Raw genomic sequence first — 56,504 nt, forward strand, 5'->3', positions numbered from 1 at the left:
CGTGGCCGAGAACTACGTCGCGTTGGCGAATCACGCGGGGCTCGGGCCCGCGGATCTCGCCCGACTGGCGATCAACTCCTTCGAAGCGTCGTGGCTCACCCCCGCGCGTCGCGAGGCGTATGTCGCTTCCGTGCGCGAGTACGCCGCGGCGCACGGCGTCGTCGTCGGCGACTGATTCGGATGACGTGACCCAGCGCGCCGGGGCGCACCCGAGAGAGGACGAGGCGTGATCTCGCTGGCCGATTACCTGCAGCTGCTGCCGAAGACAGAACTGCACTGCCACCTGACCTCCACCATGAGGGCGCGCACGCTCCATGAGCTGGCCGGCCGATACGGCGTACCGCTGTGGACCGACGACGTCGAGAAGCTGTTCGACTTCGACGATCTCGTCGACTTCCTGCGCGGCTGGCGGGTGGCCCACGAGGTGCTCCGCACTCCCGACGACATCGCCCGCGTGGCGTGGGAGGGCGTCGAGGACGCGGTGCGCGAGGGGAACCTGCGCTACCGCGAGTACTACATCAATCCGCAGTACTTCGCCCATCACGCGTCGCCCCTGTCGTACGTCGAGGTCATCGACGCGGTGATCGCGGGCCTCTCGCGCGCCGAGCGCGACTTCGGCGTCGGCTTCCGCGTGGTCGTGGCGATCAACCGCCGCGAGTCGGCCGAGGCGGCCGTCGAGCTGGTGCGGGAGGTGATCGCGAATCCCCGGCCGGAGGTGGTCGGCATCGGACAAGACGATCTGACGCCCGAGAACACCGAGGATCCGCTGCGCTTCGCCGACGCCTATGCGCTGGCCGGCGCGCACGGCCTGCGGCGCACCGCGCACGTGGGCGAGACGCCGACCGCGAGCCCGGAGAACGTGCGCGCGGCGATCGAGGTGCTCGGCTGCGACCGCATCGACCACGGATACCGTGTCGTCGACGACCCCTCCGTCCTCGCCCTCGCGCAGGAGCGCAGGATCGGCTTCGCCACGACGCCGTGGTCGACGACCATCTGCTCGGGATGGACGCTCGACGAGGGCCATCGCATCCGGACCATGGTGGATGCCGGACTCCCGGTGTCGGTGTCGACCGACGACGCGCTGTTCTTCCGCACCGATCTCGGGCGCGAGTATCGCGAGGGGCTCACCGCTCTCGGCCTGGGTATCGAGGACGCCCAGCGCATCGCGCTCGCCGGCATCGACATGGCGTTCTGCGACGAGGACGACAAGCAGCGGCTGCGCGCCGATTTCCGCGCGGCCTTCCTCGCTCTCGACGCGCTGCTCGCGCGCTGAGCACCGCCACCGGCGCCACGTGCGGGCGCGGCGCCACGGTCGCCGGCGCGGCGCTCAGTGTGCCGCCGCGCGCAGCAGGTCGGCCGCGCGTTCGGCGATCGCGATCGTGGGCGCCTGGGTGTTGCTCGTCGGAATCGTCGGCATCACCGAGGCGTCGGCGACCCACAGCCCGTCCAGCCCCCGTACCCGCAGCTCCGGATCGACGACAGCGAGATCGTCGACGCCGATGCGGGCCGTGCCGGAGCAGTGGAAGAACGTGCCGACGTTCTCGCGCACGAACCTCTCCTGCGCCTGGCGCGACAATCCGGCGGCCGGTGTGATGGGTCCCGCGGCGAGATCGGCGTACGCCGACGTGGCGACGAGATCCTGCACCGCGTCGACGGCGTCGACCATCGCGGCCAGATCGTTCGGGTCGGCGAGGTAGTTGGGTTGGATCTCGGGCACCGCGTCGGGGTCGGCCGAGCGCACCCGCACCCACCCGACGCTGCGCGAGTGGTAGAGCCCGGGCACGATCGCGAACACGCGCTCGCCCGAGAGGTCGTGCGCGGCGTGCAGAGCCTCGTCGCCGCGCGATCCGTGGGCGATCACGGCGTGCAGGTCGGGGCGTCCGCGTGCTCGCGCGCTCTGCCAGTTGAGCATCGTGCCCCCGCCGTTGCCGATCACCGGGCCGAGGTCGGCGCGGGCGCGGAAGTTCATGCCGAGGATCAGCGGGTGATCCTGGAAGTTCTCCCCGACGCCCGGGAGGTCGTGGCGGGGGCGGATGCCGACGGCGGCGAGGCGCGCCGGATCGCCGATGCCCGACAGCTGCAGCAGACGCGGGGTGTCGATCGCCCCGGCGGCGAGGATCGTCCGCGCGGCCCGGGTCGTGACGACGGCACCGTCGACGATGTGCCGGATGCCGCGCACGGTGGCGCCTTCCAGCACCACGCCGTGCACGCGGCTGCCCACGAGAACATCGAGGTTCGGACGCCCGAGCGCCGGTTCGAGATAGGCACGCACGACGGACCACCGTTCGAACGCGCCGTCATCGCCCACGACCGCGTTGTAGTCGGCGAAGACCGCGCCCTCGTTCGCGCCGGCGTTCGCGTCGTCGAGCGCGGGCAGGCCCCGCTCGACCGCGGCGCCGAGCAGCGCGTGCGCGATCGGGTGCACCGCGGCGAGCGGCCCCACCCGCATGGGACCATCCATGCCCCGATGCACGGGATCGCCGCCCGCACGGGCCTCGGACCGGCGGAAGTACGGCAGAAGCTCGGCATACGACCAGCCGGCGGCACCGGCTTGCGCCCATTCGTCGTAGTCGCCCGGATGACCGCGGTACCAGAGCATCGCGTTGGTCGACGACGAGCCCCCGAGCACCCGCCCACGGGGCATGGCGAGCGAGCGGCCGAGCACCGCCTCTGCGGGAGCCGAGCGATAGCCGTAGTCGTACGTCCCGCCGAGGAGCGCGTCCCAGTGCGCGGCGTCGGCGATCGCGGCATCCCTCCGTCCGTCCGGGCCCGCCTCGACGAGGAGCACGCGCATCGCCGGGTCTTCCGACAGGCGCGCGGCGACGACGCACCCGGCCGCCCCCGCGCCCACCACGATCGCGTCGTAGTCGGCGGCGGGGGTGCGAGCGATCGGCATCAGTTGTGCTCGCTGGGTCCCATGATGGTGATGCCCTCGGAGGCCTCGACGTGGCGGACGAAGATGTACTTGTCCTCGCGGCCGTCGGAGTGCTTGCGCCGGATGCCGGGCTCGAGCATGCCATCGGTCTTGGCGACGACCAGGTAGGGCTCGGTGGCGGCCAGGCCCGCAGCGCAGTGCCGGTCGAACTCCTCGAGCGTCTCGGCGGTGAAGGCGTTGTCCACACCGGCGCCGCGGGCGATCGCGGCGAGGTCGACGCGTCCCTTGGCGGTGTGGGTCGCGGGTCCGCCGATGGACTGGTACTGCTCGTTGTCCCACACCACGATGAAGAGGTTGTGGGGGCGCTCGTTGCCGAGGGTGGCGAGGATGCCGAGGTTGAACAGCAGTCCCCCGTCGGTGTCGAGCGAGACGATTCGTCGGTGCGGCAGGCCGACGGCCAGGCCGAAGGCCTCGGGAGTCACGCAGCCGAGCTGCTGCTGGAACAGCGACGCGTCGCGCATGTGCGGGGCGGCGTTGTACCACTCATCGACGGCGCCGCCGAGGGAGAGGATCACGAGTTCGTCGCGAAGACGATCGCCGAGCAGGCGCATGGCCTGGAAACGGGAGTAGCTCATCGGACCAGGTCTCCTCCGAGGACGATGGCGGCGTGGTAGTACGACGCGTAGGCGGTCTCGTACGCGCGCACGATGGCGGTCTCGATCTCGTCGACGGTGCGCACGATGGTGTACGGGGTCCGCAGGGCCTGCAGCAGCGGCTCCATGGTGATCCCGTGCGGGATCGCCCACCAGTTGTTCTCGCCCATCTCCCCGCGGTAGCTCATGATCATCACGACCGGGATGCCCGCTCCCAGACCCATCCGGGCGAGGTGCTCGGTCGCGGCCCGCAGGCCGGAATTCTCCATCACGAGCACGGCACGCTTACCGGAGAGGAAGACCCCGCCCGCGATCGCGGCGCCCTCGCCCTCGTTCGTGACCGGGATGGTGCGGATGTCGGCATCGGCGTCCAACGCCGGGTACAGCTCTTTCAGCAGCGAGTCGGGCAGGTAGGTCGCCACGCTCACGCCCGCGCGTTTCAGTCCGCGCAGCACCGCCTCCACGGCATCCGCTCTCATGCGTGCTCTCCTTTCGATGTCCGTCCGGCCCGGACGAGCTCAGCGGCGCGCAGCGTGTGCGCGCGGTGGGTGGATGCCAGGCGCGCAGCGCCCGTGAGGTGCTCGCGCAGCGTCGTGCCGGCGGGTGCCCCGGCCCGGCCGCGCGCGACGAGGATCGGCAGCACGAGCTCGATGAACGCGCGGTAGGCGTCGGGGCCCCCGAACGTCGGTTCGAGCATGACGCCGTCGATGCCTGCGCCGTCGACGATCGCCTCGATCTCGTCGGCGACCTCTTCGGGCGATCCCGTGATCTGGAAACCGCGGATCGCCTTCGTGCGGAACGCGTCGAGGATCTCGCCGACCTTCATGTCGGGGTTCTGCCGCGCGTAGCGCTGCACGAGCGTCTGTCCGAGATCGGTGTGCAGATCGACGACCCGCGTCTCGGGGTCGAGTCCGGTCAGGTCCAGGCCCGTGATCCCGGCGAACATCACGGCGGCGTCGGCCCGCGTGAGCAGCTCCTCGTACTCGGCGCGCAGCGCGAGGGCTTCGGCGCGGGTGGAGGCGACGGTGACCGTCATCCCCGTGACGACCTTCACGTCGTCGGGGCGACGCCCCTGCCGCACGGCCTGCTCGCGGATGTCGGCGACGTGGGCGGCGGCGGAGGCGATCGACTGGCCCTGGATGAACACGGCCTCCGCGTTGCGCGCGGCGTAGGCGCGCCCCCGGTCGGAGGTGCCGGCCTGGAAGAGCATCGGCGAGCGCTGGGGTGTCGGGGGAACGGCGAACACCCCGCGTGAGCGCTGGTAGACGCCGTCGACCTCGACGCGGTGCAGCTTCGACGGGTCGGCGTACACGCCCCGACCGCGATCACGCACCTCGGCGTCGTCGTCCCAGCTGTGCTCCCAGTGCCGCAGGCACGTGTCGAGGAAGTCGTCGGCGGCGTCGTAGCGCTGGTCGTGCGTGAGCGGGGCCGTGACCCCGAACAGCTCGTCGGTGGTGGCCTGCGAGCTGCCGGTCACGACGTTCCAGCCGATGCGTCCGCCGGTCAGCCGGTCGAGGGTCGCGAAGCGGCGGGCGGTGCCGTACGGCTTCTCCACCGTCGTCGGCGAGGTCACGACGAAGCCGATGCTCTCGGTCTCGCGGGCGAGCGCTGCGATGGCGAGCATGGGGTCGAGAGCGGGGAACTGGATGCCGTGGGCCGCCACCTCGTCGGGCATGACGCCGTCGAGGGTGGCGTAGCCGTACGTGTCGGCGAAGAAGAGGAAGTCGAAGCCGGCGGCATCGAGCATCCGCGCGAGGTCGACCCAGTACTCCAGCCGATCCCAGTCGTCCCCGCGCCCCCGCGGGTGGGTCCAGGTCGGCATCCCGTTGCTCGGGTTCATCATCTCGAAGACGCCCAGGGCGATGCGCGTGTGCTCGCTCATCAGATCACCATCACCACGGTCTTGGTCTCCAGGTAGTTCTCCAGGCCCTGCGGCCCGTTCTCGTATCCCCATCCCGACTCCTTGTGCCCGCCCTTGGGCAGCTCCGGGCCGAGGAACGAGTGACAGTTGACCCACACCGTCCCCGCCTGCAGCCGGGCGGCCGTGCGGTGGGCGTCGCTGAGGCCTCGGGTCCAGACGCTCGCGGCGAGACCGTAGGGCGAGTCGTTGGCCCAGCCGACGACCTCGTCGATGTCGTCGTAGGGGGTCACGACGGCGACGGGGCCGAAGATCTCCTCGCGCATGAGGCGCATATCGGGACGGGCTCCCGTGACCACCGTGGGTGCGTAGAAGGTGCCGGCCGGGCCGCTGCGCTCACCGCCGGTCACGATCTCGGCGCCCTCGGCACGCCCCTCGTCGATGTACGCCGCGACGCGATCGGCCTGCGTCCGGCTGACGAGCGGACCCAGATCGGACGCGGCATCGAGGCCGTGGCCGAGGCGGAGCCCCGCACCGAATGCGGCCATGCCGTCGACGACATCGCGGTACACGTCGCGGTGCGCGTATACCCGGGCGCTCGCGACGCACACCTGGCCGCCGTTATCGAAGATGCCGCGCGAAATCCCCTCGACCGCGGCCGCCAGATCGGCGTCGGGCAGGACGATGGCGGGCGACTTGCCGCCGAGCTCGAGCGTGAGGCGCGTGAGCCGGCCGGCGGCGGAGGCCACGAGCCGCTTGCCGACCGCCGTCGAGCCCGTGAAGGCGAGCTTGTCGACGCCCGGGGCATCCGCGAGGGCCTGACCGGCTTCGGCGCCGTACCCGGTGACGACGTTCACGACACCGTCGGGGACCCCGGCCTCCTGGAGCAGGCGGGCCAGGTACAGGGCGCTGAGCGGGGTGTTCTCGGCGGGCTTGAGCACGATGGTGCATCCGGCGGCGAGGGCGGGGGCGAGCTTCATCGCCGTCATGATCAGCGGGGAGTTCCACGGCACGATCGCGGCCACCACGCCGACGGGCTCACGGCGCGTGTACGCGAAGACCTCCTTGTCAGGGGGCGTCCGGCTCAGCGAGGTGGGAATCGTCTCGCCGAGGATCTTCGTCGGCCACCCCGCGTAGTACCGGAACTGGTTGATCGCGGCGGGCACCTCGCCGAAACGCGAGGTGCGCAGGTTCTTGCCCTGGTCGAGGGTCTCGATCTCGGCCAGGTCGTCGAGGTGCTCCTGCATGAGGTCGGCGATCCGCCACAGCAGAGCGCCGCGATCGGCGGGGCGCATCCGCCCCCACGGCCCCTCGAGGGCGGTGCGGGCGGCCGGCACCGCGGCGGCGACGTCGGCCTCGCGTCCGCGGGCGACCTCGGCGATCGTCCGCCCCGTCGCGGGGTCGAGGGTCGCGAAGCGCTCACCGGCGACCGCGTCCGTCCACCGACCCCCGATGAGCAGGCGCCCGGGATCGTCGGCGAGGAACGCGTTCACCCTCGCACGCAGCGGGGTCGGGGAGAGGTCGATGGTCATGCTGCTCCTGTCACCCGTGGAAGAGTCCGGCGGGGTCGTCCTGCGCGGCCAACCAGGCCGAGCGGCGTGCGAACAGGCCCGGCACGAGCGCGCGGACGCGGTCGATGATCTCGGCGAGATCGGCGTTCACGAGCCGGCCGTCGCGCACGACGATCTCGCCGTCGACCATCGTCAGGTCGACGTCGGAACCGCGGACGGCGTGGACGAGGTTGTGGTGGATGTTCGCGTAATCGCCTGCCGGCAGCAGGGGCGTCATCCGCGGGGTGTCGGTGCGCACGGCCACGAGGTCGGCCTTACGCCCCACGGTGATCGCCCCGAGCTCATCGCCTCGGCCGATGGCCGCGGCCCCGCCGCGCGTGGCCATGCGCAGCACGTCCCACGAGTCCATCGCGGCGGCATCCATCGTCCGGAGCTTGCCCAGCAGAGAGGCGACCTTCATCTCCTCGAACATGTCGAGGTTGTTGTTCTCCTTCTCGCCGTCCGTACCCAGACCCACGTTGACGCCGGCCGCGAGCATCTCGGCGACGGGTGCCATGCCGCTGGCGAGCTTCATGTTGGACACCGGGTTGTGCGAAACGCCGACGCCGCGCGCGGCGATGAGGTCGACCTCGGAGTCATCCAGCCACACCGCGTGGGCGATCATGGTGCGCGGAGCGTCGAAGAACCCCAGCTGCTCGAGGGCGAACATCGGCCGCGCGCCGTGGCGTTCCGCGAAATCGGCCAGCTCCAGCTCGGACTCGCTGCAGTGCGTGTACAGACCGGTGTCGTACTCGCGCGCCAGCGCGACGGCTCGGCGCTGGCCGGCGGCATCGGCGTAGAACGGGTGCTCCAGACCCACCCAGGGCATCACGCGGCCGTTCGCCGCTCCGGTGTATCGGCTCAGCATCCGCTCGTTGTCGTCGAGGGTGTCGAAGTAGTCGAAGTCGGGGTGCGCGCCGACGTAGTTGACCGTGACCACCCGGTTGCCGAGGGCGGTCGCGGCGCGCACGGCACCGTCCATGAACCGCCACATGTCGACCACCGTGGTCGTGCCCGACAGCAGCCCCTCGGCGTAGCAGAGCCACGCGGCGGCCTCGGCCTCGTCGGGGCGCAGGACCCGGTGCATCGGATCGATGTGCAGCCGCAGCCACTCCCATACCGGTAGGTGCTCCGCCGTGCCGCGCAGCATGCCCGAGTGGTGGTGAGCGTTCACGAGGCCGGGCATGAGGAGCCGGTTCGGCAGGTCGACGCGCGCGGCCTCGGGATGGGCGGCGGCGAGATCTGCGGCCGGGCCGACGGCTGCGACCGTGTCACCGGTGACGAGGACCGCGGCATCCGAGAGGACGTCGAGGGCGTCGTTCATCGTCACGACGAGGTCGGGCACGAGCAGCGTGGAGCGGGGCACGCTCTGATCGTAAGGACTTAACTTTGATAGCCCGTGGCTATCGCATTACGGTCCTGTTTCTCCGCGGACCGACGCGTAGACGAGCAGAACCGTCGCCGTGCCGTCCCCGCGGATCTCCCACCGGTTGCGCAGCGCACCCGGATGCCACAGGGCGTCGCCGGGGCCCAGCTCCCACTCACCGCGACCCTCGATCGTCGCGACGATAGCGCCGTCGACGACGTACGACGTGATCTCACCGTCGGACTCGAACCAGTCACCGGTGTAGGGCCCGACGAGGCGATACTCCTGCACGTTCGCACCGCGGGCGCTGCCGGAGGACAGCACGCGGCTGGTCGCCCGCTCGTCCGACTCCCTGACGCGCACCCGCCTCGCATCGATTCCCCGCGTGAGGTAGATGGGCTCGGGCTCGGCCACGGAGGGCAGCAGCTCCGACGGCGATATACCGAGCCCCTTGGCGAGACGGAACAGCGTGACCACGGAGGGCATCGTCTGCCCGCCCTCGATCTGACTCAGGAACGGCTGGCTGATCTCTGCGGCAGCGGCGAGCGCGCGCATCGACAGCCCGCGTTCGGTGCGGGCCGCACGCACCGCCCGCCCGAGCGCGACGCCGATCGCAGACTCGGCGGGAGTTGCGGTGGACACGCCCCCACCCTAGGCCGTTCTGCACGCCCGGCGCGGGCGCAGAGGGCGGGGAGGCGACCGCGGGCACCCCGTGATGTAATGCACATATGCACCTCAACCCTTACGGCGAATATGCGGTGCTGCTCGCCGCATCGCTCGCGAACGACTGGCCGGCGGACCGTGCGGGCATCGAGCAGCGCACGCGGGAGAGGGGGATGACGATGACATTCCCCGTGGCATCCGACGATCACGCACGCACCCGCGCCGTCATCGACGACTGGCTGCGGGTCGTCGACGAGAGCGACCCCGACGCGCGCGCAGCCTTGTTGAACGCCCAGATGGCCGCCGTCACGGCATATCCGCGGTTGACCGACCACGACGGCGAGGGCTGGCACCTGCACTATCGCGACAGCGACGAGGCCCTGCCCCGCGTGTTGGCGGCCGTGATCTCGGTCGGAACCTCGCTGCACCTCGTCACGCGCGGCATGAACCGGTTGGGCCGCTGTGCCGCCGAGCCCTGCGATCACGTCGTCGTCGACGTCACCCGCAACGGCCGCCAGCGCTACTGCTCGGTGCGGTGCGCGAACCGCGCCGCCGTTCGGCGGCACCGCGCGCGCGGCTGAACCCACCCGCCCCGCGTTGCGCGCACGGGAGGGCGAGGGATGAAGGAGGATCCCGGCCGCCCTCCGGCCCTCCGCTCCCCCCTGGCCCTCCGCCCGTCACGCCGCGGCAGGCCACTACCAGCACCCACGCGACCGCGACGGGGGATGGCGGAACACCGCCGACCCCGCCTACGTTGCTGAAGAAACCAACGACAGGAGGCGCGATGAGCGACGAACTGACCGTGACGCGTAACGACGACGCCCACCGCTACGAGATCCACGTGGACGGCGAGTTGGGCGGTTTCCTCGAGTTCCGCCCCGCCGGCGCTGACCGCACCGTCCTTCCCCACACCGAGCTCGACCCCGCCTTCACCGGCCGCGGCCTGGGCAAGGCGCTGGCGAGCGAGGCGCTGGCCGACCTCGCCCGCCGGGGCGGCACCGTCATCCCCACCTGCCCGTTCGTCGCGCACTACCTGCGCGAGCACGAGGTCCCCGGTCTCGTGATCGAGTGGCCGAGCGACGACGATGCCGCCGAGGCGGCGAGTCCCGGCGAACCCGCATGACCCGCCTCGACGTCGCCCCCGAGGCATCCGAAAGCCCCCTCGCCTGCGACGGGCCGCGCGCCCTCGTGGTCGAGGCCCGCGAGGTGCCCCTGGGCGGCGTCCGAGGCATGGAGGTGCACCGCACCCTGCCGCACCGGGCGCTGCCGTTGGTCGGCGCCTGGTGCTTCCTCGACCGTTTCGGCCCGCAGGACACGCTCATGCGCGTCGAGCCGCATCCGCACATCGGCCTGCAGACGGTGACGTGGCCGATCGTGGGCGAGGTACGGCATCGGGATGCCGTGGGCAGCGACGTCGTCGTGCGCCCGGGGGCGCTGAACCTCATGACCAGCGGTGCCGGCATCGCCCACTCCGAGTACTCGGTCGGCGACGACCCGATCCCCCTCGACGCCCTCCAGCTGTGGGTCGCCCTGCCCGAGACCCGCCGCCACGGCGGCCCCGCTTTCGAGCGGCACGAGAATCTGCCGATCCTCGACCTCGGCGACGGGGCCGACGCGGTCGTCGTGATGGGCCGGCTCGGCGACGTGGTCTCGCCCGCGACCGTGCACACCCCGATCGTGGGGGCTGAGCTGCGCCTGCCCGCCGGCTCGACGGTGCGTATTCCCCTGCGCCCCGGCTGGGAGCACGCCCTCTACGGCATGACCGGTCGCGCAACCGCGGTCACCGGGATGGATGCCGTCGACGCCGACGCCGCACGGCGGCCCGCCCCCGCTCCCGAGCCGGGCACGACGGCATCCGTCGACGACAGCCGACTGCTGTACCTCGGCCGCGGGCGCGACCACATCGAGCTGCACAGCGACGAGGGCGCGCGGGTGTTCCTGCTCGGCGGCGAACCCTTCGAGGCCGACATCGTGATGTGGTGGAACTTCGTGGGCCGCTCGCACGACGAGATCGTCGAGGCGCGCGAGGCCTGGGAGGCGCACGCCGACCGCTTCGGGACGGTCATCGACCACGGACCCGAGCGCATCCCCGCTCCCCCGCTGCCGGCCGTGCGCCTGAAACCCCGGCGCCGCCGAGCCTGAGGTGGCCCGACCCGGCGGGCGGCACACCGGGAACGGTGCGGCCGAGTCACGGCATCGCCTCCCCCTAGAATCGGGGAAACCCGAGGAGGAGCAATGGCCCGGCGCCGTCGCACCGTCGCGCAGCACGCCCGCCTGCGCTCGCCCCACCCGCTCGGCCAGCTGGCGAAACTGCTCGCGGTCGCGGTATCCGTCGTGCTCGTCTCGACGGTCGGAGTGGCCGCGTACACGGCCTACGACCTCACCACGAGCTTCACCGAAGAGGCCGTCGTCGTCGAGAACCAGCCGGCGGTGCCACCCGACCTCAGCCAGCTCGAGGGCGGCGTGAACATGATGGTCGTCGGCATCGACGCGTGCGAGGAGAACCTCCGCGAACTGTTCGGCGAGCGCTGCGAGGGTCCGGATGCCGAGGGGCAGCTGAACGACGTCAACATCCTCGTGCACATCTCCGACGCTCCGCGTCGCGTGACGGTCGTGTCGTTCCCGCGCGATCTGCTCTTCGACGCCCCCTCCTGCGACACCGCCGACGGCGACCGCTGGGGCGGCGGCTTCGTGCAGATCAACGAGATCTACTCGTACGGCGGTCTGTCGTGCGTCATGACGGCGATCTCCGACATGAGCGGGCAACCGGTGCAGTTCGGGGCGATGGTGACCTTCGGCGGCGTCATCGAGATCACCAACGCCATCGGCGGTGTCGAGGTCTGCCTGGCCAGCGCCATGCGCGACGAGAACACGGCGATCGACTGGCCCGCCGGCCCGCGCACGATCCAGGGCTACGAGGCGCTGCAGTTCCTGCGCACCCGCTATGGAGTGGGCGGCAGCGACCTCGCGCGCATCAGCAACCAGCAGCAGTACATGTCACGCCTGGCCCGCAAACTCGTCAGCGAGGAGGTGCTGTCGAACCCGGCGACGGTGTTCCGCCTCGCCTCCACGGGCCTGCGCAACGTCACCCCGACGCAGAGCCTCACCAATCCGCTGACGCTCGTGCAGATCGCCACGGCCGTGAAGGACGTGCCGTTCGAGGACATCGTCTTCGTGCAGTACCCGACCGTCACGGCCCGCAGCGATGCGAACCGGGTGGAGCCCAATTACGCGGCCGCCCAGGTGCTGTGGGACGCGCTCCTGGCGAACCAGGGGGTCGAGGTGACCGGAGAGGCCGGCGCGAACGGCGGAGTCGTGATCGCCGAGCCGGCCCCGAGCGAGCCGACCCCGAGCGACACCCCGACCGAGGACGAGAGCGTCGAACCCGGCACCGTCGACCCGGTCACCGGGGCTGTGGCCCTGCCCGAGTCGATCACCGGCTCCAGCGCCGCCCAGCAGACCTGCAGCGCCGGCGTGGTCAACTGACACCACGGGGCGATACGGGATGCCGGGGTCCCGGCATCCCGCTCAGTACGTGGGCGCCGCGGGAAGACCGAAGAACTCCTCGAGCGTGGTGTATGCGCCCTCGTGGTACGCGCGGGCCAGCTCGGGACCGATGTAGCGCAGGTGCCAGGCTTCGGGCTCGTACCCGCTGACCGACTCGCGCCCCTCGACGTACCGGGTGATGAACCCGTACTCCCAGGCGTGATCGCGCACCCAGGCTCCCTGCGAAGACGCCGCGACGTCGTCGAGCGTCGCGCACGAGCCGTCGCACGGCACGATGTCGACCGCGAGGCCCGACTGGTGCTCGCTGTATCCGGCGCGGGCGCTCTCTCGATCGGCCGCCTCGACTCCGCCCACGGCTACCCGCCCGGCGTACGTCGACTGCTGGGTCGTATACGAGCGGAAGGCGCTGAGGTAACCGATCTCCCCCGCGCCCGCATCGGAGGCGGCTCGCACCATGGCGCTCAAGGCCGTCGCCGCGGGGGCCCGCACCGCGGACTGTTCGAGAGCGCGCACGCCGTCGGGCATCACGAGATCGTCAGGACGGTAGTCGACCGGGTCGTAGGGGCGCTGCTTGTTCACCACGACCCACTCGCGGTGGGGGTCCGACAGCGAGACGCACGGGGCGACACCGGATGCCACCGCTGCGCGGAAAGCGTTCCCGCCGCCCGCGGCGGAGATGGCCGCGGCGTCGTCGCCCGAGGCCAGCGCCGAGGTGAAGGCGGGGTCGTCGCAGGGCGTCGCGCTCGCCGCGACGGCGGCCTGCTGCGGAACCGGCAGGCCCTCGTCAGGCACCGCGGGCGGCCCTGACACCGGGGCCACCACGGAGTTGTCGGCGACGGTCGCGGAGGCGGCGGTGTCGTGGCGCGCACCGGAGGACGCCGTTGCGATCGCGCTCGCGCACACCACCGCGACGAGGGCGACACCGGCGAGGGCCGCGAGGCGCCGGCGGCGCGTCACCGGCGCGAGTCCGCTCATCGAGAGCGCTGTGGCGAGCCGGGACGAGCGCCCCGGAGACGACGACGGGGTGGCCGCGGTCTCTCGCAGGGTACGGCGCGTCGGCGAAGGCGCCGGGATCTGCGCGAGGGCCGCCGTCGCGAGTCGCTCGGCCTCCGCGCGCGCGGCGCGGCGGGGCGAGGGCTCAGCATCGTGGGACATGGGTCGTCCCATTGTGTCGCGACACTCCGCATCGGTCGAGCCCGGCCCCGGCGCGGCTGCTTCGCTGGCCTCCGCCGCACGTGTCACGACCTGACGCTGCGGCCGAGTTCACCGGCCGCGGCGAGAGCGGACCTGACGCTCGACCTCTCGGCGACGAGCAGCGGCAGCACCCGAGAAGATCGTCGGTGTAGACGACGAAAAACGCATGCCCGTTGTCATTTCCTCGAACATGTGTTCGACTGTTCACATGAGATGGCAGGGTCAGCAGCTGGGCGTCGACGACTCCGGTGCGCTCCCGGGCATGGAACGCATAGACGGTCTGGTGCGGTCGGTGACCACACCGGAGTTCGCCGGCATGACGTTCCACGAGGTGCAGTGCAAGAGTGCCCTCAATCGCGTGCCCGGCGCCTCGGCCATGCCCTTCGACTGGACGGTGAATCCGTATCGCGGCTGCACACACCAGTGCGTGTACTGCTTCGCCCGTAAGACGCACGAGTACCTCGACCTCGACTACGGCTCCGACTTCGATTCGCAGATCGTGGTCAAGGTGAACGTCGCCGACGTGCTGCGCACCGAGTTACGGCGCGGCTCATGGACGCGGGAGCCCGTGATGCTCGGCACGAACACCGACCCGTACCAGCGCGCCGAAGGACGCTACCGGCTCATGCCCGACATCGTCGGCGCGCTGACCGAGACCGGCACACCGTTCTCGATCCTCACCAAGGGCACGCTCCTGCGGCGCGACCTCCCCCTGCTCACCGACGCGGCGCAGCAGGTGAAGGTGTCGTTGGCGATGTCGATCGCCGTCTTCGACGATGCCCTTCAGCACTCGATCGAACCCGGCACACCCGGCGCCGACGCACGACTGGCGACCGTGCGCGCCGCGACAGCGGCGGGCTTCCGCGTCACCGTCTTCCTCATGCCGATCCTGCCGCACCTGACTGACTCGATCGCCGCCCTCGACGACGCCCTCGCCCGCATTCGCGCCGCGGGCGCTGCCCGCGTGGTCTACGGCGCGCTGCACCTGCGCCCCGGCGCGAAGCAGTGGTTCTGGCAGTGGCTGGAGCGCGAGCATCCGCATCTCGTGTCGTCGTATCGCGGGCTGTACCCGGGGGTCTCGGTCTCGGCACCGAAGGCGTACCGCACGTGGCTCGCAAAGCGCATGCGACCGCTGCTGCGGATGCACCGCCTCGACGGGTGGGACGAAGACGACCACCCCCGCGGGCGCCCGCAGCCCGGGCTCGCCGCCCGCACCTCGCCACCGAGCAGCCTCGGCCCCGTGCGCGGCACCGGGGCCTCGGCATCCGCCCGCCCGCGCGTGGCGCCGGCGAGCGAGCCGACGCTGTTCTGAACGCACGGAACCCCCGCCGCATCAGCGACGGGGGTTCCGAGTCGGCCTCTTACGAGGTGACGTCGGCGAGCTGACGACCCGACAGCTCTTCGATCAGGTCGTCACCGAGCTGCGCGGGCTCGAACGGCGCCTCGATCTCGGCACGATCGAGCAGCTCGGTCATGCGGCGCTGACGCTGACGCGTGATGAGCGTCACCACCGTGCCGCTGCGGCCCGCGCGACCGGTGCGGCCGGAGCGGTGCAGGTACGTCTTGTACTCATCGGGGGCGTCGGCCTGGATGACCAGGTCGATGTCGTCGACGTGGATGCCGCGAGCGGCGACGTCGGTGGCGACGAGCACGTTGACGCGGCCCGAGGTGAGCTTCTCGAGGTTGCGTGTGCGCTTCTGCTGGTTGAGGTCACCGTGCAGCGCGACGGCTGCGATACCGGCGTCGTCGAACTGCTCGGCGAGCATCTCGGCGTACGCGCGCGTGCGGGCGAAGACGAGGGTCTTACCGGGGCGGTCGACGAGCGAGCCGAGGATCTCGGCCTTGTCGCGGTGGTCGATCACGAGCACACGGTGGTCGATGGTCCCGGAGTCCTGATCTTCACCGGCCACCTCGTAGACGGCGGGCTCGACGAGGAACTCGTCGACGAGCGCCGCGACCTCCCGGTCGAGGGTCGCCGAGAACAGCAGCTTCTGGCTGCCGTCGGCGGTCGCGCGCAGGATGCGCTGCACGGGCTCGAGGAAGCCGAGCTCGCACATGTGGTCGGCCTCGTCGAGCACGGCCACCTGCACCTCGGACAGGTCGAGCTTGCCCTGGTTCAGCAGGTCTTCGATGCGGCCGGGCGTGCCGATGACGATGTCGACGCCCTTCTTCAGCGCACCGACCTGACGCGCCTGGGGCACGCCACCGTAGATCTGCGTGGTGAACAGTCCGACGCTGCGCGCGATCACCTGGACGGTGCGGTCGATCTGCAGCGCCAGCTCGCGGGTGGGGGCGAGGATCAGCGCCTTGGGGGCGCGGCCGAACTCCCGGCGCTTACCGGCCTGCGCGCGCAGGATGCTCTCGACGAGCGGGGCGCCGAAGGCGATGGTCTTGCCCGAGCCGGTACGCCCGCGAGCGAGCACGTCACGGCCGTCGAGGATGGGCTTCACCGTCGCGGCCTGGATCGGGAAGGGGCTCGCCGCACCGAGACCGGCGAGGGCGCGCACGATGTTGTCGCCCAGGCCCAGTTCGGCGAAGCCGGCACCGGTCGCGGTCGCGGCGTCGACGGCCTCTGCCTGCAGGCGCTCGTGCACGACGTCGACGCGCTGCTCGTGCTCGGCCGAACGCTTCGGGGTGGCGGTCCAATCGCTGCGGCTCGGGCCGTCGGTGCGGCGCGGGCGGTCGTCGAAGGAACGGGCGGGGCGCTCGGGGCGGTCGAACGAACGGGCGGGGCGATCCTCGAACGAGCGGGCCGGGCGGTCGCCGGCGTCGCGACGAGGACGCTCGTCACGGTCGAACGAACGCGCCGGGCGGTCGCTGCGATCGAACGAGCGAGCCGGACGGTCGTCACGGGCCGGACGGTCGTCGAACGAGCGGCGAGGGCGCTCGTCACGCGCGGGACGCTCGTCCCGACGGTCGAACGACCGAGCCGGACGCTCACCGGCGTCGCGACGCGGACGCTCGTCGCGATCGAACGAACGCGTCGGACGGTCGTCGCGAGCAGGACGCTCGTCCCGACGGTCGAACGACCGAGCCGGACGCTCACCGGCGTCGCGACGCGGACGCTCGTCGCGGAACGAAGGGCGGGCGTCGCCGAACGAACGGCGGTTGTCGCGGTCCACGCGCTCCCCGCGGGGGGCACGGTCGTCGCGCGCGGGTCGGTCGTTCCGGTCGAACGATCGCGCGGGGCGGTCGCTGCGGTCGAAGGAACGCACCGGACGGTCGTCGAAGGAACGGCGGGGGCGCTCGTCGAACGAGCGGGCGCCGCGGTCGTCACGGCGGCCGGCCGTGGCATCCCGATCCGAGCGACCGAAACGATCGTCACGGGCCGAGGTGCGGATACTGCGGGCCTCGTCGCGGCCCGCGCGGTCCGACGCGCTCCAGCGGCGCTTGTCGGGGGCGGCCTCCGCCTCGGGACGGTACCCGCGGTGGTTGGGGCTCTTGCTGCCGGGCTTGGCCGGGGCTTCGCCGCCGGGGCGGCGCTTGCGGTCCTGGAACGAGGTCTTCGCGCCGTAGCGCGGCTCGAAGTTCTTGGCGGCGCGGCCGCCGGCGGGCTTCTTGTTCTTGGGCATGACGATGTCCTTCTGGGTTCTGTTTCGCGCGAGACAGCAGCACCGCACAGCGGTGCGAAACCCGGACTATCGTCGGCCGGGGGCCATTCACTGATGATGGTCGAGGCCGCGATCGCGTCCTGTCCATCGGCCCCTTGGACTCACAAACCCATCCGCGCATCACACGCGGTGTCCAGAGCCGACCGCCCCACGCTACAGGTGGCGCCTGGGAATGGCATCCATATCGCGCACTGTTCCCCTCGAGAACAGGTGATCGGCCGAGAACAGGCCCGTATCGGCGTGGGGCAGGCCTGTCCTCACCGAATCCCCTGTCCTCGCCGAACACCCACCAAGATGGACGCATGGCAGACACCGACGCCCACCCCATCACGGTGGCGATCGAGCGGCGCATCGACCCGACGCGCACCGCCGAAGCGACCTCCTGGATGCAGGCCGGCACCGACCTCGCGACCGCCTTCCCGGGCTTTCTCGGCTCGGGGTGGGTGCGTGCGGGCGAAGACAGCGACCTCTGGTACATGCTGTACCGCTTCCGCGACATCGCCACGCTCGAGGGGTGGGAGACCTCGTCGCAGCGACAGTGGTGGCTCGACTCGGGCCGCCCCTTCGCGCGCGAGGAGCGCGTCGAGCGCCGAACGGGCATCGAAGGCTGGTTCGACGCCTCGTTCGGCTCGGTCCTGGAGCCCACGGATGCCGAGACCTCACCCGTGCAGCACCCGGTCCCGCCCGCGCCACCCCGGTGGAAGCAGGCGGTCACCATCTGGGTCGGCTTCTTCCCCACGAACCTTCTGGCGTCGTGGCTGCTGGGCTTCGTCCCCGGCTTCGCCGAGATCCCGCTCGTGCTCCGGGTGCTGGCCACCACACTCCTGCTCACCCCCGTCATGACCTACGCGGTGCTCCCGTGGGTCACCCGCCTGCTGCGCCCGTGGCTGCAGCGTCCGCCCCGCACTCGAAAGGCCTCGTCATGACCGCCGACCCCACCGGCCAGCGCTTCCACCTGCGCGGCCCGCGCTCCTCCGCCGAGATCGCCCAGGTCGGTGCGGCGCTGCGCGCACTGACCGTCGACGGCGTCGACCTCGTACCGCGCTACCCCGACGACGTGCCCACCCCCGCGGCATCCGGGGTCGTCCTGGTCCCCTGGCCGAACCGCATCCGCGACGGCAAGTACACCTTCGACGGGGTTGACCAGCAGCTCGCCATCAGCGAGCCGAAGTTCGGCAACGCCAGCCACGGCCTCCTGCGCTTCGGCACGTACCAGCCCCTCGAGCACACCGACGAGCGGCTCGTTCTGGGCGCCGATGTCGTGCCGCAGACGGGTTACCCGTTCCACCTGCGCACCCGCGTGACCTTCGCGCTGCAGCCCGACGGCCTGCGCGTGACCCACGTCATCGAGAACGTCGGGGCAGCGACCGCGCCCGTCGCTCTCGGCGTGCACCCCTACCTTCAGATCGGCGGGGTCGCGACCGCAGACCTCGTGGTGCACGCGACCGGCACGACAACCCTCGTGCTCGACGACCGCAACATTCCCATCGACGAGGTGCCCGTCGACGACCGCACCGACCTCCGGGCCGGCCGCCGCCTGGGCGACGCTTCGCTCGACAACGGCTACCGGGGGCTCGCGAGGGATGCCGACGGCCGCGCCGCGCACACCCTCACCGCACCCGACGGTCGCCGCGTGCAGCTGTGGCAGGACGAGGGGTTCCGCTGGGTTCAGGTCTTCACGACGGATCGCTACCCCGGTCACGACCTCGCCGTCGCGATCGAGCCGATGACAGCGCCGGCGAACGCATTCGCCACCGGCGCGGATCTCGACATTTCTCGAATCCGGTCAGGAAATGACGCGGGAGTGGGGGATCCGCTTTACATCGAAATGACCACTTGTCCCCCATTTGGGGGACACGGATTCCCCGGATGACCGGGGAAATCCTCAGGCAAGGCCTTTCCCGTGAAGTCGGCGCGAACGTTACCATTTGGGGGACGGTTTCCGTCGAGGCCGGGGGCGGCCGAGGACCAGGTTCCCTCAGCTGATGCCCGAATGAGCCGACGGGGGCCGAGGGTCCCGCGCTGTGGGGGGATGCTCGTTCCGTCCTGAGGAAAGACCCCCGCAATGAGCACCACGCTCCGTTTCGCCACCCCCGCTTCACTCCCGATGGCGCCCCTGCGCCGCATCGTCCGCCGCCTCGACACCGTGCCGACCCTGTACGTCGGCGCCGCGGCCCTGGCGGTCCTGATCGGGGGGCTCCTGCTCTCGATCGCGACCACGAGCGATCCCTCGTGGTGGCAGCTGCACTTCAGTCAGCTCGGCACCTTCCACGACCTCTCCGCCGCGTTCTTCAACAACACGCTGAAGACCAGCGGCGCGATCGTGGTGCTCTTCGCCTTCCGTGTGCACAGTGACGTGCGCCGTCTCGGCCGGGGGCCCGTGCGTCGCGGTGCGGCCACCGTGGCATTCATCTGCCTGAACGTCATCGGTGTCAATCTCGCCCTCGTGGGCTGCGTCCCCCTGAACACCGACAAAGACCTGCACGACCGGGTCGCGGGATCGATGGTGCTCGGCTTCCTCGCCCTCCTGCTCACCGCCCCCGTGATGTTCCACCGCTTGGGCAAGCGTCTGGCGATCGGCACCGGTATCGCCCTGGTGTGGCTGATCGCGTCGATCGCACTCTTCGTCACGGCCACCATCAACCTCGCCCTCTTCGAGACGGTCGCGTGCGCCGCGATGTTCGCGTGGGCGGGGCTGTTCACCCAGGTTCTGGCGGGAGGCCTCCGTGCCGCGGTCTCGAGCGCGTTGGATGCGGACACGGCCGAGCCGGGCGCACCGTCGCCGGAGTCTGGTGTGGGCGCGCGCCCCGCGTGCGCCCACACTCGCCCGCGCCGCATGCGCCGGCCGGCGCTCCTGCGCGGCACCGGCTCGGCGAAGCGCGCGACGACGAGCGGCATCACTCGCCCGCATACCCGCCGTGCACCGGCACCGACCACGCCGCGCGCCTCACGACGCCGGCGCCCGGCATCCGCGAAGGCGGGTATCAGTGCTTCTGGCGCAGCTCGCGTCGGCTCAGCGGGTGTTCGTCGTCTGCCGGCGGGGTCTCGGGCGCTCCCTCTCGGTCTGCCCGCCGTGCTCGGCGCCGTTCACTCGCGCCCTCGATGAGGTTGTAGAGCGTCGGCAGCACCAGCAACGTCAAGAAAGTCGACGACACCAGACCGCCGATGACGACGACGGCCAGCGGCTGCGAGATGAAGCCGCCGTGCCCGGTGATGCCGAGCGCCATCGGCACGAGCGCGAAGATCGCGGCGAGCGCGGTCATGAGGATGGGCCGCAGACGTCGGGCACCCCCGACGATGGTCGCGTCGTGCACGCTGAGGCCGCGCGCCCGGTATTGGTTGACGAGGTCGATGAGCACGATGGCGTTGGTGACCACGATGCCGACGAGCATGAGGGCACCGATCATGCCCGCGACTCCGAGGGGTACTCCGGTGACCAGGAGCAGCAGAATGGCGCCGGTGGCGGCGAAGGGCACCGACACGAGCAGCTCGAGGGGCTGGCGCAGCGATTTGAAGGTCGCGACCATCACGACGTAGACGATGAGGATGGCCGCGAGCAGCGCGAGACCGAGCTGGGCGAAGGCGTCCTGCTGGTCGGTGACGGCGCCGCCGACCTTTGCGGTCGCCCCCTCGGGCAACGGCACGGCGGAGAGCGCGGCATTCACCGTGGCCGAGGTGCTGCCGAGATCGTCGGAGGTCGGTGTGACGGTGACGGTCGCCGTCCGCAGGCCCCGCGACGTCGTGATCGAGGGCGGGGTCTGGCTCTCTTCGACCGTGGCGATCTCGTCGAGGCGCACCGCGCCGCTCGCGGTGGGGATCTCCAGTGCCCGCAGATCGTCGATGGTGGCGGGCGGATCGGCGACCGCGAGGTAGACGGTCACGCCGCGGCCGTCGAGCTCGACGCTGCCGGCTTGCCGGGGCTGCTGCGTCGCCGACACAAGGGTGCCGACCGCGCGCTCCGACAGGCCCCGCCCCGCGGCGGCGTCGCGGTCGACGCGCACCGAGACGAAGGGCAGTGATGCCGACAGGCTGCTGGTGACCTGACCGATGCCGTCTCGGCCCTGCAACCCGCTCACCACGGCGTCGCTGGCCTGCTGCAGCGCCTGCCCGTCGGTCGCGGTCACGTCGACGGTCACGTCTGTCGATCCGAACCCGCCGCCGGAGGAGGCGACCTCGATCTGCCCCGCGTCGGGGAGAGCCTCCAGGGCGGTGCGTACGCGTTCGCGCAGCTGCACCTGATCGGCGCCCGGCGCCGAGGTGATGGAGTAGGTGATGCCCGAGCCGCCGCCCGAGAACGCGTCACGCAGTGCCGAACCACTCGAGCCGATCGAGGTCTGCACCGTCTCGACGCCGGGGGTGTCGAGCAGCACGGCCTCGACTCTCTGGGCCGCCGCGTCTTCGGCATCCAGGCTCGGGGCCGACCCGATCTTCTGGGTGACGGTGAAGGTGTTCTGGCCCGAGTCGCCGAGGAAGTCGGTCTTCAACAGCGGCACGGTGGCGACGGTGCCGCCGAGCACGAGCACGGCGAGGGTCAGTGTGACCCAGGAGTGCCGCAGGGTCCAGCCCAGCACGGGCACGTACGCCTTCTGCAGGCGCGAGGGCGGCGCGTCGGGCGCCTCGGGATCGATCGGGTTGCCGTCGGCATCCCGGATCACCTTCCCGGGCCTCAGGAACCACGACGCCAGAACGGGCACGATCGTCAACGACACGAGCAACGACGCGGCCATCGCGATGGTGACGGTGAGCGAGAAGGGGCGGAAGAGCTCACCGGTCACGTCTCCCACGAACGCGATCGGCAGGAACACCGCGACAGAGGTGATCGTGGATGCCGTGATCGCAGCGGCCACCTCACGCACCGCGCGCACGATCGTGGGGATCTTGTCGGCATCGCCGACGTAGTGCCGCTTGATGTTCTCGATGACGACGATGGAGTCGTCGACGACACGACCGATCGCGATGGTGAGCGCGCCGAGGGTGAGGATGTTGAGCGAGTAGCCGAACGCCTGGAGGCCGACGAAGGTGATGAGCACGCTCGTGGGGATCGAAATGGCGGTCACCAGTGTGGAGCGCACCGACATCAGGAACACCAGGATCACCACGACGGCGAACACGAGGCCGAGCAGGCCCTCCTGCGCGAGCGCCTCGATGGACTGCTCGACGAAGGGCGCTTGATCGAAGACGACGGTGAAGCTCGCCCCCTGGCCGAGGGCGCTCTCGAGCGTGGGCAGCGCGGCGAGCACCCCGCGCGAGACGTCGACGGTGTTGGCTGCGGGGAGTTTGGTGACGGCGATCGTGAGGGCGGGTTGGCCGTCGACGCGCGAGAGCGTGGTGACGGGATCCGCCTGCTGCTCCACGGTGGCGACGTCGGCGATGGTGGTGGCGCCGGCGCGGAACTGCGCGGCATCCGAGGGAACGAGCGGAAGAGCGGCGATCTCGTCGACGCTGGTGAGTTTGGTGCCCGTCTGCACGGTGAGGGTGCGATCGCCCTCGGTGAGAGAACCGCCGGGGAAGAGCACTCCGTTCGCGTCGAGGGCGTCGGTGATGGCCTGCTGGCTGTAGCCGCGGTCGCTCAGTCGCGTGGCGTCGGGGGTGATCGTGACGCGCTTACCGGTACCGCCGACGATCTGCGCCGCGTTGACTCCCGCGACGTCTTCGAGGTCGGGAATGACGCTGGTCTCGAGCACGGACTGCGTCGCCTGGGCGTCGGTGAAACCGGTGACCGCGAGCTGGATCACGGGGAAGTCGTCGATGCTCGCCGAGGCGACCGTCGTGTCGGCCGACTCCGGCAGCTGGTCGTCGATGCGGGCGATGGCGGCGAGGATCTTCTGCTGAGCGGCGGCCAGGTCGGTGCCGTAGGTGAACGACGCCGACACGATCGACGAGTTCGTCGTGCTCGTCGCGGTCGTGGACTCCAGCCCCTCGACACCACGAATGGCGTTCTCGATCGGTGTGGACACGTCGGCCTCGACCACCTCGGGAGACGCCCCGGGGTAGGTGGTGACGACCGCGAGCTGCGGGAACTCGATCGAGGGGATCAGTTCTTGCTTCAGGCTCGTGAGGGCGAGTCCGCCGAAGATCGCCGCGACGATGGTGACGAGGGCGATGAGGGCGCGGTTCTTCAGGCTCAGCACGGCCAGATATGACACGGGGGCCTCTCGGATCACGTGTCGATACAAGTGTGTATCGAAGCTCAGTATCCCATGCGCCCTCGACGCGAAGGCCGCATCAGAACAGGGTCGACGCCGTCAAACCGATCGCCGCTGCGACCACCGAGCCGACGAAAGACACGACCGCGTACAGCGTCGCCGTGTGCGCGCGTCGCTCCTCGGCCAACAGCGCGGTGGTCACCGCGACGGCGCTGAATGTCGTGTACCCGCCGAGCAGCCCCGTGCCGATGATCCAGCGCCAGGCCTCGTCCGTCGGAAGCGGGCTCAGGATGCCGAGCGCCAACGCGCCCGTGAGGTTCACCACCAGGATCCCCCATGGGAACCGCTCCCCCGCCCACCGGCGCACGGCGGTGTCGAGCAGGTACCGGGCGGCGGCGCCGACGCCGCCCGCCGCGGCCACGGCGAGAAAGACCAGCGGAGTCATCGCGCCGCCCGCTTCCCCCGGCCGAGCCACACACCGGCCCACGCCGCCGCCGTCCCGACGATCACCGTCGCCACGCCCCACCACAACAGCGCGAGGTCCGTGGACTCCACGGCGAGCGCGCTGTACGTCGTGAAGCCGCCGAGCACGCCGGTGCCGAGGAACAGCTGCGCCCGCTGCGCGCGCGACGATTCCGGCATCCGGGCTCGCCAGCCGAACAGGATGCCGATCGCGAACGCTCCGGCGACGTTGATGAGCGGCACGAGGGCGGGGCCGAGGTCGTCGCCCAGCGCCAGCGTGAGGCCGGCGCGGGCGGCGGTGCCGATCGCTCCGCCCACGGCGACGAGGACGACCTCACCCCACATGCTCACCGCGCCACCCTACGCCGCCTCCGCATCCCATCGCCCGTGCCGCGTTCGCGCGCCCGCACGTCTGCCCACCCCCGGCGAGCGTCCGGAAGACCCGGACGATTGTCCAGAACGTCCAGGTGTCGTGGACGCTCGCCGCAGGAATCGGCACGCGCAACGCCGACGAACGCGACGAGGGCGACGCAACCCCCGCGACAGCACCGGCACCGACCGCGCAGAATCTCCGCGTCCACGCAACGGAAGGCCGCAACGAAAGGCCCTCATCATGCCTCGATCGAGACCGGCGGCCGTCCTCGCCGCGGTTCTGTGCGCCCTTCTTCTCGCCGGGTGCGGCATCCACATCCCGTCCGACCCCGCCGGAACGCTCGAGCACGTCGAGAGCGGCGTCCTGCGCGCCGGCATCTCCCCCAATGACGGATGGGTCGAGATCGACGGAACCGAGCCCTCCGGCACCGAGGTCGAGGCTCTCGTCGACTTCGCCGACTCCCTCGACGCCGACGTGGAGTGGACCGTCGGCTCGGAGGAGTCGCTCGTGCGCGGTCTCGAGAACGGCGACCTCGACGTCGTCACCGGGGGCCTCACCGACGAGACGCCCTGGACGAACAAGGCCGGAACGACCCGCCCCTGGGCCGAGACCACGCTGGACGACGGCAACAAGGTGAAGCTCGTGATGCTGGTGCCCCTCGGCGAGAACGCCTTCCTCTCGCGACTCGAGACCTTCCTGACCGAGGAAGCGCAGCGCAAGGGGATCGCCCCGTGAGCGGCGAGGTCGTGCGCTTCGGGCGCACCGAGCTTCCGCCGAGGCAGGTCGAGGCCCTGCGCCGCGCGGTGCGCCTGGAGTGGCTCACGATCGGCGTGCTCGTGGTCACCGCGACGCTCGTGTTCATCGTGCTCGGCAGCTCCCAGGCCATGAAGGCGGCCTGGTCGGAGGACCTGCTGTCGTTCATCCCGCCCATCGCGTTCCTCATCGCCGTTCGGCTCGCGCGGCGTCCGCCGAACAAGCAGCATCCGTACGGCTTCCACCGCTCCGTCGCGGTCGGCCACCTCGTCGCCGCGGTCGCCCTGACCGGCATGGGCACGTTCCTTCTCGTGGACTCCGCGATCAACCTCCTGCGCGGCGAGCACCCCACGATCGGCACGGTCAACCTCTTCGGCATCACGATCTGGCTCGGCTGGTTGATGATCGCCGTCATGGCCGTGACCGGCATCCCGCCCGTGATCCTCGGCCGCATGAAGCTCAGCCTCGCGCGCGAGCTGCACAACAAAGTGCTCTACGCCGACGCCGACATGAACAAGGCCGACTGGCAGACCTCGCTCGGCACGATCATCGGCGTGCTCGGCATCGGGGTGGGTCTGTGGTGGATGGATGCCGCGGCCGCCATCTTCATCTCGGGCAGCATCCTGCACGACGGCGTCAGCAACCTCCGGGCGGCGGTCGTCGACCTGATGGACGCCCGCGCGACGACGTTCGACGACAACCACCCGCACCCGCTCGCCGGCCGCGTCGACCAGTACCTCGCGAGCCTGCCCTGGGTGGCGGCCGCAGGAAGCCGCGTGCGGGACGAGGGCCATGTCTTCCACATCGAGGCGTTCGTCGTGCCGCGCCGCCGCAAAGTGGCGCTCGCCGACATCGAAGGGGCGCGGCAGGGGTGCGTGGCGCTCGATTGGAAGGTGCAGGACGTCGTCATCGTGCCCGTCCCCCGGTTGCCCGAGGTGGTCGACGCCGTCACTCCCCCAGGATCAGCCGCCTGATCGCGGCATCCCTCGATCCGCCGAGGTCCATCGTGCGCCCCTTGCGGTAGAGCGAGAAGACCCGCGGATCGATGTAGCTCGACCGCGCCACGGCAGGGGTGTTCCCCAGCGCCTCGGCGGTCGCGCGGACGGCTGCGACCTCGGCCTTCTTACGCTCGTTCTTCCCGCCCACCGTGCCGGCCTTCGCCAGCGACTCGGCCGCGAGGATCGTACCCCGCAGCGTCCGGAAGTCCTTCGCGCTGAACGCACCTCCCGTGAGCGTGCGGACGTACGCGTTGACGTCGGCGGGGGTCAGTGGCACCCGCCGACGACCGCGCCGGTAGCTGAGCAGCGCGGCGCGCGAGCGTCCCACGGCGAGTTGCTCGACGAGGGATGCCAGTTCGGCATCGCGCACACGCAGATCGGCGCGCTTGCCGCTCTTGGCGGGGAAGGACAGGCGGATCAGGTCGCCCTCGACCGCGGCATCCCGCCGCTGCAACGTCGTGAGGCCGCGGCTGCCGTTCGTGACGAAATACCGGGCGTTGCCGACGCGCGGGGCCACGAGGTCGAGGAGGCGGAACGACACCGCGAGCACCCGCTCACGGTCGATATCGGAGCGTCGAAGCGACCGCGTCACCCGGGCGCGGGCTCGGGGGAGCGTCTCCGCCAGGTGCAGCGCCCGCGCGAACTTGCCCTTGTCCTGCCGTTTCGCCCAGTCCGCGTGGTACGTGTACTGCCGCCGCCCGGCTTCGTCGGTACCGACCGCCTGGATGTGCGCGTTCGGCTCCTTCGCGATCCACACCTCGCGCCACGCGGGCGGGATGACCAAGCCCCGGGCACGCTCCGCGTCACGCTCGGGAACGGCCGTCCCCGTGTGGTCGACGAAGCGGAAGCCCGACCCCGACCGCACCCGGCGGTAGCCCGGGTCTTCGTACGGCCGGGCGCGGATGAGACGCGGCATGGACGTCAGTGATGGCGAAGCAGGTCGATCAGCTCCGCCTTCTTCTTGCCGGAGTAGCCGGTGATGCCGAGTTCTTTCGCGCGCGTCTTCAGCTCGTCGACCGTGCGGTCCTCGTAGTTCTCGGCGTGACCGCCCTTCTCGCCGACCTTGCTGCGACCCTGAGCCGCGGCGGCGTTCGAGATGCGCGCCGCCTTCTGCTTCGAGTCTCCCTGCTTGCGCAGTTCCTCGTAGAGCTCGGGGTCCTTCAGACTGTTCGATCCGCGTCCCTGGGGCATGATCGTCTCCTTCCGTCGGGACACCGACGCTACGACGCCGAGCACGGGGCCATCGTCGGGGTTGACAGTGCAGGATGCCACGACCCACCGCTCAGGCCGGGCGCACAGCGCGCTCGCGGGAACGCCGATCCCGCGCGTGACGACGGGACGCGGTGGGAACGTGGACGCGCCGACTCGCCAGGCTCCGCGTTTCGACGCGAATGCGACAGGGAGCCCCCGTCCTCGCCGAGGACGCGCATCGGCCTTCTCGGGCGATCTCGTGGCACCGACGTCGAGGGCCGACACTTGACAGGAACGCGATATATCTCGATACTCGTCACAACGCGATATATCGCGAGTGAGGAGATCACCCATGGAGAAATGGATCATTCATCCCGGCGAGACCCGGGTCATCGACCTCGAGTCGCTTCGCGAGCTGAAGGTCGGCCTCGTCGGCGGACAGATCGACGTGATCGCCCACGACGAGCCCGACGCGCGCGTCGAGGTGCACCGGGTGACTGTCAAAGACCTGCGTATCGAGATGGTCGACGGCCGGCTCGAGATCGACCATCCACAGCTGCGGTGGGACAACTTCCTCGAGGTCTTCCGCAACTTCGGCGCCGGCGGGCCCAAGGCCGAGATCAGCGTCGCCGTGCCCCGCACCGTCGCCCTCACTCTCGGCGTCGTCAGCGCGAGCGCCCTGGTGTCGGGCCTGCGCACCGATGCCCGCCTCAACACGGTGTCGGGCGACATCATCGTCGACGGCCTCACCGGCGACGTCACCCTCAACGCCGTCTCGGGCGACGTGCAGGTGCGCGAGCTCGAGGGCGCGCTCAGCGCCAACAGCGTCTCCGGCGACGTCGCGGTCACCGGCCGCGTGACGAAGGCATCCATCGACACCGTGTCGGGAGCCATGCTCGTCGACTCGACCGGACCGACGCAGTCGATCTCCCTCAACTCCGTCAACGGCTCCGCCACCGTCCGCCTCGACCGCTCGCTGCCCGCGAACTACGTCTCGCGCTCGGTCAGCGGCCGCGTGCAGATCGACGGTCAGGTGCGCTCAGGGTCGGGACCCACGAACTACACCGGGTCGACCGGCACCCTCGCCGGGTCGTTCGTCGACGTGCGCGCCAACACCGTCTCGGGCGAGATCACGGTGCTGCGCCGCGGCATCTCGGGGCTGCGCCCCGAGGAACTCGCCGGAGAGGAGGAGTGGTGATGAGCCCCGTCTTCTCGCACGGCGACCTGCGCCTGTACATCCTGAGCCTGCTCGACGAAGCCCCGCGCCACGGCTACGACCTCATGCAGGCACTGACCGATCGCACCGGTGGCACCTACTCGCCCTCCGCCGGCACCATCTACCCCCGCCTGGCCAAGCTCGAGGAGGAGGGGCTGGTGACCAAGACCGTCGACGGCCGCAAGACCGTCTACGAGATCACGGATGCCGGGCGCACCGAGGTCGCGGACCGCTCCGGCGACCTCGAGGGCATTCGGGCGGGCCTCGCCGACAGCGTGCGCCTCATCGCCGACGAGGTGCGCGGGAGTGTTCGCGACGCCATGCGGAGCCTGCGCGCCGATCTCGCCGCCGCCGCCCGCGACGAGCGGGATCACTCCCCGTCCGTCCCCGCCGACGACACTCGCGCCCGCAGCCGTGAGCAGCTCTCCCGCGCCGATGCGGCGATCAACGAGTTCCGCGGCCGGGTACGCTCCGAGCTTCGCGCGCACGTGGCTCGCGGCGGCGAGCTCGTGGCATCCGGGGTCGACGAGATCGAGGCGGCGCTGCGCCAGGCGTCCGAAGCAGCCTCCCGCGCAATGCGCGGCTGAGCCTCACCCCTCCCAGGGCAGGTGCTCGTCGGGGCCGGCCGGCTCGTCCACGGGAACCACCAGCACCGGACGATGCTGACGGTGGGTCAGCCGGGCGGCGACGGAACCGGTGAGGAACTCCCGCAACGACTCCCCCAGCCCCCGCTTGCGCGTTCCCACCACCAGCAGCGACGCCCCCACCTCGTCGGCGAGACCCATGAGCGCGAGAGCGGGGTCACCGAACACCTGTCGAACGCGCCACGCGGCGGTGCTGCCGGCGAGGGCCGCGTCGGCGGCACGCTGTACCTCTTCGAGGGCGGCTCGCGCCGCGGCCCCCGCCAGATCGACGGTCGACGGGTGCACGTAGCCGTCGGGGTCCTCGAAGGCCACGAAGCGGGTGGTGTCGACGTGGGCGACGACGAGTTCGGTGTACGCCAGGGCGGCGTAGCGCGCCGCCTCCTGCACGACGCGGGGAGACTGCCCCGGCACGACCCCCGCGATGACGGGACCGGATGCCGCGGGGCGAGGGAGATCGGTCATGCGCGAAGGCCTTTCGTCGGTGCCGTCACGGCGGCCGCCCAGCCGCTCGACGGCTGGGCGGGAAAGCGCCGTGATATCCTGGCTGCTACTCTTACCGGCTCGGTCCGGAACCGCAATACGCAGGGCCCAGAGCGCGGCCCTCGACGTCGATCGTGAGGGGGTCTCGCATGGGGCGTGGCCGTCAGAAGGCGAAGAACACCAAGATCGCCCGTGAGCTGAAGTACGACACCTACTCGGTGAACTACTCGGCTCTCGAGCGCGAGCTGGGCGCACCCGAATCGGGTGAAGACGCGTACGTCGACAAGTGGGCCGACCAGTACAGCGACGAGTACGAAGACGAGAAGGCGTAAGCCGCCCGTCGTCACCAGGTGCGGCCGGTGCGCCGTTCCCACGCCTGCTCGATCGTTTCGTTCCGCGAGACGACGACCGCGGCGGGAATGATGCACAGCACCGCTGCGCCGAGCAGGACGATCCCCGCGGTCCAACCGCCGGTGATCTCGTGCGTGACCCCGATCGCCAGCGGCATGAGCGCGGCGAGCCCGTAACCGACGCTCTGCACGAACCCGCTGAGAGCAACGGCGGTGTCGTGCGAGCGGGTGCGCATCCCGAACAGCACCAGCACCATCGGGAACATCAGGGGCACGAGTCCGACCAGCACGACCCAGAGGGTCGTTGCGGCGGCCGGTGCGAGCAGCAGCCCGGCGACTCCGACGAGCCCGCACACGACCGCGACGGCGTAGAACGGCGTCGTCCGACGAACGCGGCTGACGATCACCGGCACCACGAGGGCGACGGGCATGCCCATGAACGAGAACAGCGCGAGCAGTCCGCCGGCCTGCACGGCACCCACTCCCGCGACGTCGACGAGCAGGGGCGGGAGCCAGGCGAACAGCCCGTAGGCGGCAGATGAGTTGACCGCGAACGTGACGACCAGCGCCCAGGTCTGCGGCACCCGCACGACCCTCGCCAGCACCGACGCACGCGGCTCCTCGATCTCGTCGGCGTGCGACGCGCGAGCGCGCAGCAGCATCGCCACCCAGGGAACGACGGCCGCGACGGCGACCGCCGCCCACACCAGGAACGAACCGCGCCAGCCGATCGCCCCCGCGAGAGGGACCGCGACCAGCGGCGGCACGAAGGTCGCGACCGCCATCGTCGAGGAGTACACCGTGGTCATCAGCCCGATGCGAGACGGGAAGTACTTCTTCACCACGGCCGGGAGCAGCACGTTGGCCACACCGACGGCAGCGAACACACCCGCCGTCGCCGCCAAGAGCCCGGCCGCCTCGACCGCGACCGCCCGCAGCACGAGCATCGCCGCGGCGAGCGCCGCTGCCACCAGCACCAGACGTTCCAATCCGATACGTCGCTCGATGGACGGGGCGAACATCCCCGCCAGCGCGAACGCCGCCGGCGGTGCCATGCCGATGAGCCCGACGACGGCGGCCGGCACGTCGAAGTCGCGTTGGATCGCCGTCAACAGCGGCGACAGCGACGCGACCGCGATGCGCAGCGTCAATGCGAGCAGGACGACGGCGGCCGCAGCGAGCGCGACCATCCCCGCCCCGCGGCGGGTCAAGACTCCTGGCTGCCCTCGACCCAGGCGAGGTACTCCTCCGACACGGTGCCGGTGACGTAGCGACCGTCGAAGCAGCTCATGTCGAGGTCGACCAGGTCGGTTCCCTCCATGATGGCGGCCTTGAGATCCTCGACCTCCTGGTACACCAGGTAGTCGCAGCCCAGCTCTTCGGCGATCTCGGGGATCGTGCGGCCGTGGGCGACGAGCTCGTGGCGCGAGGGCATGTTGATGCCGTACACGTGGGGAAAGCGCACGGGAGGTGCGGCGGAGGCGAACGTCACGCTCTTGGCCCCGGCATCCCGAGCCATCTGGATGATCTCGCGGCTGGTCGTACCGCGCACGATCGAGTCATCGACGAGCAGGACGTTCTTGCCCTGGAACTCCGTCGACATGGCGTTCAGCTTCTGACGCACGCTCTTCTTGCGCACCGCCTGGCCCGGCATGATGAAGGTGCGACCGACGTAGCGGTTCTTGTAGAAGCCCTCGCGGTACTCGATGCCGAGCTTGCGGGCCACCTGCATCGCCGCCGGGCGCGCGGAGTCGGGGATCGGCATGACCACGTCGATCGACCCCGCCGGGGTGTACTTGGCGACCGTGTCGGCCAGGCGCTCGCCCATGCGCAAGCGCGTCTCGTACACCGAGACGCCGTTCATGACCGAGTCGGGACGGGCGAGGTAGACGTACTCGAACGAACACGGCGCGAGCGTCGGGTTCACCGCGCACTGCTGCGCGTGCAGCGTGCCGTCGAGGCTGATGAACACGGCCTCTCCGGGCTCGATGTCGCGGACGACCTCGAAGCCGGCGTTCTCGAGCACGAGAGACTCGGATGCCACGATGTACTCGTCGCGCGGCTCGCCGCCGGGCACCTGGGCCGCGGGGCGCTTTCCGAGGATCAGGGGACGGATGCCGAACGGGTCGCGGAAGGCGAGCAGACCGTAGCCGGCGATGAGGGCGATCGAGGCGTAGGAGCCCTCGACGCGCTCGTGCACGCGGCCGACCGCGCGGAACACCTGTGCGGGGTCGAGGTCGGGTCCGGTGATCTCGGACTGCAGCTCGGAGCCGAGGATGTTCACAAGCAGCTCGGTGTCGCTGCTGGTGTTGAGGTGACGACGGTCCTTGCTGAACAGCTCGCGGGTGAGCTCGCGCGTGTTCGTCAGGTTGCCGTTGTGCACGAGCACGATGCCGTAGGGCGCGTTGACGTAGAAGGGCTGTGCCTCTTCCTCGTTCGACGCGGTGCCCTTGGTGGCGTAGCGCACGTGCCCGAGGCCGATGTCGCCGAGGAGGGCCCGCATGTCGCGGGTGCGGAACGCCTCGCGCACCTGACCCCGGGCCTTGTGGATGTGGAAGACGCCGCTGGACTCCGCCGTGGCCATACCCGTGGAGTCCTGTCCCCGGTGCTGGAGGAGGAGGAGCGCGTCGTAGATCTCCTGATTGACCGGGCCCTGCCCGGCCATGCCGACGATGCCGCACATGGGGTGTTACTTCGCTCCGTTCGCCGGGGTCCCGGCATCCGCGTAGGTTCCGACCAGGCGCACGGCGCCCCCGTCGACGCCCTTCGCGCCCTGTTCGTAGTCGCCCTCGGGGCGGATGTCATCGCGCACGACACCGACCTGCCAGGTCGCGATGCCGTCGGCCTGCAGCGCCGCGATCGCGGCATCCGCGATCTCGGGGGCGACGACGGCGAGGAAGCCGATGCCGAGGTTCCAGGTGCCCTCGGTCGCGGTCAGCTCGAGGCCGCCGAGATCGGCGAGCACGCGGAACACCGGCGAGGGGCTCCATGTCGAGCGGTCGACATCGACCCACGTATTCTGCGGCAGCACGCGCGCGAGGTTGGCCGCGATGCCGCCACCGGTGACGTGGCTGAGCGAGTGGATGCCGGTGCCCACGGCCTCGTCGTCGAGCAGGCGCAGCAGCGGCGAGGTGTACAGGCGCGTGGGCTCGAGCAGCGCTTCGCCCCAGGTGCCGCCGAGGTCGGCGGAGAGGGAGCCGTAGGCGATGCCCGCGCCCGTGATGATGTGGCGAACGAGCGAGTAGCCGTTGGAGTGCAGGCCGCTGGAGGCCAGCGCCAGCACCACGTCGCCGCTCTTGACCCGGTCAGCACCCAGCACGCGGTCGGCCTCGACCACGCCGGTCGCCGCTCCCGCGACGTCGTAGTCGTCGATGCCGAGCAGACCCGGGTGTTCGGCGGTCTCGCCACCGACCAGCGCGGTGCCGGTGGCAGAGCACCCGCGCGCGATGCCGGCGACGATGTCGGCGATGCGCTGCGGCACGACCTTGCCGCACGCGATGTAGTCGGTCATGAAGAGCGGACGAGCGCCCACCACGACGATGTCGTCGACGACCATGCCGACGAGGTCTTCGCCGATGGTGTCGTGCTTGTCGATCGCCTGGGCGATGGCGACCTTCGTGCCGACGCCGTCGGTGCTCGTCGCGAGCAGCGGCTTGGCGTAATCGCGCAGAGCGGAGGCGTCGAAGAGACCGGCGAAGCCGCCCACGCCACCGAGCACCTCGGGTCCGTGGGTACGGCGCACGGCCGACTTCATCAGTTCGACGGCGAGATCTCCGGCGGCGGTGTCGACGCCTGCGACGGAGTACGGGTTTTCGTGGGGAGCTGAGGCCACCGCAACAGACTACCCGGGGTGGGCCCGCGCGCGTCGCGCGGGGTCGTCGACCGGGCGGGCGGGGCGCGCGGGGCGCGGGGCGCGGGGCGCGCGGGGTGCGGGGCGGGGGGCGGGGGGCGCGGGGCGCGGGGCGCGTCGCGCGGGCCCGGGCGTGCGGGGCGGGGCGCGGGGCGCGGCGGGACGAGCGGAGGATCGGGGACGCGGGGAGGAGCATCTCGCGCGAAGCATCCTCCGCCCGTCCCTCAGCCTCCGCTCGTCACGCCGCGCGCCGGCGGCGGCACTTCGCGGCACAGCGGCAACGCGCGGCAGGGCGGCAAGGCGGGGCGCGGCGGCAGCAGCCCGGGGCGCGGCGGGCTCAGGTGTCGCCGGCGCAGCGGGACGAGCGGAGGATCGGGGATGAGGGGAGGACTGATGCGCTCGAAGCATCCTCCGCCCGTCCCTCAGCCTCCGCTCGTCACGCCGCCTGCGCCACTTCGTCGCCCGGTCATCGCTTACGCGCGAGGTGCAGGCCCTGCGCGATAGCGCGCGAGATCAGATACTGCACGCTCGGCCAGTCGTCGACGATCTGGCGATAGCCGACGCGGATCACGTGATACCCGTTGAGCGTGAGGAGGGCGTCGTGACGGATGTCTTCGGCCCGTTGCTCGCCCACGTGATGCGCGCCGTCGATCTGCAGGACGAGCCTTTCGCCGATCAGCAGGTCGACGCGGTGACCGTGGAGAAAGGCCTGCGGCAGAAGGCGCACCTTCATCCACCGAAGACGGAAGATCACGATGCTCTCCAGGCCGGAGTCGGCGAAGGGCTGCACCTCGTCGAGGAGCGACCGAGCGCGGCCGGGCAAGGCCAGGCGGGAGAGCGACTCGGCGGATGCCATCTGCTTGTTGAGTGCCGATTCCCAGACGATCACGGCCTCTTCGCGGGGTATGCACGTAGCGACGAGGACGAGCACGTTCTCCACCGAGTCCACCAGCGCATCGGGATGCCGCGGCACGACGGGATGCGCTCGGTGAACGCGCGTACCGGCCGCCACCTCCACGCGACCGGCGTGCGGCGACGCCGCGACGTGCGCCCCGCGGGGCCGGGCGACCCAGAGGCCGAGATGTTCGGCAGCGCTCAGACAGGAGACCACGACGCCCCCGCGAGCGGCCGCGCGCAGCGACGCATCGGCATCCGGTAAGGCGAGCCACGACCGGCGGATACGAAGAAGCCGCCCCGCAGCGACGGCGTCCGCAACCGCTCGCCAGGACAGCCCCTCGTCCTTCAACCGCACGCTGCGGACGACCCCGCCTGCCCCTCGAACGAACTCGACCGGATCAGACGGGAGGGATGCCATGAGCACAGCGTCGCGGAGAGTCGGCCTCTCTCGGGCGGGCCGTCGAGTGAATGGGGAGAACGACTCCGAAGCAGACGTTGTGCAGGAGGGGCAGCCCCTCGGTCGGCCGGTGACGGGCGGAGGATGAGGGACGAACGGAGGACAGCACGACCGGACAGACCCTCCGCTCGTCCCTCGCCCTCCACTCATCACGGCCGCGCCGCCGAGCAACCCGCACACCGGGTGTCACACACGCGGCGCAAGGCCCATCGCCCGGCCCGCGCCCCGTCTTTACAATGACGCCATGACGGGCGGCCAGCCGGAGTGGGTGATCCGCGAGGACGCGGCGAAGTCGGTGCTGGTCGCGCTGTATCTGCGGCAGGTGCTCGGCATCCGCTCACCGGAGGAGCTCCCCGCTCTGCGCCGCGTGCCGCCGCCGGTCGTCCGAGACGAGACGGATGCCGCGCACGCGCAACTCGAACGCGAGTGGCGCGTCTTCTGGGCGATGGCCGTCGAGCCTCAGGCGCATCCCTCGCCGGTGCCGCTGGAGCTCGTCGACGGTTTCGAGGGCCTCGTCGCACGGCCGGTGGACGGCGCGGACGCACTGCGGCGCGCCATCTCCTCGCATGCCGACGACGCCGTCGACTTCGCCCGGCTCGCGCACGACCGCTATGCACGGGAGTCGGCCGCGCGGCCGGGGGTGTCGTACCGGGCCTACGCGAGCGCAATCGCCGCGCACGAGAGGGCGGTGGGCCGCCGGGCGCACTCCTTCGAGCTGAACGTGCAGGTGCTGCCGCTGGCTCAGCGCGGGGTGTGGTGGATCGGATCGCTCACGGTGGCCGTCACCGATGGCCTGCGCGGTGACGTGGCGGCGTTCGACTCCGCGATCCACCCGATCATCGCGGAGCTCGCCTGAGGCTCAGACCTCGTGCTGCTCGTGGTCGACGATGACCTGCCGCGTGCGCCGGCCGAGCACCCGCTCGAACACCAGCGCCACGATGGCGGCCAGGGCCACACCGGCGACGACGCAGATGAGAGCGGTGAAGGCGAACACCTGCAGCTCCGAGTACACGACCTGCGTGTAGGGGCTGACGTCGGTGCCGTCGATGGCGACCGTGAGCACGAGGGCGACGAGGATGCCGAGGAACGCACCCGCCGCGAGGAAGACGCCGTACTTGGGCGCGCGGCGCACCGTCGCCCTCTCGATGCCATCGCGGATGTACATCGGTCGTTCGGGAACGGGCTGCTCGACCATGTGCCCATTCTCCCACCGCGGGGCGCACAGCGGGTCGAGGTCTCTCGACGTGAAACTGCGCGCGAGCGCGAGGGGTCGCGGCGCCGGCCAGGTCGATGTCGTCGATACCGACGATGCTGACGTCGTCGGGACATGTCAGGCCCCGTTCGGCCAAACCGGCTTCGAGGCCGAGGGCAGCTACTCCACCCCCTTCAGCGCGCCCAGCATGTCGAGTCGACGAAGACGGAGCGCGAGCAGCAATGACGCGCTCAAACCGCACACCACGACGACCACGACGCACACACCGGTGGCGATCGTCGAAGGCGCGGGCGAGTAGTCCACACGGTCGGTGCTGAAAACGGCGAGGTAGGCCGAGAGGAAGCCCATCCCCGCCGGAATGCCGAGGAGCGCACCGGCCAGGGTGGTGGCCACGTTCTCGCGAAGGAGCAAGGCACGGATCTCGCGCGACCGCACCCCCAGCACGATGAGCGTCGCGTAATCGCGCGTGCGTTCGGCAAAGGCCAAGGACCCGAGGTTCAGCAGCACGACGATGGTCAGCATGAGCCCGAACCCCTTGATGAGCGCGAACACGTCGCCGAGACCATCGATCACCTGCTCGGCGTTCGCGCGCCGGGCGTCGCGGGAAAGCACACTCGCGATTCCGGGGCGGCTCATCAACGTCTCTGCCGCGGCGGGCCCGCCGGCCAGCAGCGTGCTCGGCGAGAAGACACCGCCCGAGCGCTCCCAGGCGGACCGCGACAAGAAGAGCCCCTGCGGCTCGCCCACATCGACGATTCCTCGCACCGTCGTCGCTGTGCGCGTCGCCGAGCCGGGCGGGAGCACCGTCACGCGGTCACCGACACTGATTCCGCGTGCCTCGGCGTAAGCGACGCTCACGAGCGCGCCGTCGGTAGGCAGCGGGACGCCGCCGTCACCGTCGCTCAGCCTGTAGAGGTCGCCGTCTGAGAGCACGGTGACGGCCGCCCAACCCGTGTCCCCCTCATCCGGCGACAGGAATGACATCTGCCACTGCACCTCCTCGATCCCGGATGCCAGATGCTCGCCGTCTCGAGCCCACGCGCCCGGAATGAGTCGGGCTTGTGCGTCGAAGACGTATCGCTGCTCGAAAGAGCGATCGACCTGATGATGTAGTGAGTCCGGCATCCCGAATCCTGCGATGAGGAGAGTGGTGCCCCCGACCGTGGCGGCGAGCGCGGTGAGCAGCCGCGCGCGAGCCGTCGCGAGCTCGCGGAGCCCCCATGCGTTCAGGGGCGACATACGCCCGAGCCGGGGAGGGACTCGCCGTTGCGTCGCCAGACCTCCGCGCATCGCCGCGGCCGGCTCGGTGTACCGCATGGATCGGGTGGCGACGACCGACACGAGCGACGCCCCCACGACCAGGGCGATTGCCAGGACCGCGGGAGCCGGCGTGTAAGCCGGGACCCAGGCGACCAGCCCGAAGCTCGGTCGCTGCGACTGCAGGACGAAGAGCGAGAGCACGGGTGCCACCGCCGAGCCGACGAGGGCACCGACGGCGACCACGACGGCGTACTGGGAATAATGCGTGCGCAGGTGCGCGTCGGAGACACCCAGCGCCTTCAGCGTGGCGATGTCCCGCTGCTGTATGTCGACCAGGCGTCGCATCGAGGTGAACACCGCGAGCATCGCCACCGTGAGGAAGAGGCTGAGGAAGAGCAGCGAGAGGCTTCGGATCTGATGGATGCGATCGGTGAGCCCGACCACTCCGGGCAGCGACTCCTCATCGAACATCGCCAGCCGTGCCGCGCCCAGCACACGGGGCGCCTCGGACAGGATGCGCTCCGTCGGACCCGCGAGGGCGATCGACATCCGGGTCGGTCCGAGAGAATCCATCTGCGCAGGCGAGACGTACGCGTACCCGTACGCCGAGGGATCGGGGGCGTACAGACCGTCGGGGCCGTTGTCCGAGACCCGGTCGGCGGCGCGCACCAGTGACGCGACGGTGAAGCGATGCTCTTCTCCCGCGATCTGCAGCGACACGATGTCGTCGGTGTGCAGCGCGTGTGCTTCCGCGAAGGCCGCGTCCAGAGCGATCTCGTCATCGGCGAGCCCGTCGACCACTCCCGCAACCGGCTCCGGAAGATTCATGCGCTCCGACAGCGCACTCACCACGAGCGAACCTCGACCGTCCTCTTCCGCCGCATCGACGAGGCCTGACGCTTCGACATCCGACACCCCGGGGATGTCCCGCAATGCGTCGAGCTGCTCCGGCGACACAGATGAGGCGGTGATCCAGACATCCGCGAGGTGGGCCGCGGCATCCATTCGCTCCTGCTCGACCTGCATCCCCCGCCAGCCACCCTCGAGTCCGCCGTAGACGGCGAGGCAGAGGAGGCTCATGACGAAGACCGCGGCGAATTGGGGAGCGTGCCGTCGCAGGTCGCGACGCAGTTTGCGCCGGAGGAGGGCGGCGACGCTCATGAAACCGGGGGGTGCGAATCGGCCACGACGCGGCCGTCGCGCATCTCGACGACGTGGTCGGCGACATCGCGGATCGTCGGATCGTGCGTGACCACCGCCACCACGGCAAGCCCCTCGCGAGCGATGTCGATCAGCAAAGTCATCACCTCGACGCCGGATGCCGAGTCGAGAGCCCCCGTGGGTTCGTCGCACAACAGCAGAGCAGGGCGCTTCGCGAGCGCGCGCGCGATCGAGACCCTCTGCATCTGCCCGCCTGACAGCTGTTGCGGGAAATGGTCCGCACGGTCTCCCAGACCGACGCGGTCAAGCAATTGCGCCGACGTCTGCACATCGACACCGTGATGAGATGGCAGGCGCCGCGCCAACTCGACGTTCTCGAGCGCGGTGAGTTGAGGCAGGAGGTTGTAGAACTGGAACACGAAACCGACATGGTTGCGTCGGAACTCTGTGAGCTTGCGAGAGCCCATCCCGGTGAACGCGATGCCGTTCAGCGCGGCGTGACCCGCGTCGGGCGTGTCCATCCCTCCGAGAACGTTCAACAGCGTGCTCTTGCCCGATCCGGAGGGGCCGACGATGGCCGCGAGCCGACCCGTATGAAGGTGCACGTTCACGTCATCGAGCGCAGATACCCGCGCCGCGCCCGCACCGTAGCTGCGGGAGAGGCCGGTAGCGTGCAGACCTGTCTCGAGTGGCATCGGATGCGCCTTCATCAGTGCTGGTAGATAAGGCCGCCGTAAAGCGTTCCCGCCCCCGTGCCCACCAGTAGCAGACGCTCGCCTTCAGCGACCCGCGCTCGGTGAAGTGCGGCGGGGATGCTCGCAGCGATGGTGTTCCCGAGCTCCGGGAGCGTGACGATGACCTTTTCCGGCGACCACAACCTCGCCATGAACTGGATCCCCGCGCGACTCGTCTGATGCGGAACCACCCTGTCGTCCGTCCCAGACACACGGCATGACAAAAGCGACATCAATAGCCCCCCGGTAATCGACAGCGCCACCGTCGCGACGCCTGCGACCGACGCTGAACGCGCCGGGACTCCGCAGTCGTCAGTGTGGTCCGTCCATACGAGAGGGTGAGGTGAAGGATTCCCACCCGAGAATCCGGAGCGGAAGGCAGTTTTTCGCGACAACAAGTACGTCAGAACACTTCGCCTGCCGACTCGCCCTGCCACGTGCGTCCGGCCAACGAAACCCCAGTGGCACGCGAGACGAGACGGCGGGCCGGGACCAGCCAGCGCCGTAGCGGTCCAGCCGTCCGACCCCAACGCGTGCGCGTCGTCCGACGCTCACGGCTCGGCGGTTCCGCCGAAGCTACGGCCGCAGCGGTAGCAGCGCGCTCAGGTCGGCACGCACGCCGGATGCCACGATCCGGCCGGACGACACGGCATCCGCCCAGTGCTCCTCGCCGGTGGCGACGGCGATCCAGGTGGCGGCATCGGTCTCGACGACGTTGGGCGGGGTCCCGCGCGTGTGGCGGGGGCCCTCGATCACCTGCACCGCGCCGAAGGGCGGCACGCGCATCTCGACCGAGTTGCCCGGCGCCTTCTCGACCAACAACTGCAGCAGATAGCGCACCGCCGTGGCCGTCACGGCCCGCGGAGCGTCTCCGGCGGCGACGGCAGCGAGCGCGTCGCGGCCGTCACCGGTCTCGATACGGCGGGGAGGCATGGCATCCACGGTACTCGGGGGTCGGGAAGGCGGAGCCCGTCGTCGGAACCGCCCCCGCGACGACGCACGACTCCGGCATATCGGCGTTCGCGGGTCGGGCGACGGCCCGAGCCTGCGGTTTCTTCCTGAGTTGTGTCCTTCGAAGCGGCCACCCCTCGCTCGATAGGCTGGCCGGGTGAGAATCCTGGTCCTCGGTTCGGGCGCGCGCGAGCACGCCATCATCCTCGCCCTGCGCTCCGAGCAGGAGTCGCACGCGATCTTCGCCGCGCCCGGCAACGCCGGCATCGCCCGCGAAGCCCACCTGGTCGACCTGGATCCCCTCGACCCCGAGGCCGTGCTGGTGTTCGCCAAGGCCGAGGCGATCGACCTCGTCGTCGTCGGCCCCGAAGCCCCGCTGGTCGCCGGCGTCGCCGACCCGCTGCGTGCCCACGGCATCCCCGTCTTCGGTCCGGGCAAGGCCGCGGCCCAGCTCGAGGGTTCCAAGACCTATGCGAAGCGCATCATGGATGCCGCGGGCGTCCCCACCGGACGCTCGGTGCGCGCGCACGACCTCGTCACCGTCGAGGCCGCCCTCGACGAATACGGCGCCCCGTTCGTGGTGAAGGCCGACGGGCTGGCCGCGGGTAAGGGCGTCATCGTCACCTCCGACCGTGAGGCCGCTCTCGCGCACGCCGAGACGTACCTGCCGACCGGCGCCGTGCTCATCGAGGAGTTCCTCTCGGGGCCGGAGGTGTCACTGTTCTTCCTCAGCGACGGCGATCACGTCGCCCCGCTCAGCCCCGCGCAGGACTTCAAGCGCCTGCGCGACGGCGACGAAGGCCCCAATACCGGCGGCATGGGCGCGTACTCGCCGCTGCCCTGGTTGAGCGAGCGCTTCGGCGGCGAAGACGAGTTCGTCGACCACGTCACGCGCGTGATCGCCGAGCCCGTGATCCGACAGATGGATGCCGAGGGCACCCCGTTCATCGGACTGCTCTACGCGGGCCTCATCCTCACCGAGCAGGGTGTGAAGGTCATCGAGTTCAACGCCCGCTTCGGCGACCCCGAGACCCAGGTCGTGCTGCCCCGCCTGGTCGACCCGCTGTCGCGACTGCTGTTGACCGCCGCTTCCGGCACCCTCGAGAACGAGCCCCGACCGGCCTTCGCCGATGCTGCCGCCGTCACCGTGGTGCTGGCGAGCGAAGGCTACCCCGAGGCGCCGCTCACCGGGCGCGTGCTCACCGGGATCGACGAGGCCGAAGAGGTCGACGGCGTGCACGTGGCCCACGCCGCGACGGCTCAGCGCGACGGCGATCTGATCGCGACGGGCGGACGCGTGCTGAGCGTCGTCGCCACCGGCACGACGTTCTCGCAAGCGCGGGCGGCCGCCTACGCCGGTCTCGAACGCATCGGTCTCGAGGGCGGGCAGTACCGCACCGATATCGCCGCGCGCGTCGCCCGGGACTGACCGACCCGTTCGCGTCGCCCGGGACTGACCGACCCGTTCGCGTCGCCCGGGCAGTCTTCACCGTCACGGTGGAGGACGAGCGCAGGGCAGGCCCGTTCGCGCGTCGCCCGGACCGAGCCTCGCTCGTCACCCCGCATCGCACGCTCGGCCGGCGCCGGCGGCCGCCGCGCACCCGTGCACATCGCACAAGCCGGTCGAAGCGTTGCGCGAAGTGGCCTGCGTGAGTTTCACCCCCATCGATACGGTGAGAAAAACGCGCGAAAGGCAGTTCACCATGGTCGAGGATACGTCCGCGGACGACGCCGTCGCTCGGATCGGGCTGTTGGACACACCGCCCGAAGAGCGGTTCGACCGCATCACACGCCTGGCGAAAGAGGTCTTCGACGTCGACTACGCGGTCGTCAACGTGGTCAACTCCGAGACGGTCTACACGAAGTCACAGCCACCCGCGTCGCACTTCGTGCACACGCCCATCGCGGATTCGTTCTGCCAGGAGGCGGTCAAGGAGCCACAGCTGCTCGAGGTGTCCGACGGCCGCGCCGACCCCCGTTTCGCGGATCGGGCGATCGTGGCGGAGCACGGCATGCGCTTCTACGCGGGCATCCCGTTGCGCACCGAAGACGGCCACGCCGTCGGCACCCTCTGCCTGCTGGATGCCGAGCCCGGTCGCCTCGACGACCGCCAACGCGATGCATTCGAGCGGTTCGGCCGGTGGGCCGAGGCGGAGATGCGCCAGAGCGAGCCGGTCGAGCAATCGCCCGCGCCGGTCCGCCCCGACGTGCGTGACGTCGTCGGCGACGAGGTGCGCCTGGCATCGTTCGCCCTCCCCCACGGTGCGGTCAGCGGCGACCGAAGCGGGTGGCAGCACGTGGACGGTCGCGTCGTGGTGACGCTCGCCGACGTCATGGGCAAGGGCGAGGCGGCCGGACGCGTGGCGGAGGAACTGCTCGCCGCTCTGCAGGAACTGCGGGATGCCGCTCCGCTCGACGCGCTCGTCGCCGTCGAGGACGAGGGGCGCCGACGGGGCCGCTACAGCAACACCTTCGCAACCGTGTTCCACGCCGTGATCGACACGCGCTCGGGGGTGGTCGACTTCGTCGATGCCGGTCACGGACTGACCCTGGTACTGCACGCCGACGGCAGCACCGAGCGTCTGAGCTCGCGCAACCTGCCGCTGGGGCTGCGGCCCGACGACATCCCCTGGGAACCGGGTCGCGTGTCGGTTCGCCGCGGAGACCTTCTGGTGAGCGTCTCCGACGGCGCCCTCGACGCGTACGATTCCACGCTCGAGAGCCTGCGGATGCTGGCCGACGACCTGCGACGCGCCGCCGGCCCCGCCGGCTTCTTCGATCAGCTCGCCGTCCGCGTGACGGCGCAGAAGGTCGACGACGACGTCACCGCGATCGTGGCATCCGTGCACTGACCCCGGCCGAAAGGTCCCGCCGCGCGCCGTCGTCAGACCGGTTCGGCGAGCAGCGCCTCGATGTCGTCGACGAGACCGGGGGCGCCCGGCGCGACGGCGATGGACGCGCCGATGCGATGGGCGCGGGCGGCGTACGCGGGATCATCGAGGATCCGCAGGACCGCCGAGCGGATGGCATCCGGGGTCGGACGGCCCGTGCGCAGGTTGACACCCACGCCGGCGTACTGCACGCGGGCGGAGGTCTCGACCTTGTCTTCCGAGTCGCCCGCGATCACGATCGGCACGCCGTGACGCATCGCGTGATGCAGTCCGCCGTAGCCGCCGTTGGTGACGAGCACGCTGGTGCGAGAGAGGAGATCGTCGTAGGGCAGGTAGCTCGCGGCGAAGGCGTTGGCGGGCAGCACCGGCAGGGTGTCGACATCGCGACCCCCGGTGGTGACCGCGACCTGCACGGGCAGGTCGGCGAGGGCCGTCAGGGTCGGCTCGATGACCTCGCTGTAATCGGTGTTCGCGACCGTGCCCTGGGTCACGTGCACGAGGGGCAGGTCGGGATCGAGGTCGGCGAACCAGGACGGCGCGGGCACCGGCTGCGCGGCGGCCGTCGCCATCGGCCCGTAGAAGCGCAGCTTGTCGGGAGCGTCGCTGCGGACGTACTCGAACTCGGCGACCGTGAACTGGGCGAGCAGGTCGCTGCGCGAGAGGGCGTCCATGAAGAACGCCCCCTTCAGCGGCGGCGCGCCGACACCCGCCAGGAAGAAATCCATCGACCGGTGCACCGGTCGCAGCACGGCCTGGGCGATCGCGCCCAGCACGCGGTTGCGGATGCGATTGAGTGCGCGGTGGGGCAGCGGTGTGATGCCGAGCCCGTAGGGGGCGGTGTCACGGCTCGAAAACCCGGCGGGGCCGATGCCGCAGAGCACGGTGAGCGGGCGCTGCTCCCGCGGCCGGCTGAAGAGCGTCTGCACGCCCAGGAAGGTCATGTCGTGCAGCACGACGTCGACGGGCTCCTCGGCCAGGATCTCTTCGAGGGCCGCGGCGGCGGGTCCGGCCGGATCGACAAAGGCCTGCTCGACGCCGCGGTTGATCGTGGCGAGACCGCGGTTGCGCCCCTCATCGCCCGCCCCGATGCCGTCGAGGGTGTCGGCCTCGGCCGGCAGGGGGAGGAAGGGGACGCCGGCCCGCTCGACCATCGCGCGGTAGTTGGCGCCGGTCAGCACCCGAACGTGCCAGCCGCGACGCTGCAACTCTTGCGCGACGACGAGGATCGGGCCGACGTGACCGACGGCGGGCATGCTGCACAGGAGGGCGGAACGGGTCATATCGGTGTCTTTCGAGGACGAGACCCACCGCCCACGCGGGGCGGGGGGGGTCTAGGCGAGGTTGTCGGAGAGATGCACGAGCTGGGCCGTGAGCCACGACCGGTAGGCGTCGACATCCCAGCCGCGGGCGACGGTGAAGTGGGTCCACGGGTCGGGCCCCGTGACGAGGCCGAGCACGTCGGCGGCGATTGCGACCTGGTCGACGCGGATGCGCTCGCGCTGGAGGAACCAGCCGGCCGCGATCGTCATGTCGCGATGACGCCGCATCTCGAGGTCGAGGTAGGCGACGCGTACCTCCGGGTCGCTGTCGGCGGCGGCGAGCATGGCCCGCACGATCGCCGCGGAGCGCTGGTTGGCTTCGATGAGGAAGTCGACGTAGCGAGCGATCGCGGTGTCGGTGTCGGGCTCGCCCATGATCGCCCTGAGCTCGGGGCGCTCTGCGAGCGAGTGCCGCCCCTCGTCGCCGGCGAAGCTGCGTTCGAAGGCGGCGATGAGCAGGGCGTGTTTGGGACCGTTCAGGTGCACCGTGGGGATCGACACCCCCGCTTCGGCGGCGATGGCCTTGATCGAGGTCGCGACGTAGCCGTCGGTGACGAAGAGTCGGCCGGCGGCGTCGACGATGTTCGCGCGCGTGGCCGCGGCGTCGGCCTGTCGTTGGGGGGAGTGATAGCTGCGGGGCACGTCGGAAACGCTACTTCGCCACGCCGATGCCCGCCCGGGCGATGAGGAGTCCGGCGACGATCTGCGCCCCGGTGGACACGAAGTACATCGTGTTGGTGAGCGCCTCGACCGAGCTGGTGGCGACGACGACGCCGAGCGCGAAGGCGATGATCGACAGCGCGAGGATCGCCCACCGTGCCGCCCCGGTGAGCACGCGAGCACGCACGATGACGAGGCCGCCGACGAGGAGCAGGATGCCTTGCACGGCCCTCATCCCCACGAGGAAGACCGTGGCGCCGTCGGTGGGCTCCGCTGTCGGCAGCAGGGAGGCCACCAGCAGGTACAGGCTCTGGCTCGCGAGGAAGAACGCCGCGAAGCCGAGCAACGCGAGCTTGCCGACGGTCGACGAGCCCACGGCGCCCTCACCATCGCCACGACCGAGGGCGAGCGGGAACATCGCCGTGACGTGGGCGAGCGTGCTCGCGAGGAACAGCACGCGGAAGGCGAGCGCCGGGCCGGTGTCGACGGCGACGTCGGTTCCGATCTCCAGAGCCGTCGCCGCCGTCAGCAGCACGCCTCCGGTGAGGATCAGGATGCCGGCGACGCGGGGCCACGAGGGGCGGGAGGTGGTCGCGGCGGAAGGGCGGACGGTTGTGGCGGGAGCGGTCATGATGTCTCCTTCGAGAGGCGAGGGCAGGAGCGCGGTCGAGGTGAGAGTACCCCGGATCAGGTTTTGACCATACACGCGTATAAGCGAATTTGGGTAGTCATCCGACCGGCATAACCGAGCGCACCGCCCCGCTCATCCCTTATTTGCACATACAGCCACACAAGCGAAATCTGAGCAAGCGTCGCTCGAGAGGCAGGCGTCCCCGAGAGACCGAGTCCTGTCAGGACCTGCGCGCCGCGCCCGACGAAGATGCGGCGCGTACCTCGCGCCTCACTGGTGGGGTGTCGTGATCTGCGCAGCGGGGCAGTCGAGGACCGGACCGTTCACGGGGATATCGAAGGTGAACGTCAGGCCGGCACCGGGAGCGCTGTCGATCGAGATGCGACCCTGATGCGCCGACACGATCGAGCGCACGGTGGTGAGACCGAGGCCGTACCCCTGAATGGCGTGCGCACGGGCATGGGAAGTGCGGTAAAAGCGGTCGAAGACCCGTCGCTGCTCCGCGGGTGTCAGACCCGCGCCCTCATTCGACACCGTCACCCACGTGTGCTCGCCGTCCGATCCGCACGCGAGGGTGATCCGGGTTCCCGATTCCCCGAACTTGACGGCGTTGGTGAGCACCTCCGTGACCGCGGTCTCGATCCGCGCGCGGTCGGCACGAACGGGCAGAGGACCCACCGAACTCACCTCGATCTGATTGCCCCGCACGTCGGCGAGGGCCCGGACGTAGAGAGCAGCAGCGTCGACGGCCTCGCGCAGGTCGAAATCGACCAGGCTCAGCGGGCGGTCGTCGTCGGTCGCGACCACGAGATCCGAGATGCGCCGGAGCAGGTCGTCCGCACGCCGCATGACGACCTCGATGTACTGCCGCACTTTGGTGTCATGGGGATCGAGGGCATCGTCGATGAGCGAGAGGAAGCCCGTGACGCTCGTGAGAGGGGTGCGCAACTCGTGCGAGGCGGTGCGCAGGAACTGCTCCCTCACCTCGACCGCCTCGACGAACTCGGTGACGTCGTGCACGATGATCACGGTCCCCCGCACCGAGCCGTCGTTTCGGCGGAGCGGGGTGGCCGACGCGATGGTCGCCACCTGCGCCCCCGGCGGACCGATCCAGGCGAGGTGCCCGCGAATGGACCTCGCCCCGCAGAGCGCGGGGGACGAGCTGGTCAGCCGGAGCTGTGGGCGCCGACCGATCCGCACCCGTGGCGTGAACGCCGGCGTAGGGCGGTTCGTCCAGGCGGAACCCGACGGCGTGCGCCATACGGTGCGCCATCGCGTTGGCGAGCTCGAGACGACCTCTGGCGTCGAAGAACGCCACCCCCGCATCGACGGTCTCGAGGATGCCGAGGACCAGTGTCTCGGCATCCTGCGCATCGGCGAGCGCGAGAGCCTGGGCCTTTTGCGCGCGCGCCTCCCGGTCGATGTGATGACGCAGGCGACGGGCAGCCGAGGCGGCGATCACCGCGAGTCCGACATAGGCCAGGGGAAGGGTCGCGGCATTGGCCCATTCGGCGCCGTCGCGCGGCGGTCCTCCCACCCAGACGAAGCGGAGCGCGGCGATGAACGTCGCACCGAGGACGGAGAGCACGATTCCCCACCAGCCGGCGACGAAGGCGACCCACAGAATCGGCAGGAATCGCCAGCATCGTGACACCGGGGAACACCGTCACCACGTCGGCCGTGATGGCCGCGACGGCCACGATATCGAGGACGGGAATCTGGATCATCCATCCCGCGTACAAGCTCTTCCAGGGCAGAACCAGCGCCAGAACGGTCGCTGCGATGCCGATGAGCACTCCCCCGGGCACCAGCGGCCGAGTGAAGGACGCGGGCTGGATGATGACGATCACCACGACGACGTAGGCGAGTCCGACGATGAACGGCAGTTGGGTGCGCACGAAGATGGCGCGACGGTCGACCGCGTTGTGCCGCAGACCGAGTAACGGCATCGGTCGCCCCCGCCTACTACGCCGTTCGAACTGTGACAAACGGCCCGAAAACGAACGAAACATACCACAGAAGAAGGCGTCGCCGCCCTGACGGGCGACGACGCCTTCTCTCGGCGTCCGGACTACTCGGCAGCGCGAGCGGGCTCCGCACGCAGTGCCGGGGCGGCGTCTCGCGAAGTCCCGTGCGGTCGGACCACCGACGGGCGACGCAGAAAGAGCACGGCGATCAGGCCGACGCCGATCACGGCGACGGGCAAGAACAGCGACTGCCCCATGGCCTGAGAGAACCCGGCGACGATCTGCGGCGGCAGCGAACCGGCGCCGAAGCTCGCCGTGGCATCCCCTGCGCCCGGCAGGTTCGCCTCGAGACGCGCCTGCATGAACGCGGCGATGGATGCCGAGCCGATGACCGAACCGACGGTACGGGTCGTGTTGTAGATACCCGCGCCGGCGCCCGCCTGCCGCGGCGGCAGGTTGCGCGTGGCGGTCGTCGCGAGCGGGCCCCACATGCCGGCGTTACCGACGCCCATGAGGGCCGAGGGGATGAGGAACGCCCAGATCGGGGCGTCGCTGAGGATCAGCACGGTGTAGAGCCCGAGCGAACCGCCGACCAGCAGAAGACCGGGGACGAGCAGGAATCGGGGGTCGGTGCGGTCGAGGAGCTTGCCGGCGAACGGCGCGAGCACGCCCGACAGGATCGCGAGCGGGATCAGCAGCAGCGCCGACTCCGTGGGGGTGAGGCCGCGAGCGAGCTGGAGGTAGAACATCTGCGGCAGCGCCATGCTCGTGACGGTGAAGCCGACGGTGGCGATGGCCAGGTTCGCGATCGAGAAGTTGCGGTCGCGGAACAGGGCGAGCGGAACGAGGGGCTCCCCCGTGCTGCGGGCCTGCGTCCAGACGAAGACGCCCATCACCACGACGCCCGCCGCCACCATGCCCCAGATCCACGCGGCCCAGGAGTAGTGCTCGCCCTCCTGCAGGCCGAACACGATGAGGAAGAGCCCGAGCGCGCTCAGCACGACACCGAGGATGTCGAACTTGTGGGAGCTACGCGGCAGCTGCGGAACCAGGATGAGCGCGGCGATGAAACCGATCACCCCGACGGGGATGTTGATGAAGAAGATCCACTCCCACCCGAGGCCGTCGACGAGCAGGCCGCCCGCGAGCGGGCCGACGAGCACCGCGACACCGGCCGTCGCCCCCCACAGGCCCATCGCGGCGCCTCGGCGCTGCGGCGGGAAGGTGCGGGTGATGACCGCCATCGTCTGCGGCGTGACGAGGGCGGCCCCCAGTCCCTGGATGGCGCGAGCGACGATGAGCATCTCGAGCGATGACGACAGTCCGCACGCGAGCGAGGCCAGCGTGAAGAGAGCGAGCCCGACGAGGTAGATGTTCTTGGGGCCGAACCGGTCGCCGAGGCGGCCGGTGATCAGCAGGGGCACGGCGTAGGTCAGCAGGTAGGCGCTGGTCACCCACACGACGTTGTCGAGGTTGCCGGTGTGGGGATCGAGCGCGGCCTTGATGGCGGGGTTGGCCACCGAGACGATCGTGGTGTCGACCAGGATCATGAAGAACCCGATGACGAGCGCCCAGAGAGCGGGCCAGGGGTTGCGTTCGGAAGTCGAGGGGGATGCCGTGGATGCGGCGCGGGAGTCGGTCATGGGGTGGTCTCCTTCGAGACGCGGTTCTTCTTCGTGAGGTGTTCGGGAATCTCGGCGACGCCCCACGGCAGGGAGCGGTCGGCGAGACGGGCGCGCAGGCCGTCCTGCCAGGCGACCTCCGCGTCGAGCAGAGCGGCCTGCCGCTGCATCTCGACGAGGAACTGCTCGGGGATGGCGTTGTCCGCCGCCCACGCGAGGCTCGCGCGATGCGCGTCGACGGACTCGACGAGCAGCGCGCGACGTTGGTCGAGCAGGCCGACGACGTCGTCGCGCTCGAGGTTGTGGGCTTCGGAGAGGGCGACGCGGAAGTCGCTCTGTCGGTCGATCTGCGGCAGCTCGACCCGGATCCACTCCTCGACGGCGTGACGACCCGCGTCCAGCAGCGTGTACGTGGTGCGTTCGGGACGGTTGCCGTCGCGATCGACGCCGACCTCGGCGAGAAGGCCGTCGCGCTCGAGACGGGCGACCGTGTGGTAGATCGTGCCCTTCTGCAGGGGAACGAGCCGATCGTCGCGGCGCTCCTTCAACAAGCGCATCAGCTCGTACGGGTGCATGTCGCTCTCGCGGAGCGTGGCGAGGATCATGACCGCGAGCGGGGTGAGGCGGGTCTGCTCCGGCATCCGTCCTCCTCATGGTCCGTGTCGACTAGTCCACATGGACTATACGCCCTCCCCGCGCGGCGCGCGAGGCGCCCGAGTGAACGTCGAGTGTCCAAGACACGCCGCGCCCTCCCCGCGCTGGACGGCATGTTCTGGACGCTCGACGAAGTGGGCGGGGCTTGAGGGGGGCGGATGCCGGGGCGCGGTGCGGGGCATCCAGGGGGGTGAGTGTCGGGGACACGCCGCGTTCGACGCTGGTCACGCGGCGTGTCTTGGACACTCGACGGGTGGAAGAGGCGGCTACGCGCCGGGCGACGGGGGCGCCTCGGCGGAGGGGGCGGCCGCGCGACGCCGGCCCCACCGCGCGGGCAACCCGAAGATGCCGCGCTGGTTGGGTTCTTCGACCTCGAGTCCGTAGTGCTCCCCGATCGCATCGCGAAGCGCTGCCCGCTCCGCGCGGTCGTACGCCCGCATCTCGCGCCGGAAGGCCGTCACCGTGGCCCCGCAGATCGCCAGCAGCACGAGGCTGAACGGCAGGGCGATGCTGATCGCGGCGGTCTGCAACGCGGTGAGACCACCCGCCAGCAGCAGCGCGAAGGCGATGAGCGAGGTCGCAAGGGTGAAGAAGATGCGCACCCAGCGTTTGGGCTCCTCCTCGCCGCCCGTCGCGATCATGCCCATCACCAGGGCGCCGGAGTCGGCCGAGGTCACGAAGAAGATCCCGATCAGGATGAGGAAACCGACCGACAGGAAGACGGTGCCGGGCACGCTCTCGAGCAGCTGGAACAGCGCGGTCGACACGTTCACCGACCCGTCCGCCCCCACCAATGAGACCGTGCCGGTCAGCTCGCCGTAGATGGCGGTGCCACCGAGCACCGTGAACCACAGGATGCCGACGAGCGTGGGAACCAGGATCACCCCGGTGACGAACTCTCGCACGGTACGACCGCGGGAGATGCGCGCGATGAAGATGCCGACGAAGGGGGCCCACGAGATCCACCAGCCCCAGTAGAACGAGGTCCAGACGCCCTGCCAGGCCACCCCCTCTTCGCCGGAGTACGCGCTCGTGGTGAACGACAGACCGACGAAGTTCTGGATGTAGTTGCCGATCGACTGCACGACGTCGCGCAGCAGGAACTCGGTGGGACCGGCGAACAGCAGGTACAGCATCAGCAGACCCGCGAGCACGAGGTTGATGTTCGACAGCCATTTCATGCCCTTGCCGACGCCGGACAGCACCGAGAACAGCACGAAGCCGGTGATGATGCCGACGATGATGGCCTCGCTGATCACCGACGGCGACGCGATGCCGAGGTAGTCCAGACCGGCGCTGATCTGGATGACGCCGAGCCCCAGCGAGGTGGCGACACCGAAGAGCGTGCCGACGAGGGCGGCGACATCGACGGCGTTGCCCCATGCTCCTTGCACGAGCCGCGCGCCGAGAAGGGGCTCGAGCGCCCAGCGGATCGTACGCGGGCGCCTGCGCCGGTGGAACGCGTACGCGAGAGCGAGACCGATGACGACATAGATCGACCATGCGTGCACGCCCCAGTGCAGGAACGTCTGTGACATCGCCTGCTGCGCGAGCTGGCTCGGCGTGCCGGCGACGCCCGGGCGCGGCTCGACGAAGTGGCTGAGCGGCTCGCTCACGCCGTAGAACACCAGGCCGATCCCCATCCCGGCGGCGAAGAGGAGCGAGAACCACGACATCGTCGAGAACTCGGGCTCGTCGTCGTCCTGTCCGAGCGTGATCGACCCGAACCGGCTGAACCCCATCGCCAGCGCGAACACCACGAAGAAGGCTGCGATCAGGACGTAGTACCAGTTGAACGCCGAGACGATCGTGGTCTGCACCGCGCCGAAGGTCGCTTCGGCCGCAGACGGGAAGATCATCGCGAACGCGATGAACGCCAGGGCGATCGCGGCGGCGGGCCAGAACACCCACCCCCGGATGGTCGCGTGCCGGCTTCCGGCGTGGGGATCGATGGACACCGCGGTATCGGGGATTGCCTCGGTCATCCTTCGAGGGTAGCCAGGCCGCCCCGCACGCCTCCGGGGCAGGCGCGCGGGGCGGGGGTGTGACACAATCCGCACGGGCACCCGGGCCCGGCACCCGCGATAATGGGCGGGTGACCTCCGCTCCCCCGCTCGAGCTTCCCGGCTGGCGCCACGTCTATTCCGGCAAGGTGCGCGACCTCTACGTCCCCGCCGACACCGCCGAGAACGCCCGCCCCGCGCACCTGCTCGTCGTCGCCAGCGACCGCGTCAGCGCGTTCGACCACGTGCTCTCCCCCGGCATCCCCGACAAGGGCGTACTGCTGACGACGTTGAGCCTGTGGTGGTTCGACCAGCTCGCCGGTGCCGACGGCGGCCGCGGCATCCCCAATCACCTCGCCGCGGAACACGCTCTCGTGGGCGACGACGCCGTGAGCCTGATCCCGGATGCCGTGCAGGGGCGCGCGATGCTGGTTCGCTCGCTCGACATGCAGCCGATCGAGTGCGTCGTGCGCGGGTATCTCACCGGCTCCGGCTGGGCCGAGTACCAGTCATCGGGCACCGTGTGCGGCATCCCCCTCCCCGAGGGGCTGAACGACGGCGACCGCCTGCCGGAGCCGCTGTACACCCCCGCGTTCAAGGCGCCGATGGGCGAGCACGACGAGAACATCAGCTTCGAGCGCTCCGCCGAGATCGTCGGCGTCGACACGGCGGAGGCGCTTCGCGACCTCTCGCTCGAGATCTACCGCCGGGCCTCGACGACCGCCGAGGCCCGGGGCCTGATCCTGGCCGACACGAAGTTCGAGTTCGGCTTCGACGCCGATGGTGTGCTGACCCTCGCCGACGAGGTGCTGACGTCGGACTCGTCGCGCTACTGGGACGCCGAGGCCTGGCGCACCGGCGAGACCCCCGCCGAGCGCATGGCGAGCTTCGACAAGCAGATCGTGCGCAACTGGCTCGCGGCGAACTGGGACAAGCAGGGCGAGCCGCCCGCCCTCCCCGCCGAGATCGTCGAGAGAACCCGCGACCGCTACGCGGAGCTGCTGCAGCTGCTCACGGCATCCTGATCGTCGCCCCGCGGCGGCGTGTGACCGCCCGCCGCCCGCGCGATCTCGGCATCCCTTCCCGCCCCCATGAGGAGACACATGTTCCGCTGGACCCTGCACGGAAACGGCCGCACCGTCGAACCCGGAGCGGTCGTCGCGCCGGGTGAGCGCCTGAACTGGGCCGCCACGATCGCGATCGGCCTGCAGCACGTGATCGCCATGTTCGGCGCCACGTTCCTCGTGCCGGTGCTGACCGGCTTCCCCGTGTCGACGACGCTGATGTTCTCGGGCGTCGGCACCCTGCTGTTCCTCCTCGTCACCCGCAATCGGCTGCCCAGTTACCTCGGTTCCTCGTTCGCGTTCATCGCGCCGGTCACGGCGGCCACCGCGACCGCCGGCATGGGCTCCGCCCTGGCCGGCATCGTCGCCGTCGGCATTCTGCTGGCCGCGATCGGGCTTGTCGTGCAGTTCGTCGGGCTCGGGTGGGTCGATCGGGTCATGCCGCCCGTCGTCGCGGGGGCCATCGTCGCCCTCATCGGCTTCAACCTGGCACCGGTCGCCTGGCAGAGCTTCCAGAAGCAGCCCCTTCCGGGCACGATCACGCTGGTCGCCGTCATCCTGTTCAGCGTGCTGTTCCGCGGGTTCCTGGGCCGCATCTCGATCTTCCTCGGGGTGATCGTCGGCTACGTCGCGACGGTGCTGATCCAGGCCGCCACCGGCGAGACCCTCATCGACTTCGCCGCCGTCGAGACCGCCCCGTGGGTGGGACTGCCGACCTTCCACGTCGCCGACTTCGCCTCGCCCCAGACGTGGTCGGTGATCGCGATGTTCCTGCCCGTCGTGCTCGTGCTCGTCGCCGAGAACGTCGGTCACGTGCGCGGCGTCGCGGCGATGACGGATGCCACGGCCAACCGTTCCACCGGACGCGCCCTCATCGCCGACGGCGTCGCCACCACCCTGGCCGGCACCTTCGGCGGCTCGGGAACCACGACCTACGGCGAGAACATCGGCGTGATGGCCGCGACGCGCGTGTACTCCACGGCGGTGTACTGGGTGGCCGGTCTCGCAGCGATCCTGCTGAGCCTGTCGCCCAAGGTCGGCGCGGTCTTCAACACCATCCCGCCGGGGGTGCTCGGCGGTGTGACGACCGCGCTGTACGGCCTGATCGGCATCATCGGCATCAAGATCTGGGTCGACAACCGCGTCGATTTCTCGCGCCCGGTCAACCAGTACACCGGCGCGGTGGCCCTGGTGCTCGCGATCGCCGGCTTCACGATGCAGTTCGGCGACTTCCAGCTCGGTGCCATCGTGCTCGGCTCCGTCGCGGCGCTGGTCATCTACCACCTCGGCAACGCCATCGCCCGGGCCCGCCACACCGGCGCCGACGACGGCGGTCCGATCCCCGCGGTGGGCCCGCTGGGCGGCGACCCGGTCTGACCCGGCACGCCCGCCGATCCTCGCCCCGCGCCGGGGAAGGGAGGCGGCGGGCCGGGCGGCGACCCGTCGCGACACCCGTCGGCTGATCCGTCACGCGGAGAACGGTCTCGACACGCCGGGTGTGGGCTCCCCTGGACGGCGTGTCGCTGGGCGACTCCGCACGACGGCCCACACGTACGGCACCCCCGGGCGATCGCCCCGGCCCCGGGGCGCGGACCGTCACGCGGAGAACGGCCAAGACACGCCGCGTGGGGGCTCCTCGGCGCGGCGCGCCGCACCTGGACTCCGCACGACGGTCCGAACCTCGAGCCCGCACGGCAACCCACAGCCGCCGCGCCCGAGCCCACGCCCCGACCTGACGCCCCGGCCCGACGCCGCGACCGAACATCGCGACCCGATGCAACGACCGAATGCCGCGACCACCCGCCGCACGCACCGTTGCCGGACCGTTACTTGACAGAGACCCCCGCAGACCTCCACACTGATCTCGGTCGCTGATAAATCGTTTTATCGGCACGGTAAATCGATTATCCAATGGAGGGTGGAGCGATGACTCGAGTGCGTCTCGCCGACGTCGCGAAAGCGGCCGGTGTCTCTCCCGCGACCGTCTCGCTCGTGCTGAACGACGCCGAGTCGCGCATCTCCGACGAGACCAAAGAGCGTGTTCGCCGCGTCGCCGACGAGGTGGGTTACTCCCCCAACCCGATCGCCCGGAGTCTTCGCACTCGCGTGACCGGCACCATCGGCCTCGTCTCCGACCGCATCGCCACGACGCCCTTCGCCGGCCGCATGCTCGCCGGGGCGCAAGAGGTCGCCCGCGAGAACGGCCGGCTCGTCATCCTCGTCGACACCGACGGGCATCCCGAGATCGAATCCGAGGCCATCTCGACCCTGGTGAACCACCGCGTCGACGGCATGGTCTACGCCTCCATGTACCACCAGATCATCCCCGCCCCCGCGGGCCTGCCCGCCGGCACGGTCTTCCTCGACTGCCGCCCCGAGGGCGGCGGCTACCCCGCCGTGGTGCCCGACGACTACGCCGGCGGGCGCGCCGCCACCCAGGAGCTCGTCGACGCCGGCCACCGCCGCATCGCCTACATCGACGACGGCGACGACGACCGCCCGATCGCCGCGCAGCTGCGCCTCGAGGGCTACGTCGACGTGCTCACCGAAGCCGGTATCGAGCCCGACCCCGCGCTGCACGTCTTCGCCGTCACCGCGGCGGCGGGTGGCCAGCGCGCCATCGCCGAGCTGATGTCGCTGCCCGAAGACCAGCGCCCCACGGCCGTCTTCGCCTTCAACGACCGCATCGCGGCCGGTGTCGTGATGTGGGCGCACCGCCACGGCATCCGCATCCCCGAAGACCTGTCCGTCGTCGGTTACGACGACCAGCAGCTGGTCGCGGCAGAGCTCGACCCGCCGCTGACCACCGTCTCGCTCCCCCACGCGGCCATGGGCCGTTGGGCCATGGAGGTCGCCCTCGGCCTCCGCGCGGCGGACACCGATTCCCCCCACCTCATGGACTGCCCGATCGTTCGTCGGGCTTCCGTCGCCCCTCCCGCGCACCTCGGCAGCGCGCGGGATCCCCGGGTCACGGACTGACGCCGCACCGGCGTCCTCTCACGATGGCGACAGCGATGTCGCCGCACACCGAAAGGAACACGATGAAGAAATCCTTCATCCCGCTCGCCGCGACGGGCGTGGCTGCCGCGCTGGTGATGACCGGCTGCGGTCAGGCAGGCCAGGGCGGCGCGACGACCGAAGACGGTCGTACCGTGCTGACGATGTGGACGCACTCGGCCGGCAACCCCGCCGAGCTCGCGGTCTACGAGCAGATCATCAGCGACTTCAACGCCTCGCAGGAGAAGTACACGGTCAAGACCGAGTCGTTCCCGCAGGGCGC

General features: G+C 70.6%; 53 protein-coding genes and 1 pseudogene (2 of these 54 running past the window's edge). 23 read left to right on the plus strand and 31 right to left on the minus strand.

Features of this window, described 5'->3' with window-relative positions; all coding sequences use genetic code 11:
• Both add (QE412_RS10790) and add (QE412_RS10795) read left to right on the plus strand, forming a co-directional pair.
• Positions 1-175: the 3' end of an adenosine deaminase gene (gene add / locus QE412_RS10790; RefSeq protein ID WP_307483368.1), read on the plus strand. It extends 857 nt beyond the left edge of the window; the window shows 175 of its 1,032 coding nt (coding positions 858-1,032); its start codon lies off the left edge, out of view; the stop codon is at positions 173-175.
• A 51-nt stretch (positions 176-226) separates the two neighbouring features.
• Positions 227-1,273: an adenosine deaminase gene (add, locus tag QE412_RS10795; protein WP_307483370.1), complete on the plus strand. Its 1,047-nt coding sequence runs from the start codon at positions 227-229 to the stop codon at positions 1,271-1,273.
• 54 nt (positions 1,274-1,327) lie between these two features.
• Here add (QE412_RS10795) and QE412_RS10800 read toward each other — a convergent pair whose 3' ends face one another.
• The 7 genes from QE412_RS10800 to QE412_RS10830 are packed head-to-tail and all read right to left on the minus strand — an operon-like array spanning position 1,328 to position 8,944.
• On the minus strand, positions 1,328-2,896 hold the full coding sequence (locus QE412_RS10800) for a GMC family oxidoreductase (RefSeq protein WP_307483373.1): 1,569 nt from the start codon (positions 2,894-2,896) through the stop codon (positions 1,328-1,330).
• The gene (locus tag QE412_RS10805; RefSeq protein ID WP_307483376.1) at positions 2,896-3,510 is read right to left on the minus strand and encodes a thiamine pyrophosphate-dependent enzyme; all 615 of its coding nucleotides are present in this window, start codon (positions 3,508-3,510) and stop codon (positions 2,896-2,898) included. Before QE412_RS10805 ends, QE412_RS10800 begins: the two co-directional genes overlap by 1 nt.
• The gene (locus QE412_RS10810) at positions 3,507-4,007 is read right to left on the minus strand and encodes a thiamine pyrophosphate-binding protein (RefSeq protein WP_307483378.1); all 501 of its coding nucleotides are present in this window, start codon (positions 4,005-4,007) and stop codon (positions 3,507-3,509) included. Before QE412_RS10810 ends, QE412_RS10805 begins: the two co-directional genes overlap by 4 nt.
• On the minus strand, positions 4,004-5,410 hold the full coding sequence (locus QE412_RS10815; RefSeq protein WP_307483380.1) for an NtaA/DmoA family FMN-dependent monooxygenase: 1,407 nt from the start codon (positions 5,408-5,410) through the stop codon (positions 4,004-4,006). Before QE412_RS10815 ends, QE412_RS10810 begins: the two co-directional genes overlap by 4 nt.
• Positions 5,410-6,918 (minus strand): aldehyde dehydrogenase family protein, encoded by a 1,509-nt coding sequence (locus QE412_RS10820; protein ID WP_307483381.1) that lies wholly within the window; start codon positions 6,916-6,918, stop codon positions 5,410-5,412. The genes QE412_RS10815 and QE412_RS10820 overlap by 1 nt, the downstream gene beginning before the upstream one ends.
• Positions 6,919-6,928: 10 nt before the next feature.
• Positions 6,929-8,302, minus strand: coding sequence for an amidohydrolase family protein (locus QE412_RS10825; protein ID WP_307483383.1), 1,374 nt, complete (start codon positions 8,300-8,302; stop codon positions 6,929-6,931).
• Between the two features lie 45 nt (positions 8,303-8,347).
• On the minus strand, positions 8,348-8,944 hold the full coding sequence (locus QE412_RS10830) for a helix-turn-helix domain-containing protein (protein WP_307483386.1): 597 nt from the start codon (positions 8,942-8,944) through the stop codon (positions 8,348-8,350).
• A gap of 86 nt (positions 8,945-9,030) precedes the next feature.
• On the opposite strand from QE412_RS10830, the gene QE412_RS10835 reads away from it, so the two are divergent.
• The 4 genes from QE412_RS10835 to QE412_RS10850 all read left to right on the plus strand — a co-directional run bounded on the left by QE412_RS10835 (position 9,031) and on the right by QE412_RS10850 (position 12,451).
• Entirely contained in the window at positions 9,031-9,546 is a 516-nt protein-coding gene (locus QE412_RS10835) for a CGNR zinc finger domain-containing protein (RefSeq protein WP_307483388.1), read from the plus strand.
• A 203-nt stretch (positions 9,547-9,749) separates the two neighbouring features.
• A complete protein-coding gene (locus QE412_RS10840; protein ID WP_307483391.1) occupies positions 9,750-10,088 on the plus strand; it encodes a GNAT family N-acetyltransferase in 339 nt (112 codons plus the stop codon).
• Positions 10,085-11,107, plus strand: a complete 1,023-nt coding sequence (locus tag QE412_RS10845; protein WP_307483393.1) for a pirin family protein — start codon at positions 10,085-10,087, stop codon at positions 11,105-11,107. Before QE412_RS10840 ends, QE412_RS10845 begins: the two co-directional genes overlap by 4 nt.
• 93 nt (positions 11,108-11,200) lie before the next feature.
• Positions 11,201-12,451: an LCP family protein gene (locus QE412_RS10850; protein WP_307483395.1), complete on the plus strand. Its 1,251-nt coding sequence runs from the start codon at positions 11,201-11,203 to the stop codon at positions 12,449-12,451.
• Positions 12,452-12,493: 42 nt separating this feature from the next.
• Here QE412_RS10850 and QE412_RS10855 read toward each other — a convergent pair whose 3' ends face one another.
• On the minus strand, positions 12,494-13,627 hold the full coding sequence (locus tag QE412_RS10855) for a M15 family metallopeptidase (protein ID WP_307483397.1): 1,134 nt from the start codon (positions 13,625-13,627) through the stop codon (positions 12,494-12,496).
• Positions 13,628-13,874: 247 nt separating this feature from the next.
• Here QE412_RS10855 and QE412_RS10860 point away from each other — a divergent pair, with 247 nt between their 5' ends.
• Positions 13,875-14,978, plus strand: a complete 1,104-nt coding sequence (locus tag QE412_RS10860; protein WP_307483400.1) for an Rv2578c family radical SAM protein — start codon at positions 13,875-13,877, stop codon at positions 14,976-14,978.
• Between the two features lie 49 nt (positions 14,979-15,027).
• Here QE412_RS10860 and QE412_RS10865 read toward each other — a convergent pair whose 3' ends face one another.
• Positions 15,028-17,238 carry a DEAD/DEAH box helicase gene (locus QE412_RS10865; protein WP_307483403.1) on the minus strand — a complete coding sequence of 737 codons (2,211 nt, stop codon included), beginning with the start codon at positions 17,236-17,238 and terminating at the stop codon, positions 15,028-15,030.
• A 341-nt stretch (positions 17,239-17,579) separates the two neighbouring features.
• On the opposite strand from QE412_RS10865, the gene QE412_RS10870 reads away from it, so the two are divergent.
• The 3 genes and pseudogenes from QE412_RS10870 to QE412_RS17740 form a co-directional block, all read left to right on the plus strand.
• Entirely contained in the window at positions 17,580-18,203 is a 624-nt protein-coding gene (locus QE412_RS10870) for an antibiotic biosynthesis monooxygenase (protein WP_307483407.1), read from the plus strand.
• A complete protein-coding gene (locus QE412_RS10875; protein WP_307483410.1) occupies positions 18,200-19,150 on the plus strand; it encodes an aldose 1-epimerase family protein in 951 nt (316 codons plus the stop codon). The genes QE412_RS10870 and QE412_RS10875 overlap by 4 nt, the downstream gene beginning before the upstream one ends.
• Before the next feature lie 234 nt (positions 19,151-19,384).
• Positions 19,385-19,918 (plus strand): annotated as a pseudogene (locus QE412_RS17740) (hypothetical protein); the annotation flags it as partial.
• A 343-nt stretch (positions 19,919-20,261) separates the two neighbouring features.
• On the opposite strand, the gene QE412_RS10880 reads toward QE412_RS17740, so the two are convergent.
• The 3 genes from QE412_RS10880 to QE412_RS10890 all read right to left on the minus strand — a co-directional run bounded on the left by QE412_RS10880 (position 20,262) and on the right by QE412_RS10890 (position 24,230).
• A complete protein-coding gene (locus QE412_RS10880; RefSeq protein WP_307487172.1) occupies positions 20,262-23,423 on the minus strand; it encodes an efflux RND transporter permease subunit in 3,162 nt (1,053 codons plus the stop codon).
• Positions 23,424-23,502: 79 nt separating this feature from the next.
• Positions 23,503-23,868, minus strand: coding sequence for a fluoride efflux transporter CrcB (gene crcB / locus QE412_RS10885; RefSeq protein WP_307483412.1), 366 nt, complete (start codon positions 23,866-23,868; stop codon positions 23,503-23,505).
• Positions 23,865-24,230 carry a fluoride efflux transporter FluC gene (locus QE412_RS10890; RefSeq protein WP_307487176.1) on the minus strand — a complete coding sequence of 122 codons (366 nt, stop codon included), beginning with the start codon at positions 24,228-24,230 and terminating at the stop codon, positions 23,865-23,867. Before QE412_RS10890 ends, crcB begins: the two co-directional genes overlap by 4 nt.
• 268 nt (positions 24,231-24,498) lie before the next feature.
• Here QE412_RS10890 and QE412_RS10895 point away from each other — a divergent pair, with 268 nt between their 5' ends.
• Both QE412_RS10895 and QE412_RS10900 read left to right on the plus strand, forming a co-directional pair.
• Entirely contained in the window at positions 24,499-24,993 is a 495-nt protein-coding gene (locus tag QE412_RS10895; protein ID WP_307483415.1) for a hypothetical protein, read from the plus strand.
• Positions 24,990-25,985: a cation diffusion facilitator family transporter gene (locus tag QE412_RS10900; RefSeq protein WP_307483419.1), complete on the plus strand. Its 996-nt coding sequence runs from the start codon at positions 24,990-24,992 to the stop codon at positions 25,983-25,985. Before QE412_RS10895 ends, QE412_RS10900 begins: the two co-directional genes overlap by 4 nt.
• Here QE412_RS10900 and QE412_RS10905 read toward each other — a convergent pair.
• Together QE412_RS10905 and QE412_RS10910 are read right to left on the minus strand one after the other, a co-directional pair.
• Positions 25,960-26,925: a DNA topoisomerase IB gene (locus tag QE412_RS10905; RefSeq protein WP_307483422.1), complete on the minus strand. Its 966-nt coding sequence runs from the start codon at positions 26,923-26,925 to the stop codon at positions 25,960-25,962. The genes QE412_RS10900 and QE412_RS10905 overlap by 26 nt on opposite strands.
• Positions 26,926-26,930: 5 nt before the next feature.
• Positions 26,931-27,200 (minus strand): DUF7218 family protein, encoded by a 270-nt coding sequence (locus QE412_RS10910; protein ID WP_307483424.1) that lies wholly within the window; start codon positions 27,198-27,200, stop codon positions 26,931-26,933.
• 352 nt (positions 27,201-27,552) lie between these two features.
• Between QE412_RS10910 and QE412_RS10915 the strand changes: the two genes are divergently transcribed.
• The gene (locus QE412_RS10915) at positions 27,553-28,398 is read left to right on the plus strand and encodes a DUF4097 family beta strand repeat-containing protein (protein WP_307483427.1); all 846 of its coding nucleotides are present in this window, start codon (positions 27,553-27,555) and stop codon (positions 28,396-28,398) included.
• Positions 28,398-29,003: a PadR family transcriptional regulator gene (locus QE412_RS10920; protein WP_307483429.1), complete on the plus strand. Its 606-nt coding sequence runs from the start codon at positions 28,398-28,400 to the stop codon at positions 29,001-29,003. Before QE412_RS10915 ends, QE412_RS10920 begins: the two co-directional genes overlap by 1 nt.
• Positions 29,004-29,006: 3 nt before the next feature.
• On the opposite strand, the gene QE412_RS10925 is transcribed toward QE412_RS10920, so the two are convergent.
• Positions 29,007-29,522: a universal stress protein gene (locus QE412_RS10925; RefSeq protein WP_307483432.1), complete on the minus strand. Its 516-nt coding sequence runs from the start codon at positions 29,520-29,522 to the stop codon at positions 29,007-29,009.
• 167 nt (positions 29,523-29,689) lie between these two features.
• On the opposite strand from QE412_RS10925, the gene QE412_RS10930 reads away from it, so the two are divergent.
• On the plus strand, positions 29,690-29,872 hold the full coding sequence (locus QE412_RS10930) for a DUF3073 domain-containing protein (protein WP_307483433.1): 183 nt from the start codon (positions 29,690-29,692) through the stop codon (positions 29,870-29,872).
• Positions 29,873-29,883: 11 nt separating this feature from the next.
• Here QE412_RS10930 and QE412_RS10935 read toward each other — a convergent pair whose 3' ends face one another.
• The 4 genes from QE412_RS10935 to QE412_RS10950 form a co-directional block, all read right to left on the minus strand.
• Positions 29,884-31,101: an MFS transporter gene (locus QE412_RS10935; protein WP_307483435.1), complete on the minus strand. Its 1,218-nt coding sequence runs from the start codon at positions 31,099-31,101 to the stop codon at positions 29,884-29,886.
• Positions 31,098-32,573: an amidophosphoribosyltransferase gene (purF, locus tag QE412_RS10940; RefSeq protein WP_307483437.1), complete on the minus strand. Its 1,476-nt coding sequence runs from the start codon at positions 32,571-32,573 to the stop codon at positions 31,098-31,100. Before purF ends, QE412_RS10935 begins: the two co-directional genes overlap by 4 nt.
• Before the next feature lie 6 nt (positions 32,574-32,579).
• Positions 32,580-33,722, minus strand: coding sequence for a phosphoribosylformylglycinamidine cyclo-ligase (gene purM, locus QE412_RS10945; protein ID WP_307483439.1), 1,143 nt, complete (start codon positions 33,720-33,722; stop codon positions 32,580-32,582).
• Positions 33,723-34,206: 484 nt separating this feature from the next.
• On the minus strand, positions 34,207-35,055 hold the full coding sequence (locus QE412_RS10950) for a DUF559 domain-containing protein (protein ID WP_307483442.1): 849 nt from the start codon (positions 35,053-35,055) through the stop codon (positions 34,207-34,209).
• A 283-nt stretch (positions 35,056-35,338) separates the two neighbouring features.
• On the opposite strand from QE412_RS10950, the gene QE412_RS10955 reads away from it, so the two are divergent.
• The gene (locus QE412_RS10955) at positions 35,339-35,950 is read left to right on the plus strand and encodes a zinc-binding alcohol dehydrogenase (RefSeq protein ID WP_307483444.1); all 612 of its coding nucleotides are present in this window, start codon (positions 35,339-35,341) and stop codon (positions 35,948-35,950) included.
• Between the two features lie 3 nt (positions 35,951-35,953).
• On the opposite strand, the gene QE412_RS10960 is transcribed toward QE412_RS10955, so the two are convergent.
• The 5 genes from QE412_RS10960 to QE412_RS10975 all read right to left on the minus strand — a co-directional run bounded on the left by QE412_RS10960 (position 35,954) and on the right by QE412_RS10975 (position 40,395).
• Positions 35,954-36,289, minus strand: coding sequence for a potassium transporter Trk (locus QE412_RS10960; protein WP_307483447.1), 336 nt, complete (start codon positions 36,287-36,289; stop codon positions 35,954-35,956).
• A 177-nt stretch (positions 36,290-36,466) separates the two neighbouring features.
• Positions 36,467-38,728, minus strand: coding sequence for an ABC transporter permease (locus tag QE412_RS10965; protein ID WP_307483449.1), 2,262 nt, complete (start codon positions 38,726-38,728; stop codon positions 36,467-36,469).
• Positions 38,725-39,423, minus strand: coding sequence for an ABC transporter ATP-binding protein (locus tag QE412_RS10970; RefSeq protein ID WP_307483452.1), 699 nt, complete (start codon positions 39,421-39,423; stop codon positions 38,725-38,727). Before QE412_RS10970 ends, QE412_RS10965 begins: the two co-directional genes overlap by 4 nt.
• 14 nt (positions 39,424-39,437) lie before the next feature.
• A complete protein-coding gene (locus tag QE412_RS17745; protein ID WP_373426574.1) occupies positions 39,438-39,695 on the minus strand; it encodes a 3-oxoacyl-[acyl-carrier-protein] synthase III C-terminal domain-containing protein in 258 nt (85 codons plus the stop codon).
• Positions 39,696-40,038: 343 nt separating this feature from the next.
• Positions 40,039-40,395 carry a sterol carrier family protein gene (locus tag QE412_RS10975; protein ID WP_307483454.1) on the minus strand — a complete coding sequence of 119 codons (357 nt, stop codon included), beginning with the start codon at positions 40,393-40,395 and terminating at the stop codon, positions 40,039-40,041.
• A gap of 175 nt (positions 40,396-40,570) precedes the next feature.
• Between QE412_RS10975 and purD the strand changes: the two genes are divergently transcribed.
• The gene (purD, locus tag QE412_RS10980; protein ID WP_307483457.1) at positions 40,571-41,842 is read left to right on the plus strand and encodes a phosphoribosylamine--glycine ligase; all 1,272 of its coding nucleotides are present in this window, start codon (positions 40,571-40,573) and stop codon (positions 41,840-41,842) included.
• A gap of 274 nt (positions 41,843-42,116) precedes the next feature.
• Positions 42,117-43,265, plus strand: a complete 1,149-nt coding sequence (locus tag QE412_RS10985) for a SpoIIE family protein phosphatase (protein WP_307483459.1) — start codon at positions 42,117-42,119, stop codon at positions 43,263-43,265.
• Between the two features lie 32 nt (positions 43,266-43,297).
• On the opposite strand, the gene QE412_RS10990 is transcribed toward QE412_RS10985, so the two are convergent.
• From QE412_RS10990 to QE412_RS11005, 4 genes are all read right to left on the minus strand, one after another.
• Entirely contained in the window at positions 43,298-44,584 is a 1,287-nt protein-coding gene (locus tag QE412_RS10990; protein ID WP_307483462.1) for a glycosyltransferase, read from the minus strand.
• A gap of 51 nt (positions 44,585-44,635) precedes the next feature.
• Positions 44,636-45,265: a TetR/AcrR family transcriptional regulator gene (locus tag QE412_RS10995; RefSeq protein ID WP_307483464.1), complete on the minus strand. Its 630-nt coding sequence runs from the start codon at positions 45,263-45,265 to the stop codon at positions 44,636-44,638.
• Between the two features lie 10 nt (positions 45,266-45,275).
• Positions 45,276-45,914: a hypothetical protein gene (locus tag QE412_RS11000; protein ID WP_307483466.1), complete on the minus strand. Its 639-nt coding sequence runs from the start codon at positions 45,912-45,914 to the stop codon at positions 45,276-45,278.
• A 270-nt stretch (positions 45,915-46,184) separates the two neighbouring features.
• The gene (locus tag QE412_RS11005; protein ID WP_307483468.1) at positions 46,185-47,003 is read right to left on the minus strand and encodes a sensor histidine kinase; all 819 of its coding nucleotides are present in this window, start codon (positions 47,001-47,003) and stop codon (positions 46,185-46,187) included.
• Positions 47,004-47,043: 40 nt separating this feature from the next.
• Between QE412_RS11005 and QE412_RS11010 the strand changes: the two genes are divergently transcribed.
• Complete coding sequence (locus tag QE412_RS11010) at positions 47,044-47,565, plus strand: hypothetical protein (protein WP_307483471.1); 522 nt, start codon at positions 47,044-47,046, stop codon at positions 47,563-47,565.
• Between the two features lie 420 nt (positions 47,566-47,985).
• Here the strand turns inward: QE412_RS11010 and QE412_RS11015 are convergent, their stop codons facing one another.
• The 3 genes from QE412_RS11015 to QE412_RS11025 form a co-directional block, all read right to left on the minus strand.
• Complete coding sequence (locus tag QE412_RS11015) at positions 47,986-49,524, minus strand: DHA2 family efflux MFS transporter permease subunit (protein WP_307483474.1); 1,539 nt, start codon at positions 49,522-49,524, stop codon at positions 47,986-47,988.
• Positions 49,521-50,144 carry a PadR family transcriptional regulator gene (locus QE412_RS11020; protein ID WP_307483477.1) on the minus strand — a complete coding sequence of 208 codons (624 nt, stop codon included), beginning with the start codon at positions 50,142-50,144 and terminating at the stop codon, positions 49,521-49,523. Before QE412_RS11020 ends, QE412_RS11015 begins: the two co-directional genes overlap by 4 nt.
• A gap of 279 nt (positions 50,145-50,423) precedes the next feature.
• Positions 50,424-52,142: a BCCT family transporter gene (locus QE412_RS11025; RefSeq protein WP_307483479.1), complete on the minus strand. Its 1,719-nt coding sequence runs from the start codon at positions 52,140-52,142 to the stop codon at positions 50,424-50,426.
• A 110-nt stretch (positions 52,143-52,252) separates the two neighbouring features.
• Between QE412_RS11025 and QE412_RS11030 the strand changes: the two genes are divergently transcribed.
• The 4 genes from QE412_RS11030 to QE412_RS11045 form a co-directional block, all read left to right on the plus strand.
• Entirely contained in the window at positions 52,253-53,185 is a 933-nt protein-coding gene (locus QE412_RS11030) for a phosphoribosylaminoimidazolesuccinocarboxamide synthase (protein WP_307483482.1), read from the plus strand.
• A 78-nt stretch (positions 53,186-53,263) separates the two neighbouring features.
• A complete protein-coding gene (locus QE412_RS11035; protein WP_307483485.1) occupies positions 53,264-54,601 on the plus strand; it encodes a uracil-xanthine permease family protein in 1,338 nt (445 codons plus the stop codon).
• 549 nt (positions 54,602-55,150) lie between these two features.
• Positions 55,151-56,203, plus strand: a complete 1,053-nt coding sequence (locus QE412_RS11040; RefSeq protein WP_307483488.1) for a LacI family DNA-binding transcriptional regulator — start codon at positions 55,151-55,153, stop codon at positions 56,201-56,203.
• 62 nt (positions 56,204-56,265) lie between these two features.
• Positions 56,266-56,504, plus strand: partial view of a sugar ABC transporter substrate-binding protein gene (locus tag QE412_RS11045; protein WP_307483490.1) — the 5' portion only. 1,054 nt of this gene lie beyond the right edge of the window; 239 of the gene's 1,293 nt are visible here — the first part of the coding sequence; the start codon lies at positions 56,266-56,268; the stop codon falls past the right edge of the window.

The organism is Microbacterium trichothecenolyticum (assembly GCF_030818955.1).
In the GTDB taxonomy this organism is placed as follows: Bacteria; Actinomycetota; Actinomycetes; order Actinomycetales; family Microbacteriaceae; genus Microbacterium; species Microbacterium trichothecenolyticum_B.

What these genes read in the sequence shown, in the direction of transcription:
- QE412_RS10970 (WP_307483452.1), bottom strand. Translation starts at nt 39,423, where the DNA reads ATGCCACTCGAGACAGGTCTGCACGCTACCGGCCTCTCCCGCAGCTAC.
- QE412_RS10850 (WP_307483395.1), top strand. Translation starts at nt 11,201, where the DNA reads ATGGCCCGGCGCCGTCGCACCGTCGCGCAGCACGCCCGCCTGCGCTCG.
- QE412_RS10930 (WP_307483433.1), top strand. Translation starts at nt 29,690, where the DNA reads ATGGGGCGTGGCCGTCAGAAGGCGAAGAACACCAAGATCGCCCGTGAG.
- QE412_RS10985 (WP_307483459.1), top strand. Translation starts at nt 42,117, where the DNA reads ATGGTCGAGGATACGTCCGCGGACGACGCCGTCGCTCGGATCGGGCTG.
- QE412_RS10845 (WP_307483393.1), top strand. Translation starts at nt 10,085, where the DNA reads ATGACCCGCCTCGACGTCGCCCCCGAGGCATCCGAAAGCCCCCTCGCC.
- crcB (WP_307483412.1), bottom strand. Translation starts at nt 23,868, where the DNA reads ATGACTCCGCTGGTCTTTCTCGCCGTGGCCGCGGCGGGCGGCGTCGGC.
- QE412_RS10955 (WP_307483444.1), top strand. Translation starts at nt 35,339, where the DNA reads ATGACGGGCGGCCAGCCGGAGTGGGTGATCCGCGAGGACGCGGCGAAG.
- QE412_RS11025 (WP_307483479.1), bottom strand. Translation starts at nt 52,142, where the DNA reads ATGACCGAGGCAATCCCCGATACCGCGGTGTCCATCGATCCCCACGCC.
- QE412_RS10915 (WP_307483427.1), top strand. Translation starts at nt 27,553, where the DNA reads ATGGAGAAATGGATCATTCATCCCGGCGAGACCCGGGTCATCGACCTC.
- QE412_RS10840 (WP_307483391.1), top strand. Translation starts at nt 9,750, where the DNA reads ATGAGCGACGAACTGACCGTGACGCGTAACGACGACGCCCACCGCTAC.
- QE412_RS10960 (WP_307483447.1), bottom strand. Translation starts at nt 36,289, where the DNA reads ATGGTCGAGCAGCCCGTTCCCGAACGACCGATGTACATCCGCGATGGC.
- QE412_RS10990 (WP_307483462.1), bottom strand. Translation starts at nt 44,584, where the DNA reads ATGACCCGTTCCGCCCTCCTGTGCAGCATGCCCGCCGTCGGTCACGTC.
- QE412_RS10860 (WP_307483400.1), top strand. Translation starts at nt 13,875, where the DNA reads ATGAGATGGCAGGGTCAGCAGCTGGGCGTCGACGACTCCGGTGCGCTC.
- QE412_RS10920 (WP_307483429.1), top strand. Translation starts at nt 28,398, where the DNA reads ATGAGCCCCGTCTTCTCGCACGGCGACCTGCGCCTGTACATCCTGAGC.
- QE412_RS11015 (WP_307483474.1), bottom strand. Translation starts at nt 49,524, where the DNA reads ATGACCGACTCCCGCGCCGCATCCACGGCATCCCCCTCGACTTCCGAA.
- QE412_RS11040 (WP_307483488.1), top strand. Translation starts at nt 55,151, where the DNA reads ATGACTCGAGTGCGTCTCGCCGACGTCGCGAAAGCGGCCGGTGTCTCT.
- QE412_RS10925 (WP_307483432.1), bottom strand. Translation starts at nt 29,522, where the DNA reads ATGACCGATCTCCCTCGCCCCGCGGCATCCGGTCCCGTCATCGCGGGG.
- QE412_RS10820 (WP_307483381.1), bottom strand. Translation starts at nt 6,918, where the DNA reads ATGACCATCGACCTCTCCCCGACCCCGCTGCGTGCGAGGGTGAACGCG.
- QE412_RS10950 (WP_307483442.1), bottom strand. Translation starts at nt 35,055, where the DNA reads ATGGCATCCCTCCCGTCTGATCCGGTCGAGTTCGTTCGAGGGGCAGGC.
- QE412_RS10805 (WP_307483376.1), bottom strand. Translation starts at nt 3,510, where the DNA reads ATGAGCTACTCCCGTTTCCAGGCCATGCGCCTGCTCGGCGATCGTCTT.
- QE412_RS10800 (WP_307483373.1), bottom strand. Translation starts at nt 2,896, where the DNA reads ATGCCGATCGCTCGCACCCCCGCCGCCGACTACGACGCGATCGTGGTG.
- purF (WP_307483437.1), bottom strand. Translation starts at nt 32,573, where the DNA reads ATGTGCGGCATCGTCGGCATGGCCGGGCAGGGCCCGGTCAATCAGGAG.
- QE412_RS11000 (WP_307483466.1), bottom strand. Translation starts at nt 45,914, where the DNA reads ATGACCGCTCCCGCCACAACCGTCCGCCCTTCCGCCGCGACCACCTCC.
- QE412_RS10965 (WP_307483449.1), bottom strand. Translation starts at nt 38,728, where the DNA reads ATGAGCGTCGCCGCCCTCCTCCGGCGCAAACTGCGTCGCGACCTGCGA.
- QE412_RS17745 (WP_373426574.1), bottom strand. Translation starts at nt 39,695, where the DNA reads ATGTCGCTTTTGTCATGCCGTGTGTCTGGGACGGACGACAGGGTGGTT.
- QE412_RS10835 (WP_307483388.1), top strand. Translation starts at nt 9,031, where the DNA reads ATGCACCTCAACCCTTACGGCGAATATGCGGTGCTGCTCGCCGCATCG.
- QE412_RS10895 (WP_307483415.1), top strand. Translation starts at nt 24,499, where the DNA reads ATGCCTCGATCGAGACCGGCGGCCGTCCTCGCCGCGGTTCTGTGCGCC.
- QE412_RS10815 (WP_307483380.1), bottom strand. Translation starts at nt 5,410, where the DNA reads ATGAGCGAGCACACGCGCATCGCCCTGGGCGTCTTCGAGATGATGAAC.
- QE412_RS10870 (WP_307483407.1), top strand. Translation starts at nt 17,580, where the DNA reads ATGGCAGACACCGACGCCCACCCCATCACGGTGGCGATCGAGCGGCGC.
- QE412_RS10875 (WP_307483410.1), top strand. Translation starts at nt 18,200, where the DNA reads ATGACCGCCGACCCCACCGGCCAGCGCTTCCACCTGCGCGGCCCGCGC.
- QE412_RS10865 (WP_307483403.1), bottom strand. Translation starts at nt 17,238, where the DNA reads ATGCCCAAGAACAAGAAGCCCGCCGGCGGCCGCGCCGCCAAGAACTTC.
- QE412_RS10855 (WP_307483397.1), bottom strand. Translation starts at nt 13,627, where the DNA reads ATGTCCCACGATGCTGAGCCCTCGCCCCGCCGCGCCGCGCGCGCGGAG.
- QE412_RS11035 (WP_307483485.1), top strand. Translation starts at nt 53,264, where the DNA reads ATGTTCCGCTGGACCCTGCACGGAAACGGCCGCACCGTCGAACCCGGA.
- QE412_RS10975 (WP_307483454.1), bottom strand. Translation starts at nt 40,395, where the DNA reads ATGCCTCCCCGCCGTATCGAGACCGGTGACGGCCGCGACGCGCTCGCT.
- QE412_RS10890 (WP_307487176.1), bottom strand. Translation starts at nt 24,230, where the DNA reads ATGTGGGGTGAGGTCGTCCTCGTCGCCGTGGGCGGAGCGATCGGCACC.
- QE412_RS10905 (WP_307483422.1), bottom strand. Translation starts at nt 26,925, where the DNA reads ATGCCGCGTCTCATCCGCGCCCGGCCGTACGAAGACCCGGGCTACCGC.
- QE412_RS11010 (WP_307483471.1), top strand. Translation starts at nt 47,044, where the DNA reads ATGGACCTCGCCCCGCAGAGCGCGGGGGACGAGCTGGTCAGCCGGAGC.
- QE412_RS10810 (WP_307483378.1), bottom strand. Translation starts at nt 4,007, where the DNA reads ATGAGAGCGGATGCCGTGGAGGCGGTGCTGCGCGGACTGAAACGCGCG.
- QE412_RS10910 (WP_307483424.1), bottom strand. Translation starts at nt 27,200, where the DNA reads ATGCCCCAGGGACGCGGATCGAACAGTCTGAAGGACCCCGAGCTCTAC.
- QE412_RS11020 (WP_307483477.1), bottom strand. Translation starts at nt 50,144, where the DNA reads ATGCCGGAGCAGACCCGCCTCACCCCGCTCGCGGTCATGATCCTCGCC.